The sequence below is a fragment of the Anabaena azotica SJ-1 genome (assembly GCF_047275885.1).
Classification (GTDB): Bacteria; Cyanobacteriota; Cyanobacteriia; order Cyanobacteriales; family Nostocaceae; genus Trichormus_B; species Trichormus_B azotica_A.
Genome location: NZ_CP178454.1, coordinates 1,901,990 through 1,959,660, shown reverse-complemented (window position 1 = coordinate 1,959,660; position 57,671 = coordinate 1,901,990). Strand labels below are relative to the sequence as shown.

Here is a 57,671-nt window from a genome sequence, read left to right as displayed (position 1 = left end):
TCGTCTGCAAATTCTAATTTACCTAGATTAGCTTTAAGAATTCGCCAACAGATATCTGCATCTCCACCTGTGGTAAGATAGGGACGAAATAAGCCTGATTTGGTGAAAATATGCTGACGAATTGCTAAATTGGCGGTTTGTCCATAGGGACAAAATTTATGGGCAAGGGTATGTTTTTGAGATAAGGTTTCTTGTTTATCAGCAAATTTTTCTAATAAACTTGTACCTGGTAATGCCAGGATTTCACCAGCAACGATTACTACTTCTGGATTTATAAAAGGCTGAATTAATGTATTTAACCATTGGGGTTGGGGACGACAGTCAGCATCAGTAAAGGCTATGATTTCGCCAGTGGCAGCTTTGATGCCTGTGTTGCGGGCTGCGTAGGAACTTTGAATATTGTTTTCACTTAAAGGACGGATAGTGATGGGAGAATTTTCAGCGGTTGTTTGCAGAATGGAGAGAGTGCGATCGCTGCTATTATTATCTACTAATAAATACTCTACCTGCTCTTTTGGGTAAGTTTGCGACAATAGACAACTCAGCAAATCTGGTAAATCTGCTTCACCATTATAAATAGGAATCACCACGGACACCTTGGGGACAAAGCTTTGGGCAGTATTTACATCAACTGACTGATGATTCATATATCTAAAATTCTCTAACTGAGATTAATCAATATATACCAGTAAGTATGTAGAAAATCTCTATTTCGGTTTTACTATTCCCAAACAAATCCCACCCTTTATTCTGAAGAGTGGGATCTGAATCAATTACAGAAAATACATGAACACCTAGCAACGAAACTTAAAATTTCAAATCTTCAGCCCGAATGCTTAGAGGTTGAGAACTTTGAGCAGGTGTTAGAGGTTGGGCAAACTTTGTATTAGAAAGGGCAACAATAGCACGGGCATATTGTGGATCATTGATAGTCCCAATTAAAGCGGGATTAGCAGCTAACTGACGTTCTTGAGCCTCCGTCAAATCTAGCTGAATATCCGGTGTAATGCCTTTGTGATTGATATCCGTACCTTTGGGGGTGTAGTAATGAGCAATAGTCACTGCTAACCCAGAACCATCAGTAAGTTCATGTACTGATTGCACCAAAGCTTTACCAAAAGTTTGACTACCGACCACTACCGCCCGTTTATTATCCTTGAGAGCGCCGGTGAGAATTTCACTAGCACTAGCGGAATTACCGTCAACGAGAATAGCTAAGGGTCGATTTGTCAAGGCTGTGCGATTGGCTTTAGTTTCTTCACTACCTCCCACACGATCTACAGTCTTGACAATGCCACCATTATCTAGCCACATCCGCGCTATTTCAATACTGGCTTGCAACAAACCACCTGGGTTTCCTCGCAAATCTAATACATAAGAATCAACTTTTTCGTTGTTCAGATTGCGAATAGCTCGACGCATTTGATCAGCCGCGTGGGCGCTAAACTCCCGCAATCTGATATAGCCAATTCGACGACCACCTTCTTGTTTAAGGGTGTAATTCACAGTAGGAAGTTCGATAGTAGCCCTTGTCAGCTTCAAATCAAACTCATTTTTTCCTGGTCGTCCTAGTCGCAAAGTTATACCAGTACCAGCTTTACCGCGAATTAAATTAGATGCCTCATCCACTTTCAGTTTGAGAGTGCTTTTACCATCAATTGCTAAAATCTCATCACCTGCTTTCACACCAGCTTTCAGTGCGGGAGAATTTTCTATAGCTTCGACAACGGTTAATCGCTTGGTTTTTTCATTGACTTCCATGCGAATACCAATCCCAGAAACTTCCCCAGATGTTTGAGTGGTCAAGGCTGTAAATTGTTTGGGATCCATAAACCGTGTGTATGGATCTCCCAATTTTTGCAGGGCTTCGCGGATGGCTACATAAGCTTGATCATTGGAAGTATAGTCTTTGCTTAATAGGCTCTGCCTGGTTGCTTGCCAATCTTGTTGATTAAATTTGCCATCAACATATTCACGATTCACCAGTTGCCATACTTGGTCAACTAACGCTTTAGGACTATCTTGTAAAGCAGCATGAACACTCCGAGTCCAAGCTTGACCAAATACAGATATAGTAGCAGTTGTTGCGATCGCTCCACCAATTAAGGCTGCTTGGAGCGGTGAGTAACGTTTCGCAGATTGGTTCATGTATATCAGCTGGAATATTTGTATTGTTGACAGTTTAGCAATCAGGTTTTCCTGAGATTTTTAAGTTTTTATACCCTAATTTCAGCTATGCTTAGTCCATTGTTTTCTTCCTTTGTAAAGGATGAGTAATCACTGTTGTAATCTACTGTCTTTTTATTCAAAATGAACCTTTGGTTTTCCTGGTTTCACTGTAAAAACAACCACAATAACATAGTGATACCAGTCACTGCTTGATCTTTAAACCTTAAATTCTTTTCCTAAGATAGCACTTTGTTGACTTGATGACAGGACTTTTTAATAGTAGATAACAAAGTTTTATTTTTCCATGTTATGAAGCACAGATTTACCATCAAATTGTCTATTTCCTTGAAGGGTAGATTTAGAAAGTTGTGGCGGTTGTTACAAAATATTGTTGTTGGGCTGTGTTTTCTCTTGTTGAGTTGGTTGACTCTCACCACTATAACCTTAATTTCTGCTTCCTCAAAGCCAGTAGATGGTTTTTTTGTACTAGGGGGTAGTATTGTCCGAGAAATTCATACCGCCCAACTAGCAAAACAATATCCCCACATCCCGATTTTAATTTCTCAAGGTTCTCCAAATCCATGTATTTGGATCATTTTTCAGCGGGAAGCAGCAGATTTAGAAAAAGTTTGGTTAGAAAATTGCGCTCATTCTACCTTTGAAAATTTTTATTATGGTGTGCCAATTTTGCGAAGCTGGAGAGTAAGGAAAGTAAAATTAATTACTTCTGGTACTCATTTATTCCGAGCCAAGTTGATGGCACAGATTATCTTAGGCGCTCATGGAATTTGGGTAGAAACCGAAAACGTCAAGGAAATTGGTATTCCTGGTAATCGAGAATCTTGGATAAAGACTGAGTTGGATATAATACGTAGTTTGTTTTGGGCGCTTCTCAGTCAAGTTATTCAACCCCAATGCTCACAGGTAACAAAACTGGTAGATGTAGATATACACAGTTGGCAACAGCATGGTTTTAAGTGTGAACATCAGGGAAAGTTGCACCAATAGCCTAAAACAAAAAGTATCTTTGCGCCATTGGTAAAACCGTTGCTGGTTCGCAAGTTAATAACTCTCCATCTGCTCTAACTTCATAGGTTTCTGGGTCAACTTCTATCTGTGGTAAAGCATCATTTAATTTCAGATCCCGCTTTGTAATTTGCCGAGTTCCCGAAACAGCAACAACTGACTTTTGTAACCCTAACATTTGGGGAATTTCTTTTTCTAAACCTGCTTGAGAAATAAAAGTGAATGATGTGGCGTGACGCGCACCAGCAAAACTACCAAACATGGGGCGGGTATGGACAGGTTGAGGAGTAGGAATACTAGCATTAGCGTCACCCATTTGTGACCAAGCAATCATTCCTCCTTTAATCACTATTTCTGCTTTGACACCAAAAAATGCCGGATTCCATAAACATAAATCAGCGATTTTTCCCTCTTCCACAGAACCAACATACTCAGAAATACCATGAGTAATTGCCGGATTAATAGTGTATTTAGCCACATATCTTTTAGCACGGAAATTATCTGACCTCTCCCCTAACCCCTCTCCTACAAGGCGAGGGGAGAGTGTTCCCCGTTGTATTTTCATTTTATGGGCTGTTTGCCATGTTCTAATTATTACTTCTCCTACCCTTCCCATAGCTTGAGAATCGGAAGAGATCATACTAAATGCGCCTAAATCGTGCAGAATATCTTCAGCCGCAATAGTTTCTCGACGTATACGCGATTCAGCAAAAGCCACATCTTCGGGAATACTGGCATCAAGATGATGACACACCATTAACATATCTAAATGTTCATCTAAGGTATTGAGGGTGTAGGGACGAGTGGGATTAGTGGAAGATGGTAAAACATTAGGTTGTCCACACACTTTAATAATATCTGGTGCGTGTCCTCCTCCTGCTCCTTCTGTGTGGTAGGTATGGATAGCACGATGTTTAAAAGCGGCAATGGTATCTTCCACAAAACCGGCTTCGTTCAAAGTATCGGTGTGAATGGCTACTTGCACATCATATTCATCGGCAACGGTCAAACAAGTATCAATTGTGGCGGGAGTAGTTCCCCAATCTTCATGGAGTTTTAATCCCATCGCGCCGGCTTCAATTTGTTCTATCAGTCCTTGGGGTTGGCTGGTGTTACCTTTACCTAAAAATCCCAGATTGACAGGAAAGGCATCTGCTGCTTGTAGCATTCGGTACATATTCCAGGGTCCAGGGGTGCAAGTTGTGGCGTTTGTCCCTGTGGCTGGGCCTGTACCTCCGCCAATCATGGTAGTAATCCCGGAAGCGATCGCAACTTCAATTTGTTGGGGACAAATAAAATGGATATGGGTATCTATTCCCCCAGCCGTGAGAATCATTCCCTCACCGGCTAATGCTTCTGTTCCAGGGCCAATAATGATATCTATATTGTCTTGAATATAGGGATTTCCGGCTTTACCAATTTTGTGAATTTTGCCGTTTTTGATGCCGATATCTGCTTTCACAATCCCCCACCAATCGAGAATCAAAGCATTAGTAATTACTAAGTCTACTGCACCATCAGCGTTAGAAATGGGAGATTGTCCCATACCATCCCTGATGACTTTTCCACCTCCAAATTTTACTTCGTCTCCGTAGGTGGTGAAGTCTTGTTCTACTTCTATAAATAGTTCGGTGTCAGCAAGTCTGATGCGATCGCCTACTGTTGGTCCGTAGGTTTCGGCGTAGGCGCGGCGGTTCATTTTGTAGGGCATATTTTATCCTTTTTTTAAACGCAGAGGAACACGGAGGTAAGCGCAGCGAAAAGTTCCTCGAAGCCGGGTTTCCCGGCGTAGGAAACTTTTCAAGACAGAGGTTCGCGGAGGTTTTTTAGAGTTTTCCGTTGATTTTGTTGTTGAATCCGTATATCTGGCGTGTGCCAACTAGGGGAATGAGGGTGATTTCTTTTTCGTCTCCTGGTTCAAATCTCACGGCTGTGCCGGCGGGAATATCTAATCTCATTCCTCGCGCTTTTTCTCTGTCGAATTGTAGGGCGGTGTTGACTTCGTAAAAATGGAAATGCGAACCGATTTGAATTGGTCTGTCTCCTGTATTTGCTATTATTAATTTTGTGGTTGGACGACCTGCATTTAATTCAATTTCACCGACTGGGGTGATTATTTCTCCGGGTATCATAATTCCTTCCTATTTTAAAGATTTTCTAAAAACTCTACAAATGGTTTTAAAGATTGAGGACATAATTCGGCAATATCTTGATATCTAGCACTTTTTAATATTCTTCTTGCATCCACAGAACCTTTATATTTCTTACCACATTCTCGAAAGATTTTTTCTACAATATCTCTAGGTGGAACATTATGATTTTGTTCCTCAACTGGTGTTGTCCATTTTACAAGAAGAAAATTAACACCAAGTATGCTTATTAGTTGGGATTCAGCAGCTAAAATTAATGCTTCTAAATCATGTTTAAAGCAAAAGACTCGAAAACGCTCTTGTAACCGATTGTCATTAATTCTTTTAGACTGTAATACCTGATTAAATTGATTTAAAACACCATTTTCTAGCCCTTGAATTGTTTCATGTTCAAACCCTTTATTTTTGGGATATAGGTCTGGCATAACTACCACAATTGAATCTGACTGATTGCAGATAATATTGACTGCTTTAATTGGTATCTTTGTCAATAAATCTTTCTTAGCATCTCCTCCTTTATCATTATCATTCCCTTTAACTGCAAAAAATTTAGAAATTCAAACAAATTTGATTTACCTGCACCATTAGCACCAACAATAATTTCTAGCGGTTCTAACGGTGCTTCAAAATTCCTGAAAGGTCGATAACCTTGAATATTGACTGATTTTAATCTCATCTTATTTTTTCCTTGATTTTTACTTTCTCCTATTTTAATCTTTTCTAACGAATCGGATTATGTACAGTTACTAACTTAGTTCCGTCAGGGAATGTGGCTTCTACTTGGACTTCATGAATCATTTCTGGTACACCTTCCATGACTTCATCACGTTTTAATAAAGTTGTTCCATAACTCATTAATTCTGCTACGGTTTGTCCATCTCTTGCACCTTCTAAAATTGCAGCGGAAATAAAAGCAACCGCTTCGGGATAATTTAGTTTCAATCCTCTATTTTTTCTTCTTTCGGCTACTAAAGCGGCTGTAAATATTAATAATTTGTCTTTTTCTTGGGGGGTCAGTTGCATTTATTATTCCTCTTGATGTCTTTTATATCTGCCATACTCTTGGTATACAATTACCATGATTTAAACAAGATACTCGTAACATTTGCCAAATATTTGTAAACCATTTTCTGGCTTCAGATGTAGAATTACCACGATATCTACACAAAAGTCCATATTCTAAGCGAGTTACTCCAGAAAACATTGGTTGAATGATTAAGGAACGTGCTTGTTCGATAATTTCTTGAGATATGGGAAAACCAATAAATACTAAAGTACCAATAACTGGGTTTCCTCCTAGACCATGAGGGCTATGAAATATTTGTTCGTTACCTGGTATGATTTGTCTATCAATCCATAATGGTTGATTATTTTGCCATATTTCAATGTGCGATCGCATTTCTCCCTGTAAAAATTTCTCTCCTCTGGCTGTTCTTCCTAATCTGGTGATTTCCCATCCTAAAAAATTCGCTTCTGTTCCTAGTTCTACTCGCAAATCTTGACGATAAACTGCACTTTCAAATACAATTGTTTCTTGGGGTAAATATTCTAAGCAAGCACCAGATTCAATTTGAATATTTATGTTTTGTCTCGCTTGTAAGCCGTTGCTGCGATAAATTTTATTGGCGGTTGCGGTAGTGATTAAAGCTTGAGAATGGGGTTGGAGATGAATTTCTGAAGATAAGCGATCGCCTCCTACAACTCCTCCAGCCGTATGTAAAATAATACTATGACAAATTTTGTCGCCTTCTGGATACAATGGACGTTGTACCTTTAGGGGCGCTTGATGATGATTGTAAATTAATTGTGTGGAATCTTGGCATTTAGCATAAACTAAATGAAGTTTTCCATGCCAATTTTCTTCAATTTTAGTGTTAAGCATTATTGCAATTTTGCAAAAAATATAAAATTCACATTTGAGTTTGCTTAATTTTACATTACATCACAAATGTTCACCTTTAATCAAAAAATTAAAAATATCATATAATTGTCAAATTATCCGCATCTACCAAAAATATGACAGCCAAAATAATTAGTATTTGTAATCTCAAAGGTGGCGTTGGGAAAACTACCCTCGTCATGGCTTTAGCAGAATATTTAGCAGGGGATACCATGTATAATAAACGAGTTTTAATTATTGATTTAGATGCTCAAAGTAACTTAACTAATGCTATGATGTCAGAAGAAGTTTGGCAATGGCAATATAATAATCGTGGTTTAACATTACCTTTTTTATTTCAAAAAGCTGAATATTTTTTAGAAAAAATATATATTGAAGATTATATAGTCAGAAATGATGTTTCTAATGTCAGAAGCAATAATTCTTTTTATTGTTTACATTTAATTCCTAGTAGTCCCAAGTTATTTACTATTGAAGATGATTTAACAGCAGGATCAGTAGTGACATTATTTCAAGTCATTCAACCATTATTAGCTCATTATGATTATATTTTAATAGATTGTCCTCCCAATATTAACAATATTATTAAAAGTGCATTTTATGCCAGTGATTATTGTTTAATCCCCTGTGTACCCAGTCGGATGGCAATTTATGGATTAGAACTATTATTAGAGCAAATAAATATTTTTAATCAAAATTATCACCATCAATTACGACCTATAGGTACTGTAATTTCTCGTTATAGTAATACAGTTTATCAGGTAGAAAATTTAGATTTAATGATGATCAATCCTTTTATTCCTCCTATTTTTTATACTAAAATCCCAGAAAGAGCAAAAATCGCAGAAAGTTTAAATTTTTACAAAAATTTGACTTATAAACAAAAATATGGTGATGGTCATGATGCTCTGATGAAATTAACTCAAGAATTTATTCAGAGACTTGAACCAGAATAAATTAAACTGAATAACTTGAATTGGTTCTTCAGTACCTAATATGCAAAATCAAGCCAAAAAAATCTCGGAAAGCTGACTATACATAACAAATCAACCATGATTTTGAACAAACATTATTACCAAATATTGCCTCTTTACCCTGTTAAGAGTTCCCGCTTTCAGACGGTAGAAGCAAATTTTTAATTCAGAACTTGGACAATGGCTGCTGCTAACGCTTCCGGTTCTACTGGTTTAGGTATGTGTAGTTGAAAACCTGCGTCCATTGCCTGTTGTTGGTCAAGTTCTCCTGCAAATGCTGTTAGTGCGATCGCCTTCAGTATAGATCCCTTTACCGCTGAACTCTGTCCATCCAAGTCTGAGGATAAAGCCCTCATTGTTTTTAACAATTCATAACCATCCATCTCCGGCATTCCAATATCACTGACCAAAATATCAGGCTTTAACTGTAGCCCAATTTGTAACGCTTCTGGTGCTGATGCCGCTGTGGTGACAGTGGCCTCATACAATTCCAGCACAACTTTGACAAAAGCCAGCGAATCAGCATCATCATCCACAACCAAAATTTTAATTCCTTTTAAACTTAAAGCTACGTCCTCACATTTACGATTTGTGACTGTCTCTGGTAAGGAAGATATTAACGGTAGTATCACTTTTAAAGTTGTCCCCTGTCCTTCTCCTGGACTATCGGCCTCAACTGTACCACCATGTAATTCGACTAAATGGCGGACTATTGCTAGTCCCAATCCCAGACCACCAAATTTTCTGGTAGTTGAGCCATCCTCTTGCCGGAAGTGTTCAAATATATGAGGTAGAAATTCACGGTTGATACCTTTGCCTTGATCACTAACTATAATATGAGCCATTGAACCAATTTGCTGTAGCCGTACTTCGACCCGTCCGCCTTGAGGTGTAAACTTAATAGCATTAGACAAAAGATTCCAGACAATTTGTTGCAAGCGAGCCTGATCACCTCTAACTTTTCCTATATTTGCTTCAATTAGGGTTTGAACTGCAATTTCTTTAACAGAGGCTGCTAAACTCATAGTTTCCAATGCTGCGGAAATTATATCTGCCAAATTAACTGTAGTCACATTCAAAGTTAGTTTACCTTGGAGGATGCGTGACACATCTAGTAAATCGTCAATCAGGTCAACCTGCAATTTTGCATTACGCTCAATACTTTTGAGTCCTTCTTCTGTCTTATCTTTGTCAAGTTTGCCAGTTTTTAACAGTTGAGACCATCCCAGGATCGGATTAAGCGGGGTACGGAGTTCGTGGGAAAGGATAGCCAGAAACTCATCTTTAACGCGATTTGCTGTTTCAGCTGCTTCACAAGCCGCTTGCTTTTCTTGTAGAGCATTCCGCAATGCTTCCTCAGCCCGCTTGTTGTCGTCAATATCAGTGCAGGAACCAAACCATTTGATAATCTGTCCCTTTTCATTCCGTAGTGGAAAGGCTCGTCCTAGATGCCAACGATATTGCCCATCACTAGCGCGACGAAAACGGTACTCAATTTGATAATTTTTACCTGTGCGAACAGACTCATTCCAAATATCTATACATATTGTTGCATCATCGGGGTGTAGGATAGCTGGCCAGCCCCAACCTTGACTTTCCTCTAAAGTCATGTCCGTATACTCAAACCAGCGTTGGTTGTAGTAGTCTACCCAACCATCTGGTCTTGCAGTCCAAAATATCTGGGGCATGGTATCTGCTAAGGTACGAAAGTTTAGCTCACTTTCTCGTAAGGCTTCTCTGGCTTGAATATGGTCTGTAATGTCGGTATTAGTACCGTACCATTTAACAATTTGTCCTTGTTGATTTCGTAAAGGACGTGCCTGTCCCAAAATCCAATGGTACTCTCCGCTTCCAGAGAGCATCCGAGTTTCTACCTCATAATCGCTGCCGGTTTGTACTGCTTTAGCCCACAATTCTTCTAGCTTTGGTAAGTCTTCTGGGTGAATAATTTGCCCCCAACCCTGAGTTTTAAGTTGTTCTTGCGTTTTGCCTGTGAAGTCACACCACCGCTGGTTATAATAATCAACCCGACCATCAGGTTGTGCTGTCCATACTTGTTGGGGAATAGTTTCCGTCATTAATCGCAATTGATATTCACTTTGTTGCAAAGCTAGTTGCCATCTTTGACGTTCAATTGCTAAACCTGCTAGGTGAGATGCTCTCTCAATGAATTGCCGATCTGATTTTTGAGGAATGCGAACTGTGGGATAATATAGTGCAAAAGTTCCTAAAACATGGCCTTGACTGTCCAAAATGGGTGTAGACCAACAGGCTTTGAGGTTGTTAGCCAATGCCAAGTCACGGTATTTTACCCATTTGCGATCGCTCGCAATATCTGATACAATTACGGTCTGTTTGGTATAAGCTGATGTGCCACAACTACCTACATCTGCACCTACGGGAACACCATTCTTTAATGCTTGAATATATTTTTCTGGTAGACTAGAACTTACGCTAGGATACAATTTTGTTCCTGTATCATTTAGTAACATGATGGAACAGAAAACGTCAGTTAACTGCACTTCTATTGACTGAGCTAACTTTTCGAGGATCTCCGAGAGAGAATTACCTGTAGCAATTAGTTCTAAAATATTGTTTTGCATGGATAAGAAAGCTTTGGTGCGATCGTTAGATATAGGTTCTAAAACTGACTGGTTTAGCTTATCCGTATTTGCAGAAATTGCTACAGCTTGATCTGGATTCCAATTTGCTATCAATATTTGATTATTGGTAATACAATCATCACTCCTAGATTGCCGAAGTTTCACATTTGTAATGTCGGTAAATGTGGTGACAACTGCATAGGGAGTAGATTTGTTAGTTTGAAATAAAGGCTGGGAATTGAGCAATAACCAAACTAGCTGACCAGTTGGCTGATAAAGCCCCATGATGACGTTTTTGCATGGCTTCCCTGTTTGCAAAGCAACTATAGGTGGAACTGTTTCTGGCGTAAAAATTGTTCCATCTTCATGAACTATTTGCCATGGAGGTTTAAAGGGAGTTTTTCCCAATATTTGCTCATTTTTATATCCAATTATTCTCTCAGCAGCAGCATTACACGCCTGTAGAGTAGTATCAGCAAGCTGGAAAATCATTCCCTCTTCATCAGTAGAATTAATTTTCTCTTGCTTTTGGTAATTATCCTTTCCTTGCATTGTGTAATTTTCAAGGTTCTAAATGTATTTTTTCAGAAACATAATAATTTTATCCCTCACTTACTCACTCTCAATCCTATTTAATAGGAATATCAATCTAACTACTGATTCCTGAATTCTTACCGTTTTTATTGCCAATTACCAATTAGCCATATATAAGAATCTGGTTTGGTTTCTGATAGCGTGGCGTAAGCCATATTGACTTGTGGAGGTAGGCAAAAGGGTTTTAGAATATTTAGGTGTACGGATTTTTGTATGGCTATGCCACGCAAGCTATCACTAATCAAATAGGATTGCTATATTTTATCTAGGTAATACAGTTGTAACTCATTGTCATATAACAAGCCTAAATGAAACTTGAACAACCTTAATGCCCAACGACCATTTGTTATGAGTAAGTTCATAGATCAAATAGAACTTTCATATCACTATCATAGTTAATTCAATTGCTTTTTTTTTGATTGTAAAATCTTTGTTGCCAAATTCAACGCCAGGCAAATAAGTATTACTGTAAGTATTCAGGATAGAGAATACTCCAATTCAGGAGAATACAAGCTTTTTTAATCAACTTTGATGCTTTTGATATAGCGGTATGCAGTTGAATGAGATACAAATTGAAACTTAAAAATCATACAGGATAAGGCTTTCCCTCCTGCCCTCTGCCTCCTGCCTCCTGCCTCCTGCCTCCTGCTATAAAATCTCACTGCTCTCTATTCTTTATTTTATAAGCATTCTGACTCCTGAATTCTTAAGTATTACTAAATTAACCATCAACAAACTGCTTTGCAAACTCTATTGCTTCTTCTACTGTTGAAACCTTCCCTTCAGCTTGGGCTACAGCGATTTCACTCAAAATTTTTCCTACAAGTGGTGAAGCTGGAATATTTAGTGCTATAATCACCTCTTCACCATTCACTAATCGTGAGGGGTGAGCTACCAGATCATCAGGGTTCAGATAACGGTTGATTAAAGGTGTATAAACCGATAGCGGATTATCGCCAGATTCCGCTTCTATGAGAATATCATCTGCTAAGGCTAAGGTGGTTGTACTAGTAAATACAACTCCCACGTCCTGAAACAAACAATACTGTTCTCGTAGGGAAAGATCCATTCTTTTAAACTGCGGGAACAGTCGCAGGGCGGTAATAACAGCACGAATTTCTACACGGCTGTAAGTAATTTCTTGGAGTTCAGTTTCGGCGATTTCTGGATTTTGGTGAACAAGACAAGCTAGTTTAGCAATACCTAACCAAGTTGTTTTCACAGTATCACGAACATAGTTTTGTAGTTCTTCTCCTAGTTTTAACCAATTTTCACTAATTAAATATGCTGCTTGATCAACTGCGGTTAATTTTAGCAGATTTTCACGTTTGGCAGATTTGAAGAAATGGGTTAATAAGCCATCTTCCCACGCGCTGATTAGCCACGGTGTACCCTGAGAATTAGCTAAGAGATAACCAATTTCTACCCGCACTCGTTCGGCTGCAACTTGACTAATGTTTGCTGCTAAGGTACGAATAGTAGCTTGGGTAGATGGTTCAATGGTAAAGCCAAGTTGGGAAGCTTGACGATAAGCCCGCATTAATCGCAAAGGATCATCTTGCAAATTAGCAGGTGATATCATGCGTAATAGACCAGTTGCTATGTCTGCATAGCCTTGGAGGGGGTCAATAATTTCTTGGGTATGGGGATTATAGGCGATCGCATTTATTGTAAAATCCCTTCTATGCAAATCAGTAAATAAACTATCTCCTTCCTGTTGGGCAAAATCAGCGGTAGCATGGGGAAACACCACACGGGCTATGTTTCTTTCTGCGTCGAGTAAAACAAAACCAGCTTGATAATGTTGAGCGATCGCTCTTGCAACTTTTACCGCATCATCTGCAATAATAAAATCTAAATCTAAATATTCTCGACTTCTACCCAAAATCGCATCTCGCACCGCACCACCCACCATATAAGCAGGTTTTGGCAACCATTCCAAACTAAAAGGCCAATTTTGAGCATCTAAACGAGAAACAATAGAATTATTCATTGTAATAAAAATCAACCTACTAATTAATGCTGAATATCAAAGTCTGCCTAATTAGTGATAATAACTTTATTTCTCTTACCTATTCCCTATTACCTATTTCCTATTCCCTACCTTAACAGATATGTTAACTATCTAAACGAACTTGATATAACATTTTTCCATAAGCTACATTAACTATAAAGGTTCCTGGAGTTGGTTCTATTATGTGTATTTGCGTCAACTGCCACTATGTAGACCGTTGTGTAACCTACAATGCTGTAGAAACGCAGCATCAACAACCCCACCTGACTGAAACCCCAGATTTTGATCCCAACGAACCTTCCATCAATGTCAATATTCGCACAAAAGACGAAATAATTGAAATGGAATGGGATGTAGTTGGTTGTCTTAGCTTTAAAAAAGAAATGGGTAAATGGGCTAAATTACGTCCTGGTGAATTAGTACCAACCTAAATTTTGGATTTTAGATTTTAGATTTTGTTGGATTTCAATTTGTAGAGATGTTTTATCAAATGTCTCTACATTATATTTAAATGTGATATTTTAATGGGTGTTGGATATTTTATAATCTATATTTGCAGTTACTTTAATCAGTATCGTTGATAGATAATTCCTTGATGGTACAAACCCCCGGATTTATCTGCGGGTTCAATCCAAAATCCAAAATCCAAAATCCAAAATCCAAAATCTAAAATCTAAAATCGGATGACCACTAAACTAGAACCTCTCCCTCCCACAAAATACGCTTTAGCACTGCACACTACTACACCTGAATTGGGCTTAGTAATTAGTAATTTTGCAGAAGATACCCGCGCCAATGTTTGGAATTTAGGACGTGATGTATCTAGTTATATCCATCAATATTTAATTGATTTAATTGAACCCCAAACATGGAAAGACTTGGCTTTTATTGCCGTAGCCAAAGGACCAGGAGGTTTTACAGGTAGTCGTATTGGTGTAGTAACAGCCAGAACTTTAGGACAACAATTAGAAATACCCGTATTTGCAATTTCCACTTTAGCAGCATTTGCTTGGCATGAGAAAAGTAAAAATCAAACAATACAATCAATAATTGCTGTAGAAATGCCAGCACAAAGAGGTCAAATCTTTGGTGCGATTTATCAAATAGCTGCTGATAATTCTGGCATCATTGCATTATTAACAGATGCTGTATTTACACCAGAGAAATGGCAGGAAACCTTAAATAATTGGCATACTGAATATGAATTAATCAAAGCCACATCAGGTTTAGCATCAACTGTTACAAGTATTTTGGAATTAGCTTATTTAGATTGGCAACAAGGTAAACGTCCTTATTGGTCAGAAGCTTTACCATTTTATGGTCAACATCCTGTAGATATTTAATAATAGAATTAATTAATGGTTAAATTAGTGGGTTAATAATTATGACACTGACTCAAGATACTATCAAACCTGTGCAATTAATTCCACCTTTGGAAAATGGCGATAGACTTACTCGTTCTGAATTTGAACGTCGTTATCATACCATGCCAGATGTGAAAAAAGCCGATTTAATTGAAGGAATTGTTTATATAGCATCACCTTTACGAGTCACAGGCCACGGAGAACCTCATGCTGATATTATGACATGGTTGGGAGTTTATAAAGCCTTTACGCCTGGAGTTAAACTAGCGGATAATACCACTGTGCGTCTAGATGCAGATAACGAACCTCAACCAGATGCACTATTAAGAATTGAAAATGGGGGACAGTCGCGGATAAGTGCAGATGATTATGTGGAAGGTGCGCCAGAATTAATTGTAGAAATTGCGGCTAGTAGTGCGGCTATTGATGCCCATGATAAACTGAAAGTATATCGGCGAAATCAGGTACAAGAATATTTAATTTGGCGAGTTTATGACGGTGAATTTGATTGGTTTATTTTAAAAGATGGAGAATATCGCCAGCTAGAAGTTAATAAAGAGGGTGTGATTTGTTCTCAAATCTTTCCTGGTTTATGGTTAGATAAATCTGCTTTGTTAACAGGTAATTTAGCTAAAGTATTAGAGATTTTACAGCAAGGTTTAGCAAGTGCAGAACATCAAAGTTTTCTGGAAAACGTAGGATAGTTATTTTAACCTTGCTGTAGTAATTGATGAAAGGTAAACTTTCTATTCTGGTTGATGAGTTTCCAACCAATTCAATAAATCCTCAATAGCGGTAAAATCTAGCAAGGCTTCACTAAGTTCTTCCAACTGATTTAAAGAAAGGGTTTGAATTTTCGCTTTAGTTTCTTTTGGTAATTCTCCCACCCGTTTTTGTAGTTGTCGTCCCACAATATTTTGCTCACCTTCTGTTATTCCTCGTTCGTAGCCAATACGCTCACCAGTGGTAATATAAGCCATAGTACGCTCCTGTTCAAATTGTTTAAAATCTTGCCAAAATTCCGCTTCTAATGCCTTTGGTAACATCATAACCCAGTCTATAAAGCGGTAAAGGTTACGAATATCCTTTTCTTGCCAACCTTGTTCATACAATCTGCGAATTAAGCTAAATTTCCAGGTTTTACGTTCTTGTGGTTTTTTACTGGTTTGTTGAGTCTTTAAATGTGCCATTACCACCGTTGCAAAAGGATTATCGCTGGCTTCTAATTCTGCCCAACGGTTTTGGTAATCTAGCAGTTTAACAGTGCCAAATTCAAAGTTTAACCTGGTATCAGGGTAATTATAACTGTATTGGTTTGGTCGCCATTTGGGGTCTGCGTCGCATAAAATAGCCAGACTAATGGCAGGTTTGCCGAAACGGTCAAAAATCCGCAGGGTGTATGAAAACATCCTTTCAGGAAAGAGTTCTTCTGATTTGGCTTGAATTTCTATATGTATTAACAGCCAAATTTCTTCTCCTTGGTGTTGCCACACTTTGACTAATTTATCTACATATCTTCTTCCTTGTTCAGCGTCGCGGGCTATTTGTTGAAATTCTTTATCTAGAAATTCGTGGGGACGTTCCCAGTTAATTAAGGCGGCTGTTCGCGGGAAGAAAAATTGCATTGCTTGGGGAAAGTATGCTTCTAATATTTCTTTCCACGGGCTGTCTTGGTCGGCTCTTTCTCGTTCTTCGGTCATTTGTTATTTGGTAGATGGTACACTTACTTATTCCATAATTTATATTACTGGCAAATTATTATATTTTATGACAACTTGATAGTGATCAAAAATGTATAATTACTTAGATTTTGTCCAAATTTTTGGTTTATTAAGATAGTCAGGTAACTTAGTATATTCATCACCATTTGCTGATTCAATCTGCTCTAATGTTAAATTTTTCGCTCCTCTAATATCTGCTCCCTCAAGTTCAGATCCATGAAGCTGTACCTTTTCGAGATTGACTTCATTGAGGTATGCTTCTTGCAGATTGGCTCCATTGAGGTATGCCCCTTGCAAATCCGCTTCCTGGAGGGACGCTCCTTGTAGGTAAGCTCCGCTAAGATATGCCTCTTGCATATTAGCTTCCACAAGCTCTGCCCCCTGTAATCTAACTCCAATAAGGTCTGCCCCTTGTAATTTAGCTCCAGTGAGGTGCGCTCCTTGCAAATTAGCACCACGAAAATATGCTCCTTTTAAGTTAGCTTCCACAAGGTATGCCCCTCGCAGATTAGCACCTTTGAAGTTTGCGCCTTTTAGGTGGGCTTTATTAAGATTTGCCTTCTTAAAATCAATCTTACTTAAATCCAACCTCTGATTTTCTTTTTCATTCTCGCAATTACGTCGTCCTATAACGGTAAGGGCTGCTTGAATATCTATCCGAAGTTTTGGTATTTCCCCCTTCTCTCCTTCCTCTTCTTTCTTCAAAGGTGCATTTTCTCGCACAAAAGCCGTGAGGACTTCCATAATTGTCCAATGGTATTTTTCTGGCGAATCTTTAGCAATTTGTTCTAGGGCATAAATTCCGCCTAATTTTACTTCAATCTGTTGATTACCAAGCAATTCAATCGCTTTAGAAAACCGTTCTGTAATTTGTTTATCTTCTGCTGCTTGTGCATTTTTATTTGCAGCTTTAGCATTTTCATTAGCAGCGTTAGCACTTCTCGATGCTTGGTAAGCATTGAAGAAAACGGCAATTCCAGCAAAAATTGTTCCTGTAGTTGTTACGGCTGAAATACCATACTGTAATCTCTTCTCTATTTCTAAACCTTTAGGATTTAAAAACGCAAAATCCGAAAAAGAAAATATCAAGACAACAGTAAAAAAGAAGATAGAAAAAACAACTCCTAGAATTATCAACAAATTCTTGAAAGAGTCTGTATTCTTCTCAAACATAAAATAAATTGTTCTCCTCACATTTTAACAACAAGCATAGGTATACAAAATCTTAGAAAAATCCAACCGTTTCAGTGCAGAAGGCTGAATAAAAAAGTTGCCAATTCCTGCATCTCCCCACATAATTGAATGCTCATCATCAGAGTCTATTTGCAATAACAGAAAATCGTAACCTTCCTCTCCCTCTACATTTTTTCGATCATCATTCTGCACAAATGCGGGATATCCTCCTAAACGGTGTCCTCCTAATAATTCCTCATATTTTTCTTCATACTCATTGATCAAATCATCTAGGAGTTCTTCTAAAGAATTTTCCTGTGCTTTAGTTAGATTACTTTGTTGAAAGATGGGAAAATAGCTTTTAACTAAGGTTCTAAACCGATAATCTGATGCACTCATAGGAGTGGATTTAATAGCGAAATTCAAAGCTAAACAGTCTTCTAATGGTAAACCTATTCCTGGAGGCAAAAATTCAAAGTTATCTAGGAGATTATCACTATTTAAATCTGGTTCAGGAAAGTAAAGAACTCGAAAAGTTGTTTGTGCTAATTGGGGATATTCTTCAATTCCATAAGCTGTCTGACCTGCGGCTTCAATATAAAACTGAAGTATCCCTTTTTCTGGTAAACATTCTAATTTAGGCGTTTCCGAAAAGTTGATTTGTGCTAAAAGATGAAGGGGAGTACCATCTGGGGCTGTAGGATAATCAAGATGTTTAGGAAAGTAAGGTAAACCCCCAAATTTACTTTGCCATAAAGTGGTTTCTGTTGTTGAAGATGGAATAATTGCTATAGAAGGTTTGATAATTGTATTGGCAAATTCATCTACCTGATTTTTTAATTCTAAGAACATTCCATACAATTCATCAGGAGTAAAATCTTTGTTATTGTCTTCTACTGGGATAGACTCGATATCATACCAACCGTGTGTGAGTAATTCTTGAATACTTTGATTGAAAAAAGCTTCTGCTTCTGCTTCAGAAGAGAATTGATGCAGTTGTTGATAATGGGTAACGTTGCAGCCGTCTAAATGAATGGAAGTTCTGAGGGAACTTAATCTCAATATTTTATTGCATTTCATGATAATTAATCTGCCAGTGTAAACAGAAATGATGAAAAAACGATAAGAGATAAAAAAATTCGTAATTGATAATCCTAAAATTACAAATTACGAATTCTCAACTATCAACTATCAACTATCAACTATCTATGCTGTGATTTTCTCTAAAACTTTTTCCACAGCTTTTAATGCTTGATTGATTTCTGCTTCATTGACAATTAAAGGAGGTACAAAGCGGACGACTTTTGTCCCTGCTGGTACTAATAATAAACCTTCATCCATGGCAGCTTTGACAATATCAGGTGCTGTTAGGGAAGATTCAGCTTTTATTTCCATGCCGTTGATTAAACCCCAACCGCGCACTTCTGAGATATGCTGAGGATATTTGAGTGCGATCGCTCTTAATCCTTCTCTTAGCCTTGCACCTTGTTCTCTCACATTCTCTAAAATATTCTCTTTTTCCAAGGTTTGGCACACACTCAAAGCTACACCACAGGCAAAAGGATTTCCACCAAAGGTACTCGCGTGTTCTCCTGGTTGGAAAATATCACAGGATTTTTTACTCATCATTGCACCGATGGGAATACCACCACCGAGTCCCTTAGCACTGGTGAAAATATCTGGTTCTACTCCCAAATGTTCATAACCCCATAATTTACCACTGCGTCCCATTCCCACTTGCACTTCGTCGAAAATCAATAAAATACCGATTTCATCACAAATCTGCCGCAACCGCTGGAAGTAAGCAACGTCACCAGGACGCACACCGCCTTCTCCTTGCAATGGTTCAATTAAAATTGCACCGACCCGATAATTACCTTCATCTAATTCAGTTACAGCAGCTTCAACTGCCCTAATATCGTTGTAATCTACATAATGAAAGCCAGGTACTAAAGGCTCAAAGTTCTTTTGATACTTGGGTTGTCCGGTGGCGGTAACAGTTGCTAAAGTCCGTCCGTGAAAACTGGCATTGGCGGTTAAAATTATGGGGTTAGCAATTTCTAGGACTGTGTGGGCATATTTCCGCGCTAGTTTAATTGCTGCTTCGTTGGCTTCAGCGCCAGAGTTGCAGAAAAACACCCGATCTGCACAGGAATGATCAACAATCCATTTGGCTAATTCACCTTGTTCGGGAATATAGTACAAATTAGAAACATGATGCAGCTTTTGGATTTGCCGTGTTACAGCTTCTATCATTGCTGGGTGGGCGTGTCCCAAGGTACAAGTGGCTATTCCGGCCACAAAATCTAGATATGAGTTGCCTTGGGTATCCCAAACTCGACAGCCAGCACCCCGTTCTAAGGCCAAGGGAAACCGTCCATAAGTGGACATAACAACTTGGTTGAAACTTTCTTCATCAAAGGGTGTAGATGTCATAAAACCTGACTCTTGGGGGATTGTGGCTTGTTCAACTAGACCTTGTAATGTCACTACCGCACCTCCTGAAAATCCTTTATCTTATAATCTATTTACCAGTTTCCCAGAAATATTTCAAAATTTATTTTTATTGAGGAGGGAATTGGACATAAGTAGAAATTTTTTAATTTTTAATTGTTAATTTTTAATTGCCTGTGTACTCTACCTTAGAACAAAAATATCAAAGAATTCAAAAAGAGTTAATGGCTGGGGCGATCGCTCTAGTTTTTGTTTTCCTAATTGGGACATTATGGTATTGGCTGGTGGAGGGCTGGTCTTGGGAAGATGCGGCTTACATGACCGTTATCACTTTAGCAACTGTAGGATATGGGGAAACTAATCCATTAGGTAGTCGGGGCAGGTTATTTACGATCGCCTTGATTTTGATGGGTGTAGTCAATATTGGTTACATTGTGAATAGATTTACAGAAGCTGTGATTGAAGGCTATTTTCAAGAAGGAATTAGACTCAGGCAACAAAGGCGTTTAATGGAATCTCTATCAGGACATTACATCATCTGTGGATTTAGTCGCACGGGACGGCAAATTGCCAAGGAATTTCAGGCTGAGGGTGTGTCTTTTGTAGTGATTGATTCTGAGTTTGAATCTGTGCAGAAAGCTCAGTCACAAGGTTATACTGCCTACCAAGGTGATGCTACCTTGGATGAAAGTTTGTTAAAGGTTGGGGTAGAACGCGCAATTTGTATTGTGGCAGCGTTACCTTCTGATGCCGAAAATCTCTATACTGTGCTGTCAGCAAAAACTTTGCATCCGGGAATTCGGGCGATCGCACGGGCAAGTACAGAGGAAGCTTTACAAAAATTACAACGGGGCGGCGCAGATGCCGTGATTTCCCCCTATATTACCGGTGGTAAGCGCATGGCAGCAGCAGCCCTCAGACCGCAGATTTTGGACTTTGTAGATGGGATTCTCTCTGGTTCAGACCGTCAACTATATATGGAAGAATTTTTACTTAATCCAGCTAGTTGTCCATTTGTAGGTCAAAGTTTACAAAAAGCGAAGTTGCGATCGCAAACTGGCGCATTAGTGTTAGCCATTCGTCGTCTGGATGGTAATCTCATTGGTGGACCAACTGGAGATACTATTTTAATGTCAGGAGATACCCTAATTTGTATGGGTACGGCTGAACAATTGCGGAGTTTAAATCAAGTCCTTGGTCCAATTAATTCTCAACAACTGCGACGACCAAAAAACAATTAAGTTGCTTGTTCACAACTAATTTCAGTTCTCTGTCCACCCATGTAGAGGTGCGATCGCTTTCGTTACAGATTCAATTATTTCTGGTGGTGCTTCCGAAAGCAAGACACTAGGATAAACAGCAGTACCCCATTGAGGATGCACCAGCACACAGCATTGATTTTTAATTACCGGGTAATTTAGTAACGCTTTGGCAACTGCTGTATCATCATGGGGAACTTGTCCGGGATGAGAAAGTAGAGGATAACCAGTCCGGGGATCAATTAAATCGGTTAAATAACCGCGATCGCGCAAATTAAACGCCACATCACAGCCAAAACGCATAAACTTTTCCCGCAACCTTTCTTTTTCTCTCTCTATTTCTCCCGTTATTTCTACCAGTGGAAATTTTGATTGTTGTAAAATAACCACCACCCATAAAAACTGTTGCTGTTTCCAATCTGGTAATATCTGTTCGCAGTTGGCACAGATATATTGACTGGGATTATGAACAGAAATTTGCACCGCTAGTCCCGTTTTGCCAACTAAATTTATGGGAAAGCCTTGCTCAGAACTGCAAACACTAGAATAGTTCACCACATTGATTCAGTTTTAGCAAGTTTGTTATTGTTTTCTGGGTTATTGGGTTATAATCATAACCTCAAAATTTCTTATCAGTCACCGATTTTATCTGGATAATTAGCAATTGGTAATGAGTTAGGTTTTTACCTATTCCCTATTAAGTAGTTGTGCAAATTAAATTTTATAGTTAGGAGAGGGAATAGGGAACAGGTAAGGAATACAGACATTCTTGTTTTCAATCACTATGTTCAATTAATTTTGCTTGGGTACTTAATTGAGTTTTAAAGCATTAACTGGTACTAGATCCCAAGAGTCTACAGTTCTTAATTGTGCAACCCAACCATTCGCTTTTTGGATTTGCGTCAAATCTTTTTTAAAGGATTCGTGACATTCTTGAGCCTGAGATTCATCACAACAGGCAATGCAAGCATGAATCATACCAGATGGATCAATTTGCTCATTTACCCAAATTTTCATAGCTTATGACCTCAACATCTTTGATTAAAACTATTATTGATTCTTTTAGAATACTATCTAACGAGGGTTTGCTGATAGCGTAGCTTGGCGTAAGCCATATTTACTCGTAGAGGTAGGGAACTCTTAACAGGGAGCAGGGGAACAGGGGAGCAGGGGAGCGGTTTTAGCTCTGGAGTATAGTTTGATTTTTTGATCCTCTATTTAGTATTAGCAAAATGCAGCTTTTTGGTACTTCCCTAGTCAAAAACCTTGCACCTTTTTTTTCTATTTTCCGCCTCGATCCCTTGATTTCTCCAGGTTTTACATTTATTTACCAAGTCCTGTGTAAATTCTAGCTTTACCTTACAAATTAAATTCGTATCTATGGGAATACTAGATATAGAAATTATGAAACGAACGCAATATGGTTAGCAACTTTGTCAATATTCCCGGATATCACCTTGCAGAAGAACTCTATAATGGTTCGAGAACGCTGGTTTATCGCGCAGTTCGAGCTAGGGACTCACTACCAGTAGTTATAAAAGTGCTAAAAAATGCTTATCCAAGCTTTAGCGAACTGTTATTATTTCGCAACCAGTACACCATTGGCAAAAATCTCAACTCACCTCTGATTATCCAAACCTATAGCCTTGAACCCGTACATAATGGCTATATGTTAGTTATGGAAGACTTTGGGGGAATTTCTCTCAAGGATTATTTCAGCAAAAATCAGCGTGTCATTTCTATAGAAGAGTTTTTAGTTATAGCGATCGCACTCTGTAACACCCTAGACTTACTCTACCATGAGCGGATTATTCATAAAGATATCAAACCTAGCAATATATTAATTAATCCTGAAACGAAACAAGTAAAATTAATTGACTTCAGTATTGCATCATTATTACCCAGAGAAAACCAAACCCTAGTTAACCCCAATGTTTTAGAAGGAACACTCGTTTATATATCTCCAGAACAAACAGGGAGAATGAATCGAGGGATTGATTATCGCACAGATTTTTATTCTCTGGGGGTAACTTTCTATGAATTACTCACAAATGAGTTACCATTCCAGTCTGATGATGCGATGGAATTGGTACATTCTCACATTGCCAAAACTCCGCCATTAATACATGAAATTAATCCAACTATTCCCTCGATTATCTCAAAAATCGTCAGTAAGGTGATGGCGAAAAATGCTGAAGACAGGTATCAAAGTGCGTTGGGATTGAAATTTGATTTAGAAAAATGTTTAACTCAGCTAAGAGAAACTGGGGAAATTCAAAGTTTTGAAATTGCGAGTAGGGATGTGTGCGATCGCTTCATCATCCCTGATAAACTGTATGGCAGAGAAACCGAAGTTCAAACCTTGCTAGAAGCATTTGAAAGAGTCAGCCTTGGTGCAACCGAAATGATGCTGGTAGCTGGGTTTTCGGGAATTGGTAAAACTGCTGTAGTTAACGAGGTTCATAAACCCATTGTTAGACAACGTGGTTATTTTATCAAAGGTAAATATGACCAATTTCAACGCAATATTCCCTTCAGTGCATTTGTGCAAGCCTTCCGCGATTTAATGGAGCAATTATTAACCGAAAGCGATGTGCAAATCCAGCAATGGAGAAAAAAAATATTAGCTGCTGTTGGTGAAAATGGACAAGTAATTATTGAAGTTATTCCCGAATTAGAAAAATTTATTGGCAAACAACCACCAGCAGTAGAATTATCAGGAACAGCAGCGCAAAATCGCTTTAATTTATTATTTCAAAAATTCACCCAAGTCTTTACAAGTGCAGAACATCCCTTAGTGATGTTTTTAGATGATTTACAATGGGCAGATTCGGCATCACTCAAGTTAATGCAGCTATTAATTGCTGATACAGATCATCTTTTAATTATTGGCGCATATCGTGATAACGAAGTCAATCCTGGACATCCATTATTATTGACATTGGGTGAAATCCAAAAGACACAGGCAATAATTAACACGATTACTTTAGCACCACTCAGTCAAATACAAGTAAATAAATTAGTTGCTGATACACTCAAATGTCTAGAAGAACTGGCATGGAATCTTTCTGTATTAATCTATCAAAAAACTCAGGGTAATCCATTTTTTGCTACCCAGTTTCTCAAAGCATTGTATCAAGATGGACTAATTGAATTTGATTTGGACTCAGGTTGTTGGCAATGTGATATTGCTGAAGTAAAGGCGCAAGCTGTTACAGATGACGTTGTGGCTTTTATGAGTTTACAATTGCAAAAACTGCCGCCATCAACTCAAGAAGTATTGCGGTTAGCAGCTTGTATTGGTAACTCTTTTGATTTAGCAACATTGGCTATTGTTGCCGAACAATCTCAAATCGAAACAGCAACCTGTTTATGGAAGGCATTACAAGAAGGGTTGGTTTTACCAATTGGGGATGTTTATAAGTTCTATATTGGTCAAGAAACTCCAGCACGTACTTCAGAAAATCAACAGACTGTTAATTACAAGTTTTTACATGACCGAGTACAACAGGCCGCTTATTCCCTCATTCCTGACGACCAAAAACAGAGAACTCATCTCAAAATCGGTAAACTGTTGCTGAAAAATACTGCACCTGAAGCCATAGAGATAAATGTTTTTGATATTGTTAATCAGTTAAACAATGCAATTGATCTGCTCGAACAGATATCTGAACGATATGAATTAGCCCAATTGAATTTGATTGCTGGCAAAAAAGCAAAAACCTCCACAGCTCATAAAGCAGCAATTAAACACTTTTCAATCGGTATAGAGATGCTTCCTGAAGATGGTTGGGAGACAACTTATAATCTCACATTCAAGTTGTATCGGGAATATGCAGAGTGTCAATATCTCATAGGTTGCCTTGATGAAGCAGAACAGCTATTTGATGTGGCATTACAGTATGCCCAAAACAAATTTGATCTGGCAGATATTTATTGCCTTAAATTAGCGTTGAAAGTTACTCAGGGAGAGAACCTACCCGCCTATGAAGCTGGACTCAGTGGCTTGAGTGTTCTGGGTATGAGCATTCCAGCCAGTGAAGAAGGTCAGCAAGCACTACTGGAAACCACACTTAGGCAGATTCAGGATCAACTAGAAACTGTAGAAACCGCAGATTTATTTGATCTGCCTGCAATGAGCGATCCGGCGAGGAAGGTATGTATGTCTATCCTGCCTGATCTATGGGGTGCTGCTTATACTGGCGGCAATCAACTGCTGACAATTTTGAGTATCCTTTTAATGGTTGAGACTTCATTAACTTATGGCAATGCTGAAAGTTCAGGCTGTGCTTACTGCTTATATGGAATGACACTCACAATTCAAGGGGACTATCGAAGTGCTTATGAGTTCGCTACATTAGGACGAAAGTTAGATCATCGGTTCAATAGCATCAAGTTCATTCCCAAAACCAATAACGTTTTTGCTCATACAATCAATCCCTACAATAGACCACTAGTTGAAAATGTGGCAGTTTACCAACAATCTTTTCAAGTCAGCAATGAAACTGGGGATAGTCTATTTGGCATCTGGACAGTAGTATTTATCATCTGGACGCATCTTTTAAAAGGAGATTACTTATCAGATGTGTATGCCGAAACAGAGAAATACTTAAGCTATGTACAACAAGTAAACAATGTGAATATGTCCTCTGCCTTTAGCCTACAGAGGCAATTTATCTTGTATCTACAAGATTTTTTGGCAGAAACAGATCTACTTGTTGATCATACTGAACAGAAAATTCTTTGCCTTGACATTTGGCAGAAGAATCATTTTGATCCTGGCATTAATTGGTATTGTTTCTTAAAGCTTCAACTATTATATCTGTACGGTCGCTATGCCGAGGCCTTGAAAGTTGCTGCTAATGCGGAAAAAACGCTGGCTTCTAATCTTGGCTTTTTTCCGATTATTCAATTCCACTTCTATTATCCGCTCAATTTAGCCGGAATTTATCCTGAGGCAACACCAGAGGATCAACGAGAATACTGGAAACAGATGCAGCAGCATCAGAAAATTCTTGAAAGCTGGGCGCAGTCTTGTCCAGAGAACTTTTTGCATCAATCACTGTTGCTTGCGGCTGAAATGGCAAGAGTTTCTGGTAACTACAAAGATGCAATTACCTGTTACGATCGCGCCATTACCGCAGCTAAGGAAAATCACTTTAATCAAATTGAAGCACTAGCTAATGAACTAGCAGCAAAGTTCTATCTTGATTGGGGCAAACAGCGCATAGCCCAAGAATACATGATTGAAGCTTACTATGCCTATGCCCGTTGGGGCGCAAAAGCCAAAGTCGCCGACTTAGAAAGACACTATCCCCAATTACTCGCACCCATATTACAGCAAAGCCGTTCTCCCCTCTCAACTAACGAAACTATCTTTGCTTCGGGGAGTGTCGCATCTACCCGTTCTTCCGGTTCTAGCAGCAGTATCTTAGATACCCTAGATTTAACAGCAATTCTCAAAGCATCTCAAAATATCTCAAGTGAAATCGAACTAGAAAAACTACTTTCATCCTTACTTTCCATTATCATCAAAAATGCTGGGGCTGATAAATGCGTGTTAATGCTTTTGCAAGACAATCATTTACTAATTCAAGGCGCAATTACCCAAGGAACACAACCCATTGTTCTGCAAAGTCTTCCTATTGTAGACAGCCAAGATATTCCCCATAAGCTCATTTACAAAGTCAAGCATAGTCAACATACTGTTGTCTTGTTGGATGCAACGGCAGATACCAGCTTAAGCAATGACCCCTATATTATCCGTCAACAACCCAAGAGTATTTTGTGCAGCCCAATTTTACACCAAGGTAAATTGCTGGGGATTTTATATCTAGAAAATAATTTAGCAAAGGGGGCGTTTACGAGCGATCGCATCGAACTACTCAATTTACTCTGCACACAAGCCGCCATTTCTCTAGAAAATGCCCAACTTTATGAACGAGAACAGGAAAAATCCCAAGAATTAGAACAAGCATTACATAACTTACAACAAGCCCAATTACAAATTATTCAAAGTGAAAAAATGTCAGCTTTGGGTAACTTAGTGGCTGGTGTTGCTCACGAAATGAATAATCCTTTGGGCTTTATTTATTCCAGTCTCAAACAAGCTAAACCCACCTTTGCCGATATTATTGAACATTTGAAAATCTATCAAGAAACTTTACCTGATAAGACTGAAGAAATTCTCAACCACGAGTCAGAAATTGATTTGGAATATACCTTAGAAGATTTACCAAAAATAATTGATTCTATGACAATAGCGTGCGATAGATTAAAAAACATCAGCACTTCTTTACGCACTTTTTCCCGTGCTGACAGAAATTACAAAGTACCATTTAATATTCATGAAGGCATTGATAGTACAATTTTAATTCTCAAACATCGACTCAAATCTAACGAACAACGTCCCGCAATTGAGGTAATAACTAACTACGGTAATTTACCAAAATTAGAATGTTTTCCTGGGCAATTAAATCAGGTATTTATGAATATTTTAGCGAATGCAATTGACGCATTAGAGGAATCAAATCATGGACGTAGTTTTCAGGAAATTAAGGCTCATACTAACCTGATTACAATTACCACATCAATAGTAGATAAATGTGTGAAAGTCTCAATTGCTGATAACGGTAAAGGCATGAGAGAAGAGATAAAACATCAAATATTTGACCATCTCTTTACAACAAAAGCTGTAGGTAAAGGCACTGGTTTAGGATTGGCTATAGCTAAACAAATTGTTGAAGAAACCCACAGCGGTAAGTTGTATTGTCACTCAGCTTTAGGAGCAGGTACTGAATTTATAATTGAGATTCCTGTATAGGGCTTGCTGATAGCTAACGCCAAGCGTAAGCCATAAAAGTCGTGAAACAACTAGTAATTAACAAGTTAAGGTTTTTGAGTTGCTTTACGCGAAGCGTCAGACATTGTGGCGATCGCTAATTTTGCTCCTTCTACCTGACGGACTCGATCCATAACTGCAACTACCTGTCCATGAGTAGCATTCTCATCAGCATTAATAATTACTACCACTTCAGAAGTATTACTCATTAACTCGCGTACTTTTTCTGGTAAAGCATTGAGGTTAATAGGTTCACGGTTTAAGCTGATTTTTCCCCCTTGATCAATAGTCACCGTAATTGGTGCTGCGGTTGCTTGTGATTTAGCTGTCGCTGCTTTAGGTAAGTTAACAGGTAAGCCTTCGGAACGAGTTAAAAATAGAGTTGACATAATAAAAAATGTCAAAATTGCAAAAATCACATCAATCATCGGCACAATATTAATTTGTGCTGGAATATCTGGTTCATCAGGTAAGCGCATAAGCAAGTCCAAAAAAGTGAAAAGAAGGAGTCAGGAGTCAGGAGTCAGGAGTCAGGATTACAACTCCCTTGCTGTCCAGATTTCAATTTAGATTCTGTACCTCATTGATCTGCAATCTGCTGTAAATAGTATGGCGATCGCCACACTATGCTATCAGAAGTAGTTTATATCCCCATCATCTCCCTCATCTCCCTCATCTTCCCCATCACCCTCATCTTCCCTATTATTTGGATCTCTCATACTGACGACGGTAGAGTAATTCTAACTGTCCTCCATATTCTTGAATCCAAGCAATTTGACGAAGATAAAGTCCACGAAAGGTATTAGCAAAGAAAAGAGTAATGATAGCAACAACTAATCCTGATGCTGTGGAAACTAATGCTTCACTAATCCCGGACGTGACACCAGATGTTTTTGTCCCACCGACATCACCAATATCTAAAGAAGCAAAAGAAGCGATTAATCCTAAAACTGTACCGAGAAGCCCTAACAGAGGTGCAAGACCTATAATAGTATCAAAAATGTTTTGGAATCTTTTGAGTAAAGGAATTTCTGCTTGAGCTTCACTTTCTAAAGCCAAACGAAATTCTTCTGGAGTTGGTTCTTCTAACTCTAAAGCAGCTAAAAAAATTCGAGCAATGGGTAAGTCAGAATTTTTTTGTAAATGATCTAAAGCACTGACCACATTATTTTGACGATAAAAATTTAAAACTTCCCTGACTACGCGGTTTTGACGACCACTCAGTTTTACCCAAAAAGTGATCCGTTCCATAATGAGTGCCACTGCTAAGACCGAGAAAAATAGCAGGGGAAACATGACCACCCCACCGGCTTGAAAAAAATTACTAATATCCATTTACTATGTTTTAACTCCGTTCCGAAAATGCTAACCAATGCTTAACCAGACAGTTGATGATAGTGTTAATTGAGAAGTAAGGCTTGTTGTAATATTTCTAATTTTATTGGTTTGGAGAGAAAATTATTCATTCCATAACTCAAACATTTATCACGAGTTTCACTAGAAACATCCGCAGTTAAGCCAATGATAACTGGTTGTTGGCGATCGCTATACAAGGTACGAATTTTTTGGGTTGTTTCCAGTCCATTTATTCCAGGCATCTGCACATCCATCAATATCACATCAAAAGTTTGATGTTGCAATACTGCCAGTGCTTCTTCTCCACTATCTACTGCTTGTGCTTGGTATCCCAAACGTTTCAACATCAGTAAAGCAAATTTGCGATTTACGGCATTATCATCAACAATCAAAACTTTTGCAGAAATCAAACCCGGTGGTTGAGAGTTGATCTCCTCCTGATCTAGAGACTCAACCACCTGTGCGTGAATATCAAATCGGAACTTGCTACCGACACCAACGGTACTCTGCACAGTTAGTTGTCCACCCATCAATTCTACAAACTTGCAACTGATAGGTAAACCTAAACCAGTTCCTGTTTGCGATCGCCTCCCTGCTTCCGACTGTCCAAAAATCTCAAAAATACTGTCTAATTCCTCTCCTGCAATACCCACTCCTGTATCTTCCACTTCAAAACCCAGGTGATAATCTTTACCAATAAATTCCATCATCCATACACGCACAATGAGACCACCACTAACAGTAAACTTGATGGCATTTCCCAACAAATTAATCAGCACCTGACGTAATTTAGCATCATCAGTAACAATCAAATCTGGCAGATTTTCCGCCAGTTGCAACTCCAAAGATAATCCTTTCGAGTCCGCTTGCTGACGTAGCATATCCATCAAACTAGTCAATAATTGCCGCAAATGAAAAGATTTTGGATTTAAGAAAACTTTACCAGCTTCAATTTTGGACATTACCAACACATCATCAATCAATGAAAGCAGATGTTCACCACTTTGATTGATCGTGTTAATGAAATCTCTTTGTTCTGATTGCAGCGTAGCATCAGTTTCTAGCAACTGACTAAATCCAATAATGGCATTGAGCGGAGTTCGTAACTCATGACTCATACTGGCAAGAAACTGGCTTTTAGCAGTGTTGGCAGTTTCCGCAGCTTCCTTAGCATCCACAAGTTCACGTCTAGCTTGCTGCCGTTCTAGATGTGCCGAAATCGCAGACGCAGCCGCACGGAGCAAGTTTACCTCAGCACATTCCCAAATTCGAGCCGATAAACAATTATCAAACCCAATCAAACCCCAGAACCGACCATTCACCAACAAAGGTAAGATTAAGATAGCTAGAATTCCCTGGGGTTCTAAAACTGCCCGTTCATGATCTGGAAAATCAGCCACCAGACCATTGACAATATTGCCACTAGAAAGAAGTTCCATCCATCGGGGAAAGGACTCTGCGTAAGCAAAATTTTGTAGCTCAGGATTATCAAGTTCTGAAGAAATACCTTCAGCACACCATTCTGATCTTTGACTTAATACCAAATTACCAGCTGCATCATGATGGTTTTCAAACACATAAACGCGCGATGCAGATGCTGTTTCTCCTAACCATTGCAGGATTTGTGTATAATAGTTGATACCAGAGTCATAAACTAAAAGGTAATTCTGGACATTTACCAAAGTTGAAAGATAACGTTCCCTTGCCGCTATAGCAGTTTCTGCACGTTTTTTATCGGTGATATCTCGACCAACAGCTAGTATTTCCATAAAGCGGTTTTTCTTGTCGAAAATCATCCGTTGATTCCATTGCGTCCAACGCACCTCTCCATTGGCAACTACGCGATTTTCCATACTAACAACGGGATTTTTCAGGGACATAGTAGCCAGAATTTGAAATACTTGCTCCCGATCTTCTGGAAAAATCAACAATTGGTAGCTATGTCCCAAAATATCATCAGGATTCACCCCAAAGTAACGACAGAAAGCTTCATTTACAAAAATCAGTGTGCCATCAGCACGACTGCGAGCAATTAATTCTGTTTGCAACTCAACAATGGCACGGAATTTAGCTTCCTGATGACGTAATTCGGCAGTTTGGGCAGCGATTTGTTTTTCTAGTTCGGTATTATAGTTAGTGAGAATATGTTCAACTTGTTTACGATCTGTAATGTCTTGAAATACAGTAATGGCATAAGTAATAACTCCATTGTGATCAAAAATTGGTGTTGCCCATACTGATACTGGAATTATCTTTCCATTGCAGTGAACTTCAATATCTTCAATCTGTACACATTCTCCTCTTAAGGCTTGTATGACTGGTAATCTATCCGTGGGATAGAGTTGGTCAGTCCCCAATAAATAAAGTTGATAAGCAGCAGCCAAATTATCTGCATCAGGAATATTCTCTACTGCTAATAGAGATTTAGCTACCCTGTTCAAGTAAATTACAGAACCATCTATTTCATGAACTGCTACCCCTATGGGTAAGCTTTCCAAAAATTGAGCAAGTTCTGCTTTACTATCAGCTAATTTAGTGAATGATTGCTGTAATTGCTGTGCCATCTGGCTAAAGGAATGGGAAAGTTCCCGGACTTCCACAATTGGGGTCATAATTGGGGATAGTTCCTGAAATTCTCCTTGGGCTATCTGTCTAGCCGCTAAGTTTAATTTCAGTAATGGCCGCGCAATTAACTGGGTAGTTAATAATCCCATCGCTGTTGAGAGGAAAAAAGCCACACCGCACAAGAAAATGGTTTTCTCAGTGGCAGCCTGAATTTCTGCCATAAAGTCTGATTTTGGCAAAACAACAACAACCAACCAATCCAATCCAAGATTGTCCTGCCAGGGAGAAACTAAAACAAAATATTTTACACCTTTGATATTTACCTGTATTTGCTGATTTTCCCTAATATCTGCCAAATTAGTCCATTGTTTTTGGATGTTTATAGCAACTTCCCTAATTACAAAATCTTGACTATTAAGGACTTGTAACCGCTTTGCTTTGCCATTCTCCATCCGAAATGGTGGTTCTTTGGCTGAACTAGCAACTAGCATTCCTGATCTTTCCAGAATAAATGCTTTACCAGAAGAACCCAGTTCAATATGTCTCAAAAAATTGCTGATGTATGTCAGACTCAAATCCGTACCAAGAGCGCCAATAAATTTACCTTGACGATCATAAAGTGGATAGCTGGCGGCAATGGACATAATTGCTGGATTTGCGTCCCAGTTGTATATCGGACTCCATACTGGTTGACCTGCCTTAATTACATTGGAATACCAAGCTTCCAGTCTGGGGTCATAAGCTTGCACAGAAACTAACTGAGTGCGATCGCCTGCTTGATTTGTATTATACTTATAGGACTTTCCTAGTTCTGCTCCTAAAGGAATTTCTTCTATTTGGACGCGACGTAATCCATAATCACCAGCACCTATATATTCGCCTCTAGCTGTAGCAAATTGAATATAACTAGCACCAAAGGTTGGCAATTGTTTGGCAAAATACTTACCCGTTGCCTGAAAATTCCACAAATTCAGTTGTCCAGATTCATAAGCATCCACATTCAATTGATTGATTTTGACAGGCGTATTAAAATAATTATTAAGATTTTGATCAATACGATTATCAATTTCTGACTGTAAGTTAATAACCAGTTTGTTAACAGCAAGAGAGCCGTTTTGATAAGAAAAATAGCCAACTAGGGCAACAATGCCCACAATCTGCAAGACGAACGGAACTATCAGCATCCGACTTAAGGAGGCTGTCCCCGCTATTTTGATCATCCACTGTTGATTAGGGTGGCGATTCATCTTTTCAACGGATTAGCTGTTAGAAACTGTCTAATTATAGTTCAAATGATGGTGCTATTTATGCTATGGTCAAATAGTTTGATTTGCTCCTGATTGGTCAATTAAAAATTGGGTGGCTTTTTGATTATATAAAGGTTGATCAAAAAAGTATCCTTGTCCCCAAATACATCCCAATTGTTGCAAAATTTCTACTTGTTTTTGAGTTTCAATGCCTTCTGCAACTATTTCCATATTTAAACTTTTTCCTAATAGAAGAATTGTAGAAATTAAAGTTGTGTCATGAGGATTTTTGATAATATCTTCTACAAAAGAACGGTCAATTTTTAATGTATTTATGGGTAAGTCTCGCAGCATTCTTAAAGAAGAATAACCAGTACAAAAATCATCAATACACAAACCAACATTGATATCTTGTAATGAATGAAAATTGAATTTTTCTGTTTTTAGTAAACAAGTTTCAGTGATTTCTATATTTAAAGTATTTTTAGCTATACCAGTTTCTTGCAAAATTTCTACAATTTGTGCAAATAAGTTAACTTGCTGAAATTGAACAGGTGAAAAGTTAACATTCATTGTTAAAGGTAACTCAGGAAATTGCTTTTGCCAATGTTGTAATTGTTTACAAGCTTCATGGAAAATCCACGCACCTAAAGGATTAATTAATCCTGTTTCTTCTGCTACAGGAATAAATCGATCAGGTGGAATCATTCCTTGTTGGGGATGCTTCCAGCGTACTAAGGCTTCAAACCCTTTAATTTCTCCAGTGATGAGAGAAATGATGGGTTGATAATACAAGCAAAATTCTTTTTGAGTAATTGCTTTTCGCAAGTCTTGTTCTAATTGTAGTCGAGCGATCGCCTCTGCTTGCATCTGTGGATCAAAAATTTGATAACTTCTACCTCCCTCTTTTTTGGCTTGATACATAGCAATATCAGCATCTCTGATCATATCCATCGGTTTTTCATAACCCATATTACTGGAAGTAATACCAATACTCGCTTCTATGAAAACTTCATAATCGTTAAAGTTAAAGGGTAATTTCAACTGTCCTAATAGTTTTTGAGCGACTAAAATCGCTGTTTCTGTTTCTACTAAAATAACAAATTCATCCCCTCCCATGCGTGTTGCTGTTTGCGAAGATGTTAAACATTCTTGAATCCGATTGGCTACACATTTTAATAGTTCATCTCCTGCTAAATGTCCCAAACTATCATTGACAATTTTAAAGCGATCTAAATCAATTAACAACACAGAATAACTTAAATTTTTTGTAATCAATTCCTGTAATCGCTTAATCAACCAATCTCGATTTGGTAAACCTGTTAAGGAATCATGAAAGGCATTATGTTCTAATTGTTCCTGACTGTCATACAAGTTTTGCAGCGTTTGAGAGAGTTCTAATGTTCGTTCTTTAATGCGGATTTCTAACTCTTGATTTAGTTGTTTTAATGCGGTACGAGCTTCTGCGTGTTCAGCAATTTCTTGGGCTAAAAGCTGATTTTTATGTTCGATAATCTTGCTTAAACGTCGCAGTTCTAAATGATTTTTAATTCGAGCTAAAACTTCTTCTTTTTGAAACGGTTTAGTGATATAATCAACTGCACCTAAAGATAAACCTTTAACAATATAATTAGTTTCAGAAAGAGCCGTGAGGAAAATTACAGGAATTTCCCTATATAAGGGATTTTGTTTGAATTTTTCATAAGTCTCAAATCCATTCATCCCCGGCATCATAATATCTAATAATATTAAGTCAGGAATGAAATATTGTATTTTTTGAATGGCATTTTCTCCATCTTGTGCTACCAAAACTTTAAATTTAGCTTCACTGAGAAAATTTGTTAATATCCTTAAATTAGCAGGGATATCATCTACCACTAAAATCGTATTTGAGTAAGAGGTTATATCTATCATAAATGTACTTCTATTGATTAAGTATTTCTAATATTTTCTTTTCTTGAAATATTTTGGATAACTGCTGTAATTTGGATGTAAATGGCAAATATTTTTGGTCGGTTTTTTCCAGTTCTTCTGCTTGTTTGATAATCTCTTTTCAATTACTCCACAATGCTAGATCAAAAGGTTACTCTAAAGTTTAAGATGGAGGAGGAGAAATTACTATAACTACAAAGACTATGATATTTGAGTACGGATGCTAATTAGTGTAAACTTATTTATATTTAAAGTAAAGTCTATGTCAAGAAATTTGGTTTTGCGAGGATGTTTGGAAAGTCTTAAAGTTTACCCAACAACCTCTCCCTAGCCCTCTCCTTTGAGGACAAGGAAAAACTTTTATTATTTGAGAGGCTTTGAAACCTCCATTCCCTTGTAGATAAGGGGGTTTATCATGAAGCTTTTAGCATCTTATATTATACTTTTAAAACAACATTTATGACTATTTTATTCCTCTTCTTTACAGAAGATTTATATAACTGGTGAATATTCTATTATCCATAGCTATAGGCACATATATTTATATACCAATTTATATGTACCAATATTGCTGACTCCTGAAAAAATTTCTTTATGTAGTGTATTAATTATTTCTCTTGTATTACAAATATTTACAGCAGTGGGATTAACTGGTTATTTTTATTGAAATAATGGACAGAAAACAATGATGTAGTAGCATAATTGCACCGTGAATTGAACAGGATTTGCAACCGATATTATATTCTTTAGGAGAGTATTCAAAAAGTGGCAGTAATAAACCTTGATTCAATGTTGAATTTTCCTATCAGATTTAGTTTTTTTTAAAGGTTGAAACAACCAATATTTGTTCCAAATTTTATCACTTTGAAAAGACTAATCCTCAAGGTTTATTTTACTTTTACTCCAATATCTACACCATCACTTTTTAGCTGTCCATCTTCCATATAAATAATCCGGTCAGCAATATCAAGAATCCGATTATCATGGGTGACAAGTAAAATAGTACAGCCTTGTTCTTTAGCTAATTTTTGCATTAATTCTACTACATCACGACCAGATTGTTTATCTAATGAGGCTGTGGGTTCATCTGCTAATACTATTTTGGGATGACTAACTAAAGCCCGTGCGATCGCCACCCGTTGTTTTTGTCCCCCTGATAAATTTTCTGGATAGTAATCCACACGATTCCCTAACCCTACTTCTTCTAACATTGCTACAGCTTTGGCGTTAATATCTCCTTGCAAATAATTTTCATGCAACTCTAAAGACATTCTCACATTTTCTTTTACTGTTAAAAAACTCATCAGGTTATGTGCTTGAAAAATATAACCTATTTGACGACGCAATTTAGTTAAATCTCCCTTGTTTGCACCACTCATTTCCTGATTTAATATTTGTAAGCTTCCTTCTTGAGCAGAACGCAACCCTCCCATCAATGATAATAGGGTGGTTTTTCCTGACCCAGAAGGGCCTGTCATAATCACAATTTCACCTGCTTTGATCTCTAAGTTAATATCAAACAATACTTGTTTTTTCAATGCTCCAATACCGAAATAATGATTGAGTGCAGAAGCATTAATTATAGTTTCTGAAGCTAGGCTAGATTTAGCCGTTATAGTTGTAAACTTTGGTGACATAATTATTTATACCTTTAGATTTTGATGTGAACTCTTGATAAAATGATGAAATTAAAAAATGTCCGCAGGGTCAGCAGATCGAAGTTTCTTCATTGCGATCGCACCAGAAACGCTACACATAATTACAGTTAAAATAAACACAGTTATTGCCCGGTCTACTTTCATAAAAATAGGCAACATAGTGGCAGCAAACGTGAGTTTATATAGTCCAAAAGACAGGAAAAAAGCAGGTAAATAGCCCAAAACGGCTAATAATAAAGCTTCTTGGATCAAGACTCCTAAAAGATAGGTATCTGTATAACCCATTGCTTTCAGAGTGGCATATTCTGGGAGATGTTCAGAAACATCAGAATAGAGAATTTGGTAAACAATAACAATACCAACAATAAACCCAACTCCTACACCCAAACTGAAAATAAACCCGATTCCTGTACCATTAGCCCAATAAGCTTTTTCTTTTTGAGCAAAATCTTCAGGTGTTCCTACTTCTACAAAGGGATTGTTTTGATCTGGATTTAATCCCATTCTGAGTTGCGTTTTTAATTTCTCAATATCGGCACCAGGTTTAAGATTAATTAAACCCACTTCTATTTGATCTGGTTTTCGATTCGGAAATAGTTCTAAAAAGGTTGAATCACTAGTAATAACATTACCATCAGCCGCAAAGGAAGCACCATTACTAAATACACCTTTGACGCTAACAGCTTTACTATTCAGTTCTGTTTGAAAATTGCCTGTTTTTTTAAAGATATTACCTACAGCACCATATTCTGGACGACCTGCTTGATCGAACATTACTTGATGCAGTGCTTTGAGTTCATCTTTATTTTTTTGAACTTCGGGAAATTTCAATCCTGGTTGATGGGGATCTACACCCCACACTAAAATAGAACGATCAATTCGCGTTTCTGGATTCCTCCATTGTCCTGTACCAATATAAACATAACTAACGGAGTCTACGCCATCATAACTTAAGGCTTGATATAGTCTTTCTCTGGAAAAACTTTTGACAGAAAATAAAGTTTCAAATTGGGGATTAATTAAAACTAAATCTGCTTGTAAATTACGATGTGGTTGAATTGCAGCATCAAACAACGCACTTTCAAAACCCATCTGAATAAACATGAGCATATCAGCAAAAGAAATACCCGCAACTGCAATAGCCAGCCGCGTTTTTTCTTTCATTAATTGTCGCCAAGCTAGGGGCGTTTTCCGAAATAATTTATTCTGCATTGAAAATTTTTTAAAAATGAGTAGTGTTTAATTTTTTCATCACGAATTACGAACCACCAATTACAATTCAATTATTGTTTGTACTTGCAAATTAGTTAACCCTGTAACTCGCTTACTATCTTCAGGATTCAAACGAATTTTGACTTCAATAATTCGACTGTCTAAATTTTCTCCTGGTTCGTTACTAAACACATTTTGGCGGTTGACTTGTAACCCAATTTGTGAAACTGTTCCCCGTAGTTCACTTGTCAATGTAGGACTGGTAATTATGGCTTTTTGTCCCAGTTTGATTTTACTAATATCTGTTTGATACACTTCTGCAACTGCCAGCATTTGCTCTGTTTGTGCGAAGTCTGCAATACCAGAACTAGCTATTTTTTCGCCAGCATGGGTATGAATTTTGAGAATTTGTCCCTTCATGGGTGCGCGAATAGAAGCTGCTTCTAGTTCAGTTTGGGCGCGTCTGAGAGTAGCGATCGCACTTTCGACTTCTGTTTGTGCTAATTTCACATCTACAGGACGAACTTCGGCAATACTATTAAGTGTAGCTTTAGCTTCCTTAATTTGTTTATTACTAGTGGTGTTAATCCTGTTTAATGAAACTTTTGCTTCTGCTAATTGTTTAGTTGCAGTGGAATTAATTCGGTTGAGAATTGCCTTAGCTTCACTTAATTGTTGTTTGGTGGTTTCTACATTTAAACGTTTACTATCAATCACAGAATTAGAAACAGCCCCATCTGCATATAATTGTTGATAACGTAGAGATTCTGATTCAGCATTGTTGAGTTCTGCGGTTAATTTATTAATAGTAGCTTGTTGGGCAATTCTATCACCTTGCCATTGAGCTTCTATTCGCGCAATATTTTCTTGTTGAGCATTTTTATCTCCTTCATACTGTGCTTTTATTCGCTCTACATTTGCTTGTTGTGCCTGAATTTCTCCAGATTTAGCACCCGCTTTAATTTGTTCAAGTTTGGCTTGAGAAACTCTCACCTGTTTTTCGGCTTGTTGGACAGCATTTTGTAATTTATCCTGTGAATCTAAAACTGCAATTACTTGTCCCTTCTTCACACTTTCGCCTTCTTTGACCAAAACTGCTGCTACCCTATCCCCATCTAAATCCAAAGGTGCAGATAACTTAATTACTTCTGTTTCTGGTTCTAGTCTGCCTAAAGCAGTTACTTTTGGACTAAGCTGTTGAGCATTTTTTGTTAATTCTGCTGTATTCGGATTACCAGATTTTCCAAAATTAGAAACTACGTAAATTGTAATTCCAGTAGTAATCGCAGCAGCCGCTAAAACTAAAGCAATTAACCCTTGATTTGCAGGTTTGAATAACAGGTTTTGACTCATTTTATTTCCCCAAGTGAAAACTTATATTTCTATCAATTAACTGCTATTAATTAATATTTATATTTATCTATCTAATTTGCGGTTAATTATTCACTTTAAGCTGTACTTTTTTTGTAAATAAAGTGTCAACATTTCTCCTAACAGTTGGCATTGTTCAGGAAAATCTATTGTTTCATTACCCCATAATTTTTCGAGGATGACACCATTAACAAAGCTCAAAACAAAGGATGCCAATACTACATCTTGAACTCCTAATAAATCACAGGCTACTTGTTGACAGCGTTGATTAGCACGTTTGAAAACAGTGCTATTACTCAACATTTCCTTTGAATCTTGATGTTGACAAAAATCAACCCATACATAAGTCCATTTAATTAGGTATTCCTCATTTTTGACCAGATAATTACCCAAGCTTTCCATCAATTCAGATAAGTTATTCTTTCCTCCAAACTCCACTAAAGCTGTAATAACATCTTGCTCACTAATTTCTTCCACCAGTTGCTCAAATAAAGCTTGTTTACTGGGGAAATAGTGATATAGAGTACCAGTGGAAACACTTAAACCTTGAGCAATTTGCCGCATGGTTATAGCGCCATAACCTTTTTCAGCAAATAAATCAAAACACTTGCCGAGTAATTCTTTGCGGTATTGTTCATGATCAACAATTTTCGGCATAACTCGGTTTTTTATATCGAACGGTCGTTATATTTAATATAAATACATGATATAAAGCTTGTCAAGAGATAAAAGAAGCAGTAAAACCGTTTTTCTCGTTATCAGCAACCTCAGCAGTTCTAGAATTAAAATTAACTTTGTTCTCTAAATTTAACCTAGTCGTGACTACTACACCCCTTTTCCCCAACTTGCCACAAACTGCGTCAGTTCCCGACACCTTGGGACGTTTTGGCCGCTTTGGTGGTAAATATGTTCCTGAAACCTTGATGCCAGCCTTAGCTGAACTAGAAACAGCTTATCAGCAATACCGCAATGATCCTAGTTTCCAGGCAGAATTACAAGGTTTACTAAAAGATTACGTAGGACGTGCCACACCTTTATACTTTGCTGAACGTCTTACAGCCTATTATGCTCGTCCTGATGGCACGGGAGCGCAAATTTACTTAAAACGTGAGGATTTAAATCATACTGGCGCTCATAAAATTAATAATGCCCTTGGTCAAGTATTGTTGGCAAAGCGCATGGGTAAACAGCGTATCATTGCTGAAACTGGTGCAGGACAACATGGTGTAGCGACGGCGACGGTTTGCGCTCGTTTCGGGTTGGAATGTGTAATTTATATGGGTGTTCACGATATGGAACGCCAAGCTTTAAATGTGTTTAGAATGCGGCTGATGGGGGCTGAAGTTCGTGGTGTGGCTGCGGGTACGGGAACTCTCAAAGATGCGACTTCTGAAGCTATCCGCGACTGGGTGACAAATGTGGAAAGCACTCACTACATTTTGGGTTCTGTGGCTGGACCCCATCCTTACCCAATGATGGTACGTGATTTTCATGCGGTTATTGGGGAAGAAACTCGCGCTCAAGCTCAGGAAAAATGGGGTGGTTTACCTGATATTCTGATGGCTTGTGTGGGTGGTGGTTCTAATGCTATGGGACTATTTCACGAGTTTGTGAAAGAGCCATCTGTACGGTTGATTGGTGTGGAAGCTGCTGGTGAAGGTGTAAATACTGGCAAACACGCGGCTACTCTCACCAAAGGACAAGTTGGTGTTTTGCATGGAGCGATGAGTTATCTGTTGCAAGATGATGAAGGACAGGTAATTGAGCCACACTCAATTAGCGCCGGTTTGGATTATCCTGGTGTGGGTCCCGAACACAGCTATATGAAGGATATTGGCAGGGCTGAATATTATAGTGTGACAGATGCTGAGGCTTTGGAGGCATTTCAACGCCTATCGAAGCTAGAAGGAATTATACCAGCATTGGAAACTGCTCATGCGATCGCCTATTTAGAAACTTTGTGTCCTCAAGTTAGTGGTAGTCCTCGTATTATTATTAACTGTTCTGGACGAGGTGATAAAGATGTGCAAACAGTAGCAAAATTTTTAACTCCTCAGTAAAGATGTAAGAATTCAGGAGTCAGGAGTCAGGAGTCAGGAGTCAGAATATTTGAGAAATTGGTTAATTATCAAACAGGTATTTTTGGCGTTAGCCTCAAAAAGCTGACTGCTGATGGCTGATGGCTAATTGCTGAATGCTTACATAAGTTATCAACAGGAGTAACGCGAATAGCTTTGCTGTGAATGTGTACTTGCTAGTTTTAGTGTCCACGACATCTGTCAGTGGATACTATTTTTTGGATATTTTTTTGATTAATAATGTAGTGTCAATAACAGTTAATCAGGGGATGCATTGACTACAGACGTATGCTGGATACTCATTTTGAGGAAAAGGTCATAAAATTGGCAGATTTTCAGGAAAAGAAAATGTCATTTTCAGGAAAGTGAACTGACAAACCTGATATATCAAATAATTCCTCAGTTGATGAATACTTGACAGTATCCTGGTACTTCTTCTGACCACTAGAAGATAGAGTATATGTCTAATAAATCCATACAATACCTAATTCTCTATGTTCCGACAAACTGCTTTTGGCATGGCTTTAAGTACGCTTGTCCTTGCTAGTGGATTGATGACTGCTCCTGTTCCCGGTAATAATTTTACTAAAAAAAACGCTCATACTCAGTCATTCAATACTTCTAGTCAGGCAGCTATGGCGAATTCTAATGCTCAAAATTCTACTTTAGAAAAATTAGTTTTTGAGCAAATTAATCAATATCGGGCTTCTCAAGGACTTTCACAGTTAACGTTAAATGCAAGTATCACTCAGCAGGCTAGAATTCACAGTCAAAATATGGCTAAGGGTACAGTTAAGTTTAGCCATCATGGTTTTGAACAGCGCGTTAAAGCTATTCCTCTTAAATATGATAGTGCGGGGGAAAATGTGGCTTTTAACATTGGATATGGTAATCCAGCACATCAAGCGGTGGTTGGTTGGCTCAATAGTCCGGGACATTTGAAAAATATTCAAGGAAAATATAAACTTACAGGGGTAGGTGTAGCCAGTAATGCTAAAGGTGAAGTCTACCTGACGCAAATATTTATCAACACTAGATAGATTTTATTGCGGATTTTCTGCACATAATAATTTAGTGTCTGAGAGTGTGATTTGAAGACACTATAAATTATTATTTCTGAGTAGTTTATGACATTACAAGATTTTCAGGTTAGCGATCGCGATTTAGATGCTGTTTCCCTCTCTGAATATTTACAATCTGAGGCCATTGCTGTGGATACGGAGACTATGGGATTATTACCACAGCGCGATCGCTTGTGTCTCGTCCAGTTGTGCAACCCAGAAGGGAAAGTGACAGCTATCCGCATCGCTCAGGGACAAACAGCAGCTCCAAATTTACAACAACTTTTGGAAGCAACCCACGTCCTCAAAGTATTTCACTTTGCGCGGTTTGATGTTGCTACCTTGCGTCATCACCTAGAAATTCAGGTTCAACCTGTTTTCTGCACCAAAATTGCCAGTAAATTAGCCCGCACTTACACCAATCGTCATGGGTTGAAAGATGTAGTACAGGAACTAGAGCAAGTAGAACTTGATAAAAGCTCTCAAAGTTCTGATTGGGGTAATGCTGCTAATTTGTCTGAAGCTCAATTAAATTACGCTGCAAATGATGTACGCTACTTACTAAATGTGCAACAAAAGCTTTCCCAAATGTTGCAAAGAGAAGGACGCTGGGAACTTGCTCAACAATGCTTTCAAGTTCTACCAACATTAGTTTCTTTGGATTTATTACAATTCAAAGATTTATTTGAACATTGATTTGGTAATTGGTAATTGGTAATTGGTAATTTTCTCCTCTACCCAATGCCCAATACCCCATTTACTTCTGTTGAGTTTCTACATGATTTTTGATGCGAGAGACAACATTATAGTCATCTGCACCTGCGGGAGTCCTTGATTCAATAATACCTTCTGTTGCCCCACCAATCGCTTTCCATGCACCGAGTCCACCTTTGAGTTGAGATACGTGGTAAAACCCAGCCGAACGCAATATTTCAGCGGCTTTAGCAGTTTGTCCATCATTAGTGCCGTAAATGTAAATATCACGGCTTTTCTCTAAAGATATTGCTGCACGGTCTATTAGTTCATCTATGGGCATAGACATGGCTCCCATAATATGACCTTCATTGTAGATTGAGCGATCGCGCACATCCAAAATTGTGAACGCTGGTTCTCCCCATTCCAAACGAGATTTAACTACATGAACATCAGACTCTGCCTCTATTGGTGGCTGTTGGGGAATAATACCACCCATGAGATTGTTAGTCATAGCTTTTCATATCGAGTAGGTTAACAAAAACTTAACAAAATCTCAATACTACCTTTATCTTTCTTTAGTTATAAGCCTGGCAAAATCTCTCTTGAGATATATTTCAAATGATAAAAAATCCTTTGGGATTTGAGAAAATTAGAATTAATCTAAAAATCTAAATAATATGAAAATGCCATTATTCCTCAAGGTGCATACAGAACTATACCACCTATGCTTGCAGGAATATCAAGACTTATATATATGTATATGATACATTTGTTTATTTTTTTGCCTGAATACCTAATTCACTTAGCATCACTGATGCGCTTATTTTTCAAGATATTGTAAATTTATACCAAAAATTTTTAAAAAAATACCAAAATCATACGTTACCGATGCATTTTAGAAGCTTTATTATGAAGTTTGCATAAATTTCCGAAAAAATTAAGTGTTTACGAAGATTACAAAATTTTTCATACTTAGCTTATAGTAGGAGCAAATATACTCTTCAGAAAGAACACCTAAACACATCTATCGCTACAAAAAATCACCAAATTAATCAACAGACTGCATTGCATTATGGATACGCTTCCCACGAATACCCCTAAGATTATGATTGTCGATGACGATTTCAGTGTCAGAAATCTCGTCTATCGGTTTCTCAGTCGAAAATATCGCATAGAATCGGCCGCAGATGGTAAGAGTGCTATGGCATTATTTGAACAATTCAATCCAGCTTTGGTAATTCTGGATTGGAATTTACCAGATGCTAATGGCTATAAACTCTGTCAAGAAATGCAAAGTCGTACAAATGTTTTGGTTTTGATACTTACTAGCCGGAATGATGAAGCTGATAAAATTAGCGTTTTGGCAGCAGGTGCAGATGACTTCATGACTAAACCATTTAGCTTGGCAGAAGTAGAAGTTAGAGTAGAAGCACTTTTAAGACGGATTCGTTACATCCATCCTAGTCAATCACAACGCCTTGTTTTTAAACAACTGGCAATTAACCCAGAAGGTAGAGAAGTGACATTAAACGATAAACCCTTAGCCTTAACTGCTTTAGAGTTTAATATCTTACATTTTTTAGCCAGTCATCCTGGTCAAGCTTGGAGTCGTCCGCAACTCATCCAAAAAATTTGGGGCTGTGATTATGTAGGAGATGGACGAGTTGTAGATGTGCATATTGGTCAACTGCGTAAAAAAATGGAAGTTGACTCTAGTACACCAGAATTTATCAAAACAGTACGGGGTTATGGCTACAAGTTTGAACCACCAGAAGGTAGTAAAGTTTAAACTCTTGATATTAAGAGCAGTTCATGAAAACATCATTGAATTGAGGCTTGCTTAGATAATTCGTGTTATTGTCGATTTTTGCGGCTAAAGTCTGTCAGGGAATTTGTGTCTACTCAAGCCTCATGGCAATTTTAAATTTTGAATTTTGAATTTTTGTTTAAGTCTGGCTAATTAAGTTATTCCATAACTATAAAATGTAGGCTCAAAATATATTCTTTTTAATATTGATTAAATTAAAGAAATTAATGAAAATTACTGTCATGAGTTTTAACCTCCGCTACGACAAACCAGATTTGGGGGTGCATCAGTGGGAAAAGCGTATAGGTGCGATCGCATCGGCCATTCAACACTATCAACCTGATTTAATTGGTACACAGGAAGGTAAAGCCCATCAACTTAGTGATTTACAAGCACTTTTACCAGAATATAAATTTATTGGGGGCGATCGCACTGGGACAGGAGAAGGTGAACACTGTGCAGTTTTTTACAATCCCCAACGGTTAGAACTTCAGCAAACCAAAGATTTTTATCTCAGCGATACTCCAGAAATTCCTGGTAGCATTACTTGGGACACTCGCTTACCACGCATGGCAACTTGGGCTAATTTTACAGTTGGTAATCTAGGTTTTCCCATCACTGTTGTCAATACTCATTTAGACCACGAAAATCCTAAAGCTAGAGAGTTAGGTGCAGCTTTAATTAGTCTATGTTTAATGGAATTTCCATCAGAACACCACCTACTGCTAACAGGAGATTTTAACGCTAATCCCAATACCTTAGCACGGATGATTTTAGCTGATAATCACAAAATGCAAGACGCTTTAGCAACTCTTTCTTTAGAACAACAGAAAACCTTTCATGAGTTTACAGGTGAAGCTTGGGATGCTATAGATACGATATATTGCGATCGCCGTTTCCAAATCGAACAAGTAATTATTGACCGTCAACAGTGGGAAGGTGTTTGGCCTTCTGATCATTTTCCTGTAATTGTGAAATTAATAATAGGGAATAGGGAATAGAGGAATATACAACTCAAGCTGACTTAATGGTTACTGCTAACTGCAATCCCAACGCATCTAATAAGGTAGTTAAACAGTAAAATTCAATTTCTCCTTGCTCAGATAATTTCTGGGCTAGTTTCTCATAACATTGTTGTACTGGTACTGATAATTTACCCATTCCCCCTTGCGCCTCAATTACATTTTTGAGCGCCTTATTTAACATTTTAGGGTCGCCTTCTTCTATTACAACTTCAATATAAGCAGCCGCTTCCAATGGATTCTGTAAGTCTTGAATTAGTTTTGCATGATAACTTGTACTTTTAGGCATCATCTCGACTCCGATAACGCTGCTTCACCAACTCCACGGCTAACTTTATCGCTGCTTTCATACTCGTTGCGTCAGCAATACCTTTTCCCGCAATATCAAATGCGGTTCCGTGGTCGGGTGAAGTTCGCACAAATGGTAAACCAATGGTAGTATTTACAGCCCGGTCAAAGGCCATCAACTTGACGGGAATTAAGCCTTGGTCGTGGTAAAGTGCCAAGTAAGCATCAGCAGGGTTTTTAACTGAAGAATTACCATACCAAGCTTGACCAGGTTTAACCCACATTGTATCTGGTGGGGTGGGTCCTTCTAGTTGTAAATGGGGACGTTTTTGGCGTTCCTCCTGTAACCAGGGAATTAGCCAATCTATTTCTTCTCGTCCTAATTGCCCCATTTCTCCACTGTGGGGATTTAAACCTGCGATCGCAATTCTCCCATTTTTAATCCCAAAATCTCTTTGTAAACATTCTTCTAATAAATCTAATTTCTTGGTTAATAATTGCGGCGTTAAGGCTTGAGATACTTGACATAAAGGAATATGTGTGGTAGCAAGTAGAGCGCGGAGAGTCCAGCCAGTGAAGGGCGATCGCGCTACAAATAACATTCCAAAACGCTCCACACCTGCTTTTTCGGCTAATAGTTCCGTTTGTCCTGGGTAATAGTATCCAGCCGCTTTCCAAGCAGATTTAGCGATAGGTGCTGTAACAATACCATCAAAATCACCAACCAAAGTTTGCCCTATGGCACATTCCATATAAGCAAAACTAGCCGCACCACTAACCGCATTACCAACCCCAGTCATAATTTCACCAGAGTTTGGCACATCAATCACAGTCAACTCATCTGGATTGACCAAATCTAGGGAATTATTCGTATTATTAATTAAGTTTTTATACTCATTAGTGAGTAAATTCCGACAACCCACTACAATCACATCACAGTTTTGACTAACTTCCGAATCTGCCAAAGCCTTCAAAATTACCTCTGGACCGATTCCAGCAGGATCTCCCAATGTTACTGCTAAACGTGGACGTTGATTAGTATGAGTCATGAGCCGATGATAAAATTGCTTTTCGTTAATTAATCCACCTCTGCTAAAGCAGTTTAGCTTAAAAAGTAGAAGCCTCTCACCTAGCCGATAGGGAAGTGATGAAATGAATACGTAGCGTAGTAGCGTGCTGTAGACTTGTGAATTGACGACAGTTCCCTGATTAATGTGCGTAACACGAGAGAAGGGAGCATGGAGGAGATAAACAAATCTTATTCTTCTGATTTATGATAAAATTTGAGCGAATAGGTGTAGTCCAATTAAATGCTGAAAAGCAGCCTATTTACATAGAAAATAACTGTTTCCATACAACCAAAGAATCGTGGGGCGCACGATCTTAAAGCTCAGTTAATGTCTTCAAAGAGGAGTCGCTGAGAAGCTCGCACTCACCCTGAAAGGGGAGTGTGTAGAGTACGTCACAATTATTCACAAAGGTCTAAGTCAATAGCACTAACAGACCTAGTTTACCTGATTTATCAGAGGCAAAAATAAGATTTGGAACATCAACTCTAATTTACCCCTCTCATGAAACAGGAAACATAAATAAACAATTCACAAAGGAGAATCACAGCAAATGGGCGGCGAAATCTTAAATGCAGCTATGTTGTCTTTCGGCTTAATCTTCGTAGGCTGGGGCATTGGTGCTTTGTTACTGAAAATTCAAGGCGCAGAAGAATAAGCAGAGGGGCAAGGGAGCAGGGGAGCAGGAGAGAAAATTCTTTCCCTGTTCCCTGCTCCCTGTTTCCTGAAAAAAATGTAAAGTTTTATTTCTACAGCTAATTCTGTTAAGATTCTTTTCATAAAACATTAAAATTTATAACGACCCTCATGACATTATTAATTGTCGGTGCCACTGGCACCTTAGGAAGACAAGTGGCTCGTCGTGCTATCGATGAGGGATATAAGGTACGCTGTTTAGTTCGGAGTCCGAAAAAAGCTTCATTTCTCAAAGAATGGGGAGCAGAACTGGTCAGAGGAGACTTGTGTACACCCCAAACCCTAGAAGCAGCATTAGCAGGTGTAACTCAAGTAATAGATGCTTCTACATCTCGCGCCACAGATTCATTAACTATTAAACAGGTAGATTGGGAAGGTAAGGTAGCATTAATTCAAGCAGCAAAAGCGGCTGGTGTGGAGCGTTTTATCTTCTTTTCAATTCTGGATGCTGATAAATATCCCAACGTCCCGCTGATGGAAATTAAGCGGTGTACAGAATTATTCCTAGCGGAATCTGGCTTAAAATATACAATTTTACGTTTAGCTGGGTTTATGCAAGGGTTAATTGGTCAATATGGCATACCCATTTTGGAAAATCAACCGGTGTGGGTAACAGGTGCTTCATCACCTGTAGCTTATATGGATACTCAGGATATTGCTAAATTTGCTATTCGCGCGTTGAGTGTGCCAGAAACTCAAAATCAAGCTTTCCCTGTAGTTGGTACTCGCGCTTGGAGTGCAGAGGAAATAATTAACATTTGTGAACGCTTGTCTGGGAAAGATGCCAGAGTCACACGGATGCCCATTGGCTTACTGCGTAGTGTACAGGGTTTGCTGCGGTTTTTTCAATGGGGATGGAATGTTGCTGACAGACTAGCTTTTACGGAAGTTTTAGCCAGTGGTAGACCCTTAAATGCTCCAATGGATGAAGTATATACAATATTTGGTTTAGACAAACAACAAACAGCTACTGTAGAAACATACTTGCAAGAGTATTTCAGCCGGATTATGAAAAAGCTGAAAGAGTTAGACTATGAAAAGACTAAGAATAAAAAGCAAAAAGATAAAAAAACCCCTTTTAAACAGTCTTCAAAAGTTAATAGCCAATAAAATTATTGATTAATATGGAATTAATTGCAGCGCATTAAATACGCCTTTAAGAGTCCGCTGTTGGGCTACTTAACAAACCCCGTTTCTTTAGATAGGGGATTGTCAACTCTAGTTGTTGGGTTTTGCACCGTATTCAGAGAGTGAATGTATGATACCATAAAATCTCTGAGGTCTAAAGCCCTCAAATGGCTTTCATCGCCGGCTTAAAAGACATTAAACACCAAAAATTTTTTGGTTTTTTAGGGTTTAATTCCGGGGGTTTTAGCCTATTTTCTTATAAAGATTAAGCATCGCCTAAAATTGGATATTTAAGTGTGCCGAAAGCAGGCATTATCTACAACGACATTAAGCCGGTAGCGGGTCGTGTCGCTATCGAACTGAAAGATCAGCTAACCGCAGCTGGTTGGGATGTGTGTGTGACAACTAGTATGGGTGGTATACTCGGTTATTCCCATCCTGATAGTGCTGTATGCCACACTCCGATTACAGGTCTAAAACCCCCTGGTTTTGACTCAGACATGGAGTTTGCGGTGGTGTTAGGAGGAGACGGTACTGTTTTAGCAGCGTCTCGTCAAGTGGCACCCTGTGGTATCCCTTTGTTGACGGTGAATACTGGTCACATGGGATTTTTGACAGAAACTTATCTTAACCAACTGCCCCAAGCCATTGAACAAGTAATGGCAGGTAAGTATGAAATCGAAGAACGAGTCATGCTCACCGTCAAAGTTCTACGGGAAGAGGCAGTATTATGGGAAGCTCTGTGTTTAAATGAAATGGTGCTGCATCGAGAACCGTTAACCTCGATGTGTCATTTTGAGATTGCAATTGGTCATCATGCAGCAGTGGATATTGCAGCCGATGGTGTAATTGTTTCTACTCCAACGGGTTCAACTGCTTATTCATTAAGTGCCGGTGGTCCTGTAATTACTCCTGGTGTACACGTATTGCAGTTAGTACCAATTTGTCCCCATTCCCTAGCTTCTAGGGCTTTGGTGTTTCCCGATAATGAACCGGTGAACATCTATCCAGTGAATATACCCCGGTTAGTGATGGTGGTAGATGGAAATGGTGGATGCTATATTATGCCGGAAGATCGGGTATATTTGGAGCGATCGCCATATAATGCTCGCTTCATTCGCTTACAATCACCAGAGTTTTTCCGCATTTTAAGGGAAAAATTAGGTTGGGGTCTGCCACATATTGCTAAACCGAATTCAGTAGAATTACCTTAGTGGTCAGTAGTAAGTGGTCAGTTATCCATTGTAGTCAAAACTGGTTTTCTTCCAGAATTGACAGCTAGGCAATTGTATTGGGAATGAGTAATTAAATTTGCATCTTGGGAAAGTCGATGTTTTATCCAGAACGTGCTAAAACATCGTTAATACCCATTTGTAATAAGTAGTATTGCCTGAAATTTTTGCAACAAAGCAATAGCTAATAACTGATGGAATACTGTTGTTTCCATTACCAATTACCAATTACCAATTACCAACTACCAACTGATATGATGCTTCCTCACAGTGCCTGTGTTCTGGTGATTGAACCCGATGATAGTCTAGCTAATCAACTGGCTTTTGATTTGGAAGAAGCTGGCTATGATGCGATTGTGGCTCATGATGCAGTCAGTGGTTTACAACAATGCCGCGATGCCGGAGGTGGTCATAGTCATCACCAACCTGCTTTAATAGTTATAGACCGGATGCTGACTGGAGAATCAGGACTCTCGTTGTGCAGAAATCTCCGTACTATCGGCAACTGTTCTCCTGTATTAATTTTGATGGCTAGAGATACAGTTGATGATCGTGTAGCTTGTCTGGAAGCTGGTGCTGACGATTACATTCTCAAACCCTATCGCTCGGAAGATTTTTTGAAGTTGGTTCGTTTGTATCTCAAACCTGATGTTGATACCACAGAACAGCTACGCTTTGGGGATTTGGTTTTAGATATCGGAACCCGTCGCGTCATCTACAACAGCAGAACCATCGAATTGACAATGAAGGAATTTGAATTATTAAAGTTTTTTATGGAACATCCCCGTGAAGTATTAACCCGCGAACAAATTTTAGAAAATGTTTGGGGTTACGATTTTATGGGTGAGTCAAATGTGATTGAAGTATATATTCGATACTTACGTCTGAAAATTGAAGAAGAAGGACAAAAGCGATTAATTCAAACGGTGCGCGGTGTCGGGTATGTATTAAGAGAATCTTAACAAAAATAAGCTGAGTGTCACAAATAAGGCAAAATTTTGAACAATAGTGCAAAATATTGCCTTTTTACTCGTCAATAGTTCCCTCTTTCACACTGGTGATTTAGCATCACAAGTACGGTAGATCCATAATTAATTAAACATTGAGTTTGCAAATTTAACTTATACAGGCGTATACTAGCAGATTCCAGGTATTTATTTTTTTTAGCTATTAAATTAAACCTACTATCCTTCTCTACTTTGCCTTGCTGAAGATGGTGTATCTCGCAGAAAACATGATGAACAAATTAACATTTTATATCGTTTTGTTACACAGTTTGTTTTTAGGGATAGGAACTGCTGGCGCTCAGTCATTAGAGACAGAAGCAGAGAAAAAGATGGTAACTTCGCCTCAACTAACTTTACCAGCATCAAAAATATGGGTACTTAATCAGAATAAACAAGTCCAAAAACAAGCTTTTATGTGGGTAGTACATGACCCAAAAAAAGCCAGACAGCAGCCATTTCTAGAAATTGCTCAAACTACCAAAAAGCCTACCAAAAAGCCGAGCAATAGTGTTAAACCTGGCAAAGAAGATGAGTTGGAAGCATTTGATGAAGTTGTTAAAGACTATCAAAAATTAGAGGGGATATTTACTCTTTATCGCCAAAAAGACAAAAATAAAATATATTTAGAAATTAACCCAGCGCAACTGCAAAAAAACTTCTTAGCTACAGCCACGTTAGAATCTGGCATTGGTGAAGGAGGAATTTATAGTGGGATGCCATTGCAAGATTTTCTGTTTTATTTCCAACGAGTAGATAATAGCTTGCAGTTTGTCGTTCGTAATGTTAATTTTCGCACCCGTACAGAAGATCCTCAAGTGCGATCGCTCTCCCGGTCTTTTAGCGACTCTGTATTGTACAATCTTCCTATTAAAAGCATTCATCCTCAACGAAAAAGCATCCTCATTGATTTAGAGGATTTACTGCTGACGGACTTAGCTGGATTATCTGCAAGTTTAGAATTAGCGGCTAGTCCAGACAAAAGCTATTTTGGTAATGCTAAAGTTTTTCCCAACAATGTAGAAATTGAGTCAATTTTCAATTTTACTGGTAGTAGCAAAGAGCAAGAGCAAAATTCTGGTGTACTAGCTGATAGTCGTGGTTTTACTTTGCGGCTTCACTATAGCCTTTCCCAACTGCCAAATAATAATTATCAACCACGATTAGCTGATGATAGGATAGGATATTTTCTCACTGCTTATCAAGATTTATCTACAGATGATAATAACGATCCTTTTGTGCGTTACATCAATCGCTGGAACTTAGAAAAACAAGATCCTAAAGCCGAAATTTCTCCACCGAAAAAACCAATTGTTTTTTGGATTGATAATGCCGTCCCTTTTGAATATCGTGATGCTATTAAAGAAGGGGTATTAATGTGGAATCAAGCTTTTTTGAAAGCGGGATTCAAAGATGCAATTGAAGTCCGACAAATGCCCGATAATGCTACATGGGATGCTGCGGATATTCGTTACAATACTATTCGCTGGATTAATACAGTAGATGGATATTTTGCTCTTGGCCCATCCCGTGTTAATCCCTTGACTGGTGAAATTTTGGATGCAGATATTTTGGTAGATGCGAGTTTTATCAGAGCCTTAAAAAATAATTATCGGCAAATTGTTTTACCCTCTCCAACAACAACTCCTACTACTTTGTCAGCGTTGATGGAAAATCGCCCACTTTGTAGTCCAGGAGATAGAAAAACTAAAGGATTAATTGGCAATTTATCCAAACTGGCTGGAGAGTATGATTTATGCTATGGCATAGAAGCAGCTAATCAGTTTGCCTTTGGTTCATTGGCAATGTCATTACTAGCAAATACTACTCCCAATAAAGACCAATTAAAGGATTATATCCATCAATATTTACGTTTAATTATTGCTCATGAAGTTGGTCATACTTTAGGATTACGACACAATTTTCGTGGTAGTACCTTGTTAGCACCAGAGGAAATGAATAATCCTGAAATTACTCGCACTAAAGGTTTGACATCTTCAGTGATGGATTATATTTCTCCCAATATCGCTCCGCGTGGTAAATCCCAAGGAGATTATTTTCCCAATCAGGTGGGAATTTATGATATATGGGCAATACAGTATGGTTACACTGCTTTTGGAGCGAAAAGTTCCATGGCAGAAAAACCATTTTTAGAAGAAATTGCTAAACAATCAGAAAAACCAGAGTTGAGTTATTCTCCAGATGAGGATACATCTAGTATTGATCCGACATCTGCTCCTTGGGATAATAGCAGTAATGTTCTAATTTATTCACAATGGCAATTGGATAATTCCCTAATTATGTGGGAACGTTTAAATCAAGGTTATCCAATTTCTGGGGAAAGTTACAGTGATTTAAGGGAACGATTTGACACCATATTTGGTAATTATTTACAGCAGTTATATTACACTACTAAATACATTGGTGGGCAATCTTTTTACCGTGTTCATCCTGGTGAAAATCAAGGCAGATTACCATTTGTAGCTGTACCTGTGGAACAACAAAGACAAGCATTAGCGACATTGCAAAAATATGTTTTTGCTGAGGATGCGCTGAAGTTTTCGCCAGAATTAATCAATAAATTAGCCCCAGAACGTTGGCTACATTGGGGTAGCAGTCCTACAAGGGGACGTTTAGATTACCCAGTTCATGATTTAGTATTGTTTGTCCAAAGTACGGTATTGAGTGATTTACTTTCAGGCGATCGCCTCTCGCGAATGAAGGATATTGAACTCAAAAGCCAAAAAGGAGCAGCACTAAGTTTACCTGAGTTATTTGGGACTCTACAAACTGGAATTTGGACAGAAGTTTTACAACCAAAAGGAAAATTAAAAATTTCTAGTTTGCGGAGGGGTTTACAACGGCAATATGTGAACTTTTTGAGTGCAATGGTATTACGAAAAGTAGATGTACCAGAAGATGCTCGTACATTAGCCTGGTATAAGCTCAAACAATTAAATGGCGAACTCCGACGCATGAATTCTGATGACGAATATACAAAAGCGCATTTACTAGAAACTCGCGATCGCATTGAAAAAACCTTAAATGCTCCCTTACAGGGGAATTAAGAGTTATCAGTTGTTATTTTTCCCCATTCCCCATTCCCCATTCCCTAATTTATGACCCAAACATTAGATTTCATCAAACTTTCGTCCAAAACACAGCAAACACCCAACGCTTTAATTGTCACATTACACGGTTGGGGTGCAAATGCCCAGGATGTTGAAGCTTTAATACCTTATGTCAACTTACCTGATTATGAATTCTTACTTCCCAATGCACCTTATCCATACCCTTATTCTCCTGCGGGTAGAGCCTGGTATGACTTGCGGGATGGAAATATGTATGAAGGATTGACTGAAAGCCGACAATTGTTAATAGATTGGTTACTGTCTTTAGAGAGTAATACAGGTGTGCCGTTATCCCGCACTATTTTGAGCGGCTTTTCTCAAGGTGGTGCCATGACTTTGGATGTAGGATTAACTTTGCCCCTCGCTGGTTTAGTAGTGATGAGTGGATATTTACATCCCAGCATACAAAATCTTCATCAAAGCAATTTTCCACCCACATTAATTATGCATGGAAGACAAGACCAAGTTGTACCATTACAGGCTGCTATTAAAGCAACAGAAGTAGCACAATCCCTGGGAGTCGCTGTAGATTATCATGAATTTGACATGGGGCATGAAATTAATTTGCAAATGTTAGAGGTGCTGAGAAATTTTGTTATTAAGACGATTGCTTAGACTCATTTAATTTGGGATTTTGGATTGAGAATTTTTGATTTTTAATTGTCAAAGACTTACTGCATAAGCTTTGCAGCTTTCTTTCTGTCACAATCATTTTGCAAATTAAACTTAAGTTACAAATTTTTTACAAATTAGGGTAGAAATCAGCTAAATTTTTACAAATTAAATGGCCACTAATTAGTAATATAGATTGGGTGGAAGATTTTAACGCAGCTCCACCTAAAGCTGAATGCGAATGCTGCAAAAGGGAGGGGCAAGCATTATGACAACTCTAAGCATTTCCATGAAAGAAATTGCTGCCATGACAGCAACAGAAGTAAAAGATTTGGCTAACCGTCTGGAATTAGATAATTATAGTAATGCTTTTGAGGGTTTAAATGATTGGCATCTACTGCGAGCAATCGCGTTTCAGCGTCCAGAGTTGGTTGAGCCGTACATCCACCTTTTAGATTTAGAACCCTACGACGAAGCCTAAAGATTTTAGATTTTAGATTGGGTGTGACGGGCTAAAATCAAAGATCATTGAAATTTAGACCCAAAATGCCATTATCTGCAAATCCTAAATCTAAACGGGTTTTGATTGCTGTAGGCGGCGGTATCGCCGCCTATAAAGTCTGTGAATTAGTTTCCACTTTGTTTAAATCTGGGGTAGAAGTGCGGGTTATCCTCACTAAATCTGCTCAAGAATTTATTACACCTTTAACTTTAGCCACTTTATCCCGTCATCGCGCTTATACTGATGGTGATTTTTGGCAACCGATTTATTCTCGCCCATTGCATATTGAATTGGGTGAATGGGCTGATTTAATTGTGATTGCGCCTTTAACTGCTAATACTTTGGCAAAATTAGCTTATGGAATGGCGGATAATTTACTGACAAATACCGTTCTCGCTTCTACTTGTCCGGTGTTGTTAGCACCTGCGATGAATACGGATATGTGGGAACAGGTAGCAGTACAAAGAAATTGGCGGCAATTATTGACAGATACAAGATTTTATGGTATCGAAACTGGTTCTGGATTGCTGGCGTGCGATCGCATCGGTGCTGGTAGAATGGCAGAACCCGCAGAAATATTTGTTTATATTCAATCTTTATTACATACCCAAGGGAAACGAGATTTAGCTGGAAAGCAGGTTTTAATCAGTGCGGGAGGAACGCGAGAATATTTAGATCCGGTGCGATTTATTGGTAATCCTTCCACAGGGAAAATGGGTTTAGCGTTAGCACAGGCAGCACTGCACAGAGGCGCAAAAGTAATATTAGTCCATTGTCCAGCCAGTTGGGATGTACCTTTGGGAGTGGAAGCAATTGCAGTTGTGAGTGCAGACCAAATGCAGCAGGTCATGTTAGAGCATTTAGCCAATGCAGATATCATTGTTATGTCTGCCGCAGTTGCAGACGTAAAGCCTAAAGAATATAGTACCGAAAAATTACCCAAGCGATCGCTCCCCGAAAACTTACCTCTTGCACCAGTACCGGATATTGTCGCTGAATTAGGAAACCGCAAACAACCCCATCAATTATTAATAGGTTTTGCAGCACAAACAGGGGACATTATCACACCTGCGAAAGAGAAATTGCAGAGGAAGAAATTAGATGCAATTGTAGCGAATCCTATTGATCAAGTTGATAGTGGTTTTGGAAGTGATAATAATCAAGCGGTGTTTTTAGATAGGTTAGGAAGAGAAGTAGAAATTCCGGCTTGTTCTAAGTTGGAAATGGCGCATTATTTGTTTGATTTTGTTGTTTACAGACTTTTCGATTAATTAGTAGAGACGTTATATAGAAAGTTTCTACAGAGATTTTAATTTTCGATGTATGGTTAATTTAGATGAAAAGTAAAAATCACACTAATCTTGAGCTATTATGGATGAAATACAAATTGAACGCAGCGTCTGAATTGGAATACTAAGCATATTCGCTATTTTTTGACGTTCCCTATATCCTATGTCGTGCATATACAAGTGGCGCAAAATAATGTGTTTCAAAAAGCGATCACAAACTGGATTTTTGGAGAACTCAGAGTGCAGTTTCTCAATTTTGTTAAAATCTAATCTTTTCTCAAACTGTAATTCAATGATTTGTTGAATCAATCGTAATGAAGGCTTATCTTTGCTTTCAGTTACTTGAAGATAAATCTCCCGTCCCTGTCCAGAGCCTAGAGAAAAAGAAATTTTGTAAAGCATTGCTAAAATAACCATATAATTAATCCCTAAATAAAAAGATTCTACTTCCTGAATAATTTTTGAATTGGGAAGA

General features: G+C 38.3%; 48 protein-coding genes (2 of these 48 running past the window's edge). 20 read left to right on the top strand and 28 right to left on the bottom strand.

Annotation, left to right across the window (positions count from 1 at the left end; translation table 11 throughout):
• Positions 1-647, bottom strand: partial view of a glycosyltransferase gene (locus ACLLO5_RS08655; protein WP_413175053.1) — the 5' portion only. Its footprint begins 322 nt before the window's first position; the window shows 647 of its 969 coding nt (coding positions 1-647); it begins with the start codon at positions 645-647; the stop codon falls past the left edge of the window.
• Between the two features lie 160 nt (positions 648-807).
• On the bottom strand, positions 808-2,148 hold the full coding sequence (ctpB, locus tag ACLLO5_RS08650; RefSeq protein WP_413175052.1) for a carboxyl-terminal processing protease CtpB: 1,341 nt from the start codon (positions 2,146-2,148) through the stop codon (positions 808-810).
• Between the two features lie 330 nt (positions 2,149-2,478).
• Here ctpB and ACLLO5_RS08645 point away from each other — a divergent pair, with 330 nt between their 5' ends.
• Positions 2,479-3,177 carry a YdcF family protein gene (locus ACLLO5_RS08645; RefSeq protein WP_413175051.1) on the top strand — a complete coding sequence of 233 codons (699 nt, stop codon included), beginning with the start codon at positions 2,479-2,481 and terminating at the stop codon, positions 3,175-3,177.
• Position 3,178: 1 nt separating this feature from the next.
• Here ACLLO5_RS08645 and ureC read toward each other — a convergent pair whose 3' ends face one another.
• The 6 genes from ureC to ACLLO5_RS08615 form a co-directional block, all read right to left on the bottom strand.
• Positions 3,179-4,906, bottom strand: a complete 1,728-nt coding sequence (ureC, locus tag ACLLO5_RS08640) for an urease subunit alpha (RefSeq protein ID WP_413175050.1) — start codon at positions 4,904-4,906, stop codon at positions 3,179-3,181.
• A 115-nt stretch (positions 4,907-5,021) separates the two neighbouring features.
• Positions 5,022-5,327 carry an urease subunit beta gene (locus tag ACLLO5_RS08635; RefSeq protein WP_413175049.1) on the bottom strand — a complete coding sequence of 102 codons (306 nt, stop codon included), beginning with the start codon at positions 5,325-5,327 and terminating at the stop codon, positions 5,022-5,024.
• A 14-nt stretch (positions 5,328-5,341) separates the two neighbouring features.
• Entirely contained in the window at positions 5,342-5,836 is a 495-nt protein-coding gene (locus ACLLO5_RS08630) for a DUF4276 family protein (RefSeq protein ID WP_413175048.1), read from the bottom strand.
• Positions 5,833-6,021, bottom strand: a complete 189-nt coding sequence (locus tag ACLLO5_RS08625; RefSeq protein WP_413175047.1) for an AAA family ATPase — start codon at positions 6,019-6,021, stop codon at positions 5,833-5,835. The genes ACLLO5_RS08630 and ACLLO5_RS08625 overlap by 4 nt, the downstream gene beginning before the upstream one ends.
• Positions 6,022-6,065: 44 nt before the next feature.
• The gene (gene ureA / locus ACLLO5_RS08620) at positions 6,066-6,368 is read right to left on the bottom strand and encodes an urease subunit gamma (protein WP_413175046.1); all 303 of its coding nucleotides are present in this window, start codon (positions 6,366-6,368) and stop codon (positions 6,066-6,068) included.
• 22 nt (positions 6,369-6,390) lie between these two features.
• A complete protein-coding gene (locus ACLLO5_RS08615) occupies positions 6,391-7,227 on the bottom strand; it encodes an urease accessory protein UreD (protein WP_413175045.1) in 837 nt (278 codons plus the stop codon).
• A gap of 134 nt (positions 7,228-7,361) precedes the next feature.
• Here ACLLO5_RS08615 and ACLLO5_RS08610 point away from each other — a divergent pair, with 134 nt between their 5' ends.
• A complete protein-coding gene (locus ACLLO5_RS08610) occupies positions 7,362-8,201 on the top strand; it encodes a ParA family protein (RefSeq protein ID WP_413175044.1) in 840 nt (279 codons plus the stop codon).
• Positions 8,202-8,380: 179 nt separating this feature from the next.
• Here the strand turns inward: ACLLO5_RS08610 and ACLLO5_RS08605 are convergent, their stop codons facing one another.
• Both ACLLO5_RS08605 and ACLLO5_RS08600 read right to left on the bottom strand, forming a co-directional pair.
• On the bottom strand, positions 8,381-11,374 hold the full coding sequence (locus ACLLO5_RS08605; protein WP_413175043.1) for a PAS domain-containing protein: 2,994 nt from the start codon (positions 11,372-11,374) through the stop codon (positions 8,381-8,383).
• A gap of 763 nt (positions 11,375-12,137) precedes the next feature.
• A complete protein-coding gene (locus ACLLO5_RS08600) occupies positions 12,138-13,409 on the bottom strand; it encodes a CCA tRNA nucleotidyltransferase (RefSeq protein ID WP_413175042.1) in 1,272 nt (423 codons plus the stop codon).
• 203 nt (positions 13,410-13,612) lie between these two features.
• Here ACLLO5_RS08600 and ACLLO5_RS08595 point away from each other — a divergent pair, with 203 nt between their 5' ends.
• The 3 genes from ACLLO5_RS08595 to ACLLO5_RS08585 all read left to right on the top strand — a co-directional run bounded on the left by ACLLO5_RS08595 (position 13,613) and on the right by ACLLO5_RS08585 (position 15,498).
• Positions 13,613-13,861, top strand: a complete 249-nt coding sequence (locus ACLLO5_RS08595) for a Ycf34 family protein (protein ID WP_413175041.1) — start codon at positions 13,613-13,615, stop codon at positions 13,859-13,861.
• A gap of 252 nt (positions 13,862-14,113) precedes the next feature.
• On the top strand, positions 14,114-14,773 hold the full coding sequence (gene tsaB, locus ACLLO5_RS08590) for a tRNA (adenosine(37)-N6)-threonylcarbamoyltransferase complex dimerization subunit type 1 TsaB (protein WP_413175040.1): 660 nt from the start codon (positions 14,114-14,116) through the stop codon (positions 14,771-14,773).
• 41 nt (positions 14,774-14,814) lie between these two features.
• Complete coding sequence (locus ACLLO5_RS08585; protein ID WP_413175039.1) at positions 14,815-15,498, top strand: Uma2 family endonuclease; 684 nt, start codon at positions 14,815-14,817, stop codon at positions 15,496-15,498.
• Positions 15,499-15,540: 42 nt separating this feature from the next.
• On the opposite strand, the gene ACLLO5_RS08580 is transcribed toward ACLLO5_RS08585, so the two are convergent.
• The 4 genes from ACLLO5_RS08580 to ACLLO5_RS08565 all read right to left on the bottom strand — a co-directional run bounded on the left by ACLLO5_RS08580 (position 15,541) and on the right by ACLLO5_RS08565 (position 20,178).
• A complete protein-coding gene (locus tag ACLLO5_RS08580) occupies positions 15,541-16,494 on the bottom strand; it encodes a DUF4351 domain-containing protein (RefSeq protein ID WP_413175038.1) in 954 nt (317 codons plus the stop codon).
• 99 nt (positions 16,495-16,593) lie between these two features.
• Positions 16,594-17,688, bottom strand: a complete 1,095-nt coding sequence (locus tag ACLLO5_RS08575; RefSeq protein ID WP_413175037.1) for a pentapeptide repeat-containing protein — start codon at positions 17,686-17,688, stop codon at positions 16,594-16,596.
• 24 nt (positions 17,689-17,712) lie between these two features.
• The gene (locus tag ACLLO5_RS08570) at positions 17,713-18,768 is read right to left on the bottom strand and encodes a YwqG family protein (RefSeq protein ID WP_413175036.1); all 1,056 of its coding nucleotides are present in this window, start codon (positions 18,766-18,768) and stop codon (positions 17,713-17,715) included.
• 126 nt (positions 18,769-18,894) lie between these two features.
• Positions 18,895-20,178 (bottom strand): aspartate aminotransferase family protein, encoded by a 1,284-nt coding sequence (locus ACLLO5_RS08565; protein WP_413175035.1) that lies wholly within the window; start codon positions 20,176-20,178, stop codon positions 18,895-18,897.
• 140 nt (positions 20,179-20,318) lie between these two features.
• Between ACLLO5_RS08565 and ACLLO5_RS08560 the strand changes: the two genes are divergently transcribed.
• Entirely contained in the window at positions 20,319-21,383 is a 1,065-nt protein-coding gene (locus ACLLO5_RS08560; protein ID WP_413176041.1) for a potassium channel family protein, read from the top strand.
• 21 nt (positions 21,384-21,404) lie between these two features.
• Here the strand turns inward: ACLLO5_RS08560 and ACLLO5_RS08555 are convergent, their stop codons facing one another.
• Together ACLLO5_RS08555 and ACLLO5_RS08550 are read right to left on the bottom strand one after the other, a co-directional pair.
• On the bottom strand, positions 21,405-21,959 hold the full coding sequence (locus ACLLO5_RS08555; RefSeq protein ID WP_413175034.1) for a methylmalonic aciduria and homocystinuria type D protein: 555 nt from the start codon (positions 21,957-21,959) through the stop codon (positions 21,405-21,407).
• 252 nt (positions 21,960-22,211) lie between these two features.
• Positions 22,212-22,418, bottom strand: coding sequence for a glycogen debranching protein (locus ACLLO5_RS08550; protein WP_413175033.1), 207 nt, complete (start codon positions 22,416-22,418; stop codon positions 22,212-22,214).
• 403 nt (positions 22,419-22,821) lie between these two features.
• Here ACLLO5_RS08550 and ACLLO5_RS08545 point away from each other — a divergent pair, with 403 nt between their 5' ends.
• Positions 22,822-28,224: an AAA family ATPase gene (locus ACLLO5_RS08545; protein ID WP_413175032.1), complete on the top strand. Its 5,403-nt coding sequence runs from the start codon at positions 22,822-22,824 to the stop codon at positions 28,222-28,224.
• 65 nt (positions 28,225-28,289) lie between these two features.
• On the opposite strand, the gene ACLLO5_RS08540 is transcribed toward ACLLO5_RS08545, so the two are convergent.
• The 8 genes from ACLLO5_RS08540 to ACLLO5_RS08505 all read right to left on the bottom strand — a co-directional run bounded on the left by ACLLO5_RS08540 (position 28,290) and on the right by ACLLO5_RS08505 (position 40,240).
• On the bottom strand, positions 28,290-28,721 hold the full coding sequence (locus ACLLO5_RS08540) for an ExbD/TolR family protein (RefSeq protein WP_413175031.1): 432 nt from the start codon (positions 28,719-28,721) through the stop codon (positions 28,290-28,292).
• 223 nt (positions 28,722-28,944) lie between these two features.
• Positions 28,945-29,577, bottom strand: coding sequence for a MotA/TolQ/ExbB proton channel family protein (locus ACLLO5_RS08535; protein ID WP_413175030.1), 633 nt, complete (start codon positions 29,575-29,577; stop codon positions 28,945-28,947).
• 65 nt (positions 29,578-29,642) lie between these two features.
• Positions 29,643-33,410, bottom strand: a complete 3,768-nt coding sequence (locus ACLLO5_RS08530; RefSeq protein WP_413175029.1) for a PAS domain S-box protein — start codon at positions 33,408-33,410, stop codon at positions 29,643-29,645.
• Positions 33,411-33,479: 69 nt separating this feature from the next.
• A complete protein-coding gene (locus tag ACLLO5_RS08525) occupies positions 33,480-35,324 on the bottom strand; it encodes an EAL domain-containing protein (protein WP_413175028.1) in 1,845 nt (614 codons plus the stop codon).
• Positions 35,325-36,229: 905 nt separating this feature from the next.
• On the bottom strand, positions 36,230-36,979 hold the full coding sequence (locus ACLLO5_RS08520; RefSeq protein ID WP_413175027.1) for a DevA family ABC transporter ATP-binding protein: 750 nt from the start codon (positions 36,977-36,979) through the stop codon (positions 36,230-36,232).
• 51 nt (positions 36,980-37,030) lie between these two features.
• On the bottom strand, positions 37,031-38,212 hold the full coding sequence (devC, locus tag ACLLO5_RS08515) for an ABC transporter permease DevC (protein ID WP_413175026.1): 1,182 nt from the start codon (positions 38,210-38,212) through the stop codon (positions 37,031-37,033).
• A 60-nt stretch (positions 38,213-38,272) separates the two neighbouring features.
• Positions 38,273-39,565 (bottom strand): ABC exporter membrane fusion protein, encoded by a 1,293-nt coding sequence (locus ACLLO5_RS08510; protein ID WP_413175025.1) that lies wholly within the window; start codon positions 39,563-39,565, stop codon positions 38,273-38,275.
• 90 nt (positions 39,566-39,655) lie between these two features.
• The gene (locus ACLLO5_RS08505) at positions 39,656-40,240 is read right to left on the bottom strand and encodes a TetR/AcrR family transcriptional regulator (protein ID WP_413175024.1); all 585 of its coding nucleotides are present in this window, start codon (positions 40,238-40,240) and stop codon (positions 39,656-39,658) included.
• 161 nt (positions 40,241-40,401) lie between these two features.
• Here ACLLO5_RS08505 and trpB point away from each other — a divergent pair, with 161 nt between their 5' ends.
• The 3 genes from trpB to ACLLO5_RS08490 all read left to right on the top strand — a co-directional run bounded on the left by trpB (position 40,402) and on the right by ACLLO5_RS08490 (position 43,418).
• Positions 40,402-41,643 (top strand): tryptophan synthase subunit beta, encoded by a 1,242-nt coding sequence (gene trpB / locus ACLLO5_RS08500; protein WP_413175023.1) that lies wholly within the window; start codon positions 40,402-40,404, stop codon positions 41,641-41,643.
• Positions 41,644-42,155: 512 nt separating this feature from the next.
• Positions 42,156-42,701 (top strand): CAP domain-containing protein, encoded by a 546-nt coding sequence (locus tag ACLLO5_RS08495; protein ID WP_413175022.1) that lies wholly within the window; start codon positions 42,156-42,158, stop codon positions 42,699-42,701.
• An 87-nt stretch (positions 42,702-42,788) separates the two neighbouring features.
• Positions 42,789-43,418 carry a ribonuclease H-like domain-containing protein gene (locus ACLLO5_RS08490; RefSeq protein WP_413175021.1) on the top strand — a complete coding sequence of 210 codons (630 nt, stop codon included), beginning with the start codon at positions 42,789-42,791 and terminating at the stop codon, positions 43,416-43,418.
• 61 nt (positions 43,419-43,479) lie between these two features.
• On the opposite strand, the gene ACLLO5_RS08485 is transcribed toward ACLLO5_RS08490, so the two are convergent.
• Positions 43,480-43,929 (bottom strand): rhodanese-like domain-containing protein, encoded by a 450-nt coding sequence (locus ACLLO5_RS08485; protein ID WP_413175020.1) that lies wholly within the window; start codon positions 43,927-43,929, stop codon positions 43,480-43,482.
• Between the two features lie 561 nt (positions 43,930-44,490).
• Here ACLLO5_RS08485 and ACLLO5_RS08480 point away from each other — a divergent pair.
• On the top strand, positions 44,491-45,207 hold the full coding sequence (locus tag ACLLO5_RS08480) for a response regulator transcription factor (protein ID WP_413175019.1): 717 nt from the start codon (positions 44,491-44,493) through the stop codon (positions 45,205-45,207).
• Positions 45,208-45,452: 245 nt separating this feature from the next.
• The gene (locus tag ACLLO5_RS08475) at positions 45,453-46,226 is read left to right on the top strand and encodes an endonuclease/exonuclease/phosphatase family protein (RefSeq protein ID WP_413175018.1); all 774 of its coding nucleotides are present in this window, start codon (positions 45,453-45,455) and stop codon (positions 46,224-46,226) included.
• A 13-nt stretch (positions 46,227-46,239) separates the two neighbouring features.
• Here the strand turns inward: ACLLO5_RS08475 and ACLLO5_RS08470 are convergent, their stop codons facing one another.
• Both ACLLO5_RS08470 and pdxA read right to left on the bottom strand, forming a co-directional pair.
• Positions 46,240-46,536, bottom strand: coding sequence for a DNA-binding protein (locus ACLLO5_RS08470; RefSeq protein ID WP_413176040.1), 297 nt, complete (start codon positions 46,534-46,536; stop codon positions 46,240-46,242).
• Entirely contained in the window at positions 46,529-47,584 is a 1,056-nt protein-coding gene (gene pdxA, locus ACLLO5_RS08465; protein ID WP_413175017.1) for a 4-hydroxythreonine-4-phosphate dehydrogenase PdxA, read from the bottom strand. The genes ACLLO5_RS08470 and pdxA overlap by 8 nt, the downstream gene beginning before the upstream one ends.
• Before the next feature lie 571 nt (positions 47,585-48,155).
• Here pdxA and ACLLO5_RS08460 point away from each other — a divergent pair.
• The 8 genes from ACLLO5_RS08460 to coaBC all read left to right on the top strand — a co-directional run bounded on the left by ACLLO5_RS08460 (position 48,156) and on the right by coaBC (position 57,178).
• Positions 48,156-48,260 carry a PetM family cytochrome b6-f complex subunit 7 gene (locus ACLLO5_RS08460; protein ID WP_194056196.1) on the top strand — a complete coding sequence of 35 codons (105 nt, stop codon included), beginning with the start codon at positions 48,156-48,158 and terminating at the stop codon, positions 48,258-48,260.
• A gap of 149 nt (positions 48,261-48,409) precedes the next feature.
• On the top strand, positions 48,410-49,408 hold the full coding sequence (locus tag ACLLO5_RS08455; RefSeq protein WP_413175016.1) for an SDR family oxidoreductase: 999 nt from the start codon (positions 48,410-48,412) through the stop codon (positions 49,406-49,408).
• 314 nt (positions 49,409-49,722) lie between these two features.
• Entirely contained in the window at positions 49,723-50,640 is a 918-nt protein-coding gene (locus ACLLO5_RS08450) for an NAD(+) kinase (protein ID WP_413175015.1), read from the top strand.
• Positions 50,641-50,912: 272 nt separating this feature from the next.
• Positions 50,913-51,620, top strand: coding sequence for a response regulator transcription factor NblR (gene nblR / locus ACLLO5_RS08445; protein ID WP_413176039.1), 708 nt, complete (start codon positions 50,913-50,915; stop codon positions 51,618-51,620).
• 275 nt (positions 51,621-51,895) lie between these two features.
• Positions 51,896-54,730 (top strand): zinc-dependent metalloprotease, encoded by a 2,835-nt coding sequence (locus ACLLO5_RS08440; protein WP_413176038.1) that lies wholly within the window; start codon positions 51,896-51,898, stop codon positions 54,728-54,730.
• Between the two features lie 51 nt (positions 54,731-54,781).
• On the top strand, positions 54,782-55,408 hold the full coding sequence (locus ACLLO5_RS08435; protein ID WP_413175014.1) for an alpha/beta hydrolase: 627 nt from the start codon (positions 54,782-54,784) through the stop codon (positions 55,406-55,408).
• A gap of 265 nt (positions 55,409-55,673) precedes the next feature.
• The gene (locus tag ACLLO5_RS08430; protein WP_413175013.1) at positions 55,674-55,886 is read left to right on the top strand and encodes a DUF2555 domain-containing protein; all 213 of its coding nucleotides are present in this window, start codon (positions 55,674-55,676) and stop codon (positions 55,884-55,886) included.
• A gap of 65 nt (positions 55,887-55,951) precedes the next feature.
• Positions 55,952-57,178, top strand: coding sequence for a bifunctional phosphopantothenoylcysteine decarboxylase/phosphopantothenate--cysteine ligase CoaBC (gene coaBC, locus ACLLO5_RS08425; RefSeq protein WP_413175012.1), 1,227 nt, complete (start codon positions 55,952-55,954; stop codon positions 57,176-57,178).
• Between the two features lie 84 nt (positions 57,179-57,262).
• Here the strand turns inward: coaBC and ACLLO5_RS08420 are convergent, their stop codons facing one another.
• Positions 57,263-57,671, bottom strand: the 3' portion of a protein-coding gene (locus tag ACLLO5_RS08420) for a hypothetical protein (RefSeq protein ID WP_413175011.1). 1,151 nt of this gene lie beyond the right edge of the window; the window shows 409 of its 1,560 coding nt (coding positions 1,152-1,560); its start codon lies beyond the right edge, outside the window; its stop codon occupies positions 57,263-57,265.

Coding starts and splice junctions, on each gene's coding strand:
- ctpB (WP_413175052.1), bottom strand. CDS start 2,148: ATGAACCAATCTGCGAAACGTTACTCACCGCTCCAAGCAGCCTTAATT.
- ACLLO5_RS08645 (WP_413175051.1), top strand. CDS start 2,479: ATGAAGCACAGATTTACCATCAAATTGTCTATTTCCTTGAAGGGTAGA.
- ureC (WP_413175050.1), bottom strand. CDS start 4,906: ATGCCCTACAAAATGAACCGCCGCGCCTACGCCGAAACCTACGGACCA.
- ACLLO5_RS08635 (WP_413175049.1), bottom strand. CDS start 5,327: ATGATACCCGGAGAAATAATCACCCCAGTCGGTGAAATTGAATTAAAT.
- ACLLO5_RS08625 (WP_413175047.1), bottom strand. CDS start 6,021: ATGAGATTAAAATCAGTCAATATTCAAGGTTATCGACCTTTCAGGAAT.
- ureA (WP_413175046.1), bottom strand. CDS start 6,368: ATGCAACTGACCCCCCAAGAAAAAGACAAATTATTAATATTTACAGCC.
- ACLLO5_RS08615 (WP_413175045.1), bottom strand. CDS start 7,227: ATGCTTAACACTAAAATTGAAGAAAATTGGCATGGAAAACTTCATTTA.
- ACLLO5_RS08610 (WP_413175044.1), top strand. CDS start 7,362: ATGACAGCCAAAATAATTAGTATTTGTAATCTCAAAGGTGGCGTTGGG.
- ACLLO5_RS08605 (WP_413175043.1), bottom strand. CDS start 11,374: ATGCAAGGAAAGGATAATTACCAAAAGCAAGAGAAAATTAATTCTACT.
- ACLLO5_RS08600 (WP_413175042.1), bottom strand. CDS start 13,409: ATGAATAATTCTATTGTTTCTCGTTTAGATGCTCAAAATTGGCCTTTT.
- ACLLO5_RS08595 (WP_413175041.1), top strand. CDS start 13,613: ATGTGTATTTGCGTCAACTGCCACTATGTAGACCGTTGTGTAACCTAC.
- tsaB (WP_413175040.1), top strand. CDS start 14,114: ATGACCACTAAACTAGAACCTCTCCCTCCCACAAAATACGCTTTAGCA.
- ACLLO5_RS08585 (WP_413175039.1), top strand. CDS start 14,815: ATGACACTGACTCAAGATACTATCAAACCTGTGCAATTAATTCCACCT.
- ACLLO5_RS08580 (WP_413175038.1), bottom strand. CDS start 16,494: ATGACCGAAGAACGAGAAAGAGCCGACCAAGACAGCCCGTGGAAAGAA.
- ACLLO5_RS08575 (WP_413175037.1), bottom strand. CDS start 17,688: ATGTTTGAGAAGAATACAGACTCTTTCAAGAATTTGTTGATAATTCTA.
- ACLLO5_RS08570 (WP_413175036.1), bottom strand. CDS start 18,768: ATGAAATGCAATAAAATATTGAGATTAAGTTCCCTCAGAACTTCCATT.
- ACLLO5_RS08550 (WP_413175033.1), bottom strand. CDS start 22,418: ATGAAAATTTGGGTAAATGAGCAAATTGATCCATCTGGTATGATTCAT.
- ACLLO5_RS08545 (WP_413175032.1), top strand. CDS start 22,822: ATGGTTAGCAACTTTGTCAATATTCCCGGATATCACCTTGCAGAAGAA.
- ACLLO5_RS08540 (WP_413175031.1), bottom strand. CDS start 28,721: ATGCGCTTACCTGATGAACCAGATATTCCAGCACAAATTAATATTGTG.
- ACLLO5_RS08535 (WP_413175030.1), bottom strand. CDS start 29,577: ATGGATATTAGTAATTTTTTTCAAGCCGGTGGGGTGGTCATGTTTCCC.
- ACLLO5_RS08530 (WP_413175029.1), bottom strand. CDS start 33,410: ATGAATCGCCACCCTAATCAACAGTGGATGATCAAAATAGCGGGGACA.
- ACLLO5_RS08525 (WP_413175028.1), bottom strand. CDS start 35,324: ATGATAGATATAACCTCTTACTCAAATACGATTTTAGTGGTAGATGAT.
- ACLLO5_RS08520 (WP_413175027.1), bottom strand. CDS start 36,979: ATGTCACCAAAGTTTACAACTATAACGGCTAAATCTAGCCTAGCTTCA.
- devC (WP_413175026.1), bottom strand. CDS start 38,212: ATGCAGAATAAATTATTTCGGAAAACGCCCCTAGCTTGGCGACAATTA.
- ACLLO5_RS08510 (WP_413175025.1), bottom strand. CDS start 39,565: ATGAGTCAAAACCTGTTATTCAAACCTGCAAATCAAGGGTTAATTGCT.
- ACLLO5_RS08505 (WP_413175024.1), bottom strand. CDS start 40,240: ATGCCGAAAATTGTTGATCATGAACAATACCGCAAAGAATTACTCGGC.
- ACLLO5_RS08495 (WP_413175022.1), top strand. CDS start 42,156: ATGTTCCGACAAACTGCTTTTGGCATGGCTTTAAGTACGCTTGTCCTT.
- ACLLO5_RS08490 (WP_413175021.1), top strand. CDS start 42,789: ATGACATTACAAGATTTTCAGGTTAGCGATCGCGATTTAGATGCTGTT.
- ACLLO5_RS08485 (WP_413175020.1), bottom strand. CDS start 43,929: ATGACTAACAATCTCATGGGTGGTATTATTCCCCAACAGCCACCAATA.
- ACLLO5_RS08480 (WP_413175019.1), top strand. CDS start 44,491: ATGGATACGCTTCCCACGAATACCCCTAAGATTATGATTGTCGATGAC.
- ACLLO5_RS08475 (WP_413175018.1), top strand. CDS start 45,453: ATGAAAATTACTGTCATGAGTTTTAACCTCCGCTACGACAAACCAGAT.
- ACLLO5_RS08470 (WP_413176040.1), bottom strand. CDS start 46,536: ATGCCTAAAAGTACAAGTTATCATGCAAAACTAATTCAAGACTTACAG.
- pdxA (WP_413175017.1), bottom strand. CDS start 47,584: ATGACTCATACTAATCAACGTCCACGTTTAGCAGTAACATTGGGAGAT.
- ACLLO5_RS08460 (WP_194056196.1), top strand. CDS start 48,156: ATGGGCGGCGAAATCTTAAATGCAGCTATGTTGTCTTTCGGCTTAATC.
- ACLLO5_RS08455 (WP_413175016.1), top strand. CDS start 48,410: ATGACATTATTAATTGTCGGTGCCACTGGCACCTTAGGAAGACAAGTG.
- nblR (WP_413176039.1), top strand. CDS start 50,913: ATGATGCTTCCTCACAGTGCCTGTGTTCTGGTGATTGAACCCGATGAT.
- ACLLO5_RS08440 (WP_413176038.1), top strand. CDS start 51,896: ATGAACAAATTAACATTTTATATCGTTTTGTTACACAGTTTGTTTTTA.
- ACLLO5_RS08435 (WP_413175014.1), top strand. CDS start 54,782: ATGACCCAAACATTAGATTTCATCAAACTTTCGTCCAAAACACAGCAA.
- ACLLO5_RS08430 (WP_413175013.1), top strand. CDS start 55,674: ATGACAACTCTAAGCATTTCCATGAAAGAAATTGCTGCCATGACAGCA.
- coaBC (WP_413175012.1), top strand. CDS start 55,952: ATGCCATTATCTGCAAATCCTAAATCTAAACGGGTTTTGATTGCTGTA.